Consider the following 54,724-nt stretch of genomic DNA (forward strand, 5'->3'; position numbering starts at 1 on the left):
AACAGCAGGGTCAGGTTGCAGTGAATACCCTCACGCTCGAGGATTTCCGCGGCCTTGATACCCTCCCAGGTGGAAGCGATCTTGATCAGTACCCGCTCCGGGGCCACGTCCATCTGTGCGTACAGGTCCATCAGGCGGCGGGCGCGCTCCAGTGTGGTCTTGGTATCGAAAGACAGGCGCGCATCCACTTCGGTGGAGATACGGCCGGGAACGATCTGCAGGATTTCACAGCCGATCTTGGCGGCGATACGGTCGACGCAAAGCTTGGTCTGTTCACTGCTGCTGCCCGCTTGGGTTGCTGCCCAGGCAATGGCGTCATCGATCAGTGGCTGGTATTCCGCCTGTTGCGCGGCTTTCAGCAACAGCGAAGGGTTGGTGGTGGCATCCAGCGGGGTGAACTGGCGAATGGCATTGATATCACCGGTGTCCGCCACTACCGCGGTCATCTCACGGAGCTGACTGAGCTTGTTCATGATTGTTATTGCTATCCCATCGATCGCTTTGTCGTGGCGGTTGGCGCACGACAAATGTAAACGTTTTCATTTTTTCGTTAGTCTGCCTCAGCAGAAGGATAAATACCAGAGGCGCAGGCATGGGTTTTCAACATCTTCTAGAGATATGTCTCCGTGCGATACGTTTACATCTATTATGGGTTGGCGGCTGATAGATTTATGTTATCTGGGCGAGAGATATATTTGATTTCACCGATCGCCGCGTGAGGCTTATCTTGACTCCCGTACCAAACAACAGACGTATTCAGAGTCAGGGAGAAACACTATGCAGAGTCGCACTTTCGATAACGGAACCCAGGGGGTTCTGGAATGTAACTACGCAGACAACTACTACGGTGATCAGGTATGTGTGCTGAAAAAATCGTAACCGCGTTCGTGACCAGGGCGCTTCTGAGTGCTTTGGAGGCGCAATACGGCGAGGACTCCTGCGCGCAGTAGTTTTCGCTGCGGGCCCAACTTAAGGAAGGGCCACCCCAGGAACCCAAAGGTTTTCATCCCCCAGTCTTGTTTCCATCCTTTATGGCAGCCCTGAGCGCTGCCTTTTTTGGGATACGCCATTGGTAGCGCGGATGCGGATTTCTGGCTGGCAAAAGTTGGCGCCCGCATAACCTGGGCTGCGCCGTTGCGCACTTCAGGTGGGCTAGGCTTTCGGCAGAATTTTTCCAATATCCAAGGAAGCTGCCATGCAATTAGCCTGTTCCCTGTATCTGAGGCTCGCGGCGATCATCGCTCTGGGGCTCGGCATGTCCCTGTCTTCACTCGCTGCAGATAAGCCCAAGCCCGCTACAGATGCCACCAAGGCCGCGAATAGTGCCTTGTTGAAGGAGCTCCCCTTTGCGGATAAAACCGCGTTTGAGCAGGCGCACAAAGGTCTTATCGCGCCACTGCCCAAGGCCATGATTAAAGGCAAGCAGGGCAATGTGATCTGGAACCCCGATCAGTACGGCTTTATCAAGGAAGGGGACGCAGCACCGGATACCGTGAATCCCAGCCTGTGGCGTCAGTCGCAGTTGATCAATATTTCCGGCTTGTTCGAGGTCACGGACGGTATTTACCAGGTACGGAATCAGGACCTCTCGAACATGACCATTGTTGAGGGAAAGTCCGGTATCACCATCATGGACCCGCTGGTTTCTGCCGAGACCGCCAAGGTGGCGCTGGACCTGTATTACCAACACCGGCCGAAAAAACCGGTGGTGGCGGTAATCTATACCCACAGTCATGTGGACCACTATGGCGGTGTGCGCGGTGTGGTGGATGAAGCGGATGTGAAATCCGGCAAAGTGAAAATTTATGCGCCGGTAGGCTTCCTTGAGGCGGCGGTGGCGGAGAATGTCATGGCAGGTACCGCCATGAGCCGGCGCGCCAGCTATATGTACGGCAATCTGCTGCCACCGGACTCTAAAGGGCAGGTTGGCGCCGGGCTCGGCACCACCACTTCCGCAGGTACGGTGACGCTGATTCCTCCCACCGACATCATCAAGGAGACTGGAGAGAAGCGGGTGATTGATGGACTCAACTACGAGTTTCTGTACGCACCTGGATCGGAAGCCCCCTCGGAAATGCTCTTTTACATCAAAGAGAAAAAGGCGCTGAATACCGCCGAGGACTCCACCCATACCCTGCACAACACATACTCCCTGCGCGGTGCAAAAATTCGCGATCCACTGGTGTGGTCAAAATACCTGAATCAGGCACTGGATATGTGGGGTGAGGAAGCGGAAGTGATGTTCGCGATGCACCATTGGCCGGTTTGGGGCAATAAAGAACTGAATAATCATATTGCCCTGCAGCGGGATATGTATCGCTATATCAATGATGAAACCCTGCGACTCGCCAACCAGGGATACACGATGGTCGAAATCGCAGAGAAAATTGAATTGCCTGACGCGGTGGGCAAACACTTTTCCAACCGCGGCTACTACGGCTCGGTCAACCACGATGTGAAAGCGACCTACGTGCTGTACCTGGGCTGGTTTATCGGTAATCCCGCCACCCTGCATGTGCTGACACCGGTGGATGCATCCAAGCGCTATGTGGAAATGATGGGCGGTGTTGATGCGTTATTGAAAAAGGCAAAAGCCTATTACGACAAGGGAGAATTCCGCTGGGTTGCCCAGGTGGTGAACCATGCGGTTTTCGCAGAGCCGAGCAATCAGGCGGCGAAAAATTTGCAGGCGGACGCCCTGGAGCAGTTGGGCTACCAGGCCGAGAGTGGTCCCTGGCGCAACTTCTACCTGACCGGCGCGCAGGAGCTGCGCAACGGCGTAGCCAAGTTGCCCACCCCAAATACGGCGAGCCCGGATACGATTCGCGCCATGGACCTGGATCTGTTCTTTGACTATCTCGCCATGCGGCTCAATGGCCCCAAGGCCGCCGGCAAACGCATCGTCATCAACATGGACTTCACGGATACCGGCGAGAAATACAAGCTGGAAATGGTCAATGGCGTACTCAATCACACGCCCAAGCGGCAGGGTAAAGACGCCGACGCGACCTTGCAGCTATCGCGGGAGACCCTGAATAACATTGTGCTGCAGCAGACCACGATGAAAGATGCGATCAGTGGCGGAAAGGTCAAGGTGAACGGTACCGAGGCCAAGGTGGATGAGCTGATGTCCTATCTGGACAACTTCGAGTTCTGGTTCAATATCGTCACGCCTTGAATCACTCAATTCCACAAGCGCGGGTATCCCCGCGCTTTTTTATGTCTGAATAGCGGGTGGCATATCAGTCTGCTTTTTCTATTGCTATCGATGGCGGGGAAGGTTAGTTTTCGGGCAGTATAGATTGGCAGTTTGACTAGGTGTTCGAGTATGAATCCCCGCTATCTCCGTTTGATCCTTGTGCCCGCGCTGGCCGCAATAATGGTCGCATGCTCCGGTCCGGAATCTCCCCAGGATGTGACCAAAGCGTTCTGGCAGGCTGCGGTGCAGGGAGATGCCGGTGAGGTTGCCGAATATTCCACCCTCAAGGCCCCCGAGCGTTTCGATGCCGATTTTGCGCGCTGGGCCGAGTACCAGCCCTCCTGGGGTCGGGTGATCATTGATAGCGATGAGGCCAGTGTAGTTTCCCGCTTTTCCAGTAAAGAGCACCCGCAATACCGCGGGCGCTCCTTTACCACCTATCTGGTCCAGCGGGACGGCGAGTGGCTGGTGGATTATGAGCGCACGGTCAGCAGCGCCCGCGGCGATGCTTTCGGCGACCTGCTGCGCCAGTTCGACCAGTTGGGTAAAAGCCTGTCGGAACAGTTTGACCAGTCGGCAGAGCAGGCCGGTGATCAGATGGACCTGATGCTCGAGCAACTGGGGCAGGAAATGGAGAAAGCCCAGGGCCAGATGAACGAGCAGGCGACAGAGGCTGTGGAAAACTTTTCCGAGGAGCTGCGCAAGGCACTGGAGAAAATGGATAAGTCACTGCAACGCGCGCTGGAAGAAGAGCAGGAAGCACCGGCAGAGGGGGACTCGAAGCAGTTCCACTCCGTAGCGCTGCGGAATCCTCTGCGTGCCGGGTAAAGCCCCTTCTTGATGGCCGATTATCTCGAAAAATTGCGTTTTCCCGCGGGCTCAGAAGGCCCGCTATTGTTGCTGCTATTCTGCGGTTCTCTGCAGTTTTTGCAAAGCCTGTTCCCCGATCCGTTTTTATATGAACGCGCCGCTATCGCAGGTGGGCAATGGTGGCGCCTGCTGAGCGGACATCTGGTACATACCAATACCGCGCATCTGCTATTGAACGGCGCCGCGGTAATCGCTCTCTGGCTGGTATTCGGCCGCAGCGCACTGCTTGGTAACCGCCATTCGGTCGCGAAGTATCTCGCACTGGTTGCGCTGCTGGCGCTGCTGATCAGCGGCGGACTCTGGCTCTGGTTTCCCAATGTCGATAATTACTACGGTATCTCCGGAGTACTGCACGGACTTTTCTGTTTCGGCGCCATCAGTGAACTTTCCCAGCGGCGCTGGTCAGGCGCGCTGCTATTGGCGGGCTGTGCTGGCAAGGTCGCCTGGGAGTGGATTGCCGGGCCGAGCGCGGCAACGGGTGCGTTGATCGAGGCGGAGGTGGCGATTTCCAGCCACCTGCTGGGCTCAGTATCCGGAACTTTGTTTGCGCTGGTATTGTGGATAACTCGGTCGGCTCGATGCGAAGGCGGCGCTATTCATTCAGCCGGCTGAGTGTAATAGAAGTCGACCGGATCATGTGCCCAGCAGTGCCAGCAGATCCTCACTGCTATCGGGCAGATTGCTGGACCTGGTCGCGTCGAACAGGGAATCCGCCAGGGCCTGTTTCTGCCGCTGCATCTGGTGAATCCGCTCTTCCACCGTGTTTTCCGCCACCAGCTTGTACACGAATACCGGCTTGTCCTGCCCGATGCGGTAGGCGCGGTCGGTGGCCTGGTTTTCTACTGCGGGGTTCCACCAGGGGTCCATGTGAATAACCACGTCGGCCGCGGTGAGGTTGAGCCCCGCGCCGCCGGCTTTGAGGCTGATCAGAAAAACGCGCGCATCGCCGTTCTGGAAGCTGTCAATCGCCTGCTGGCGTTTGCGGGTCTGGCCGGTGAGTTTGGCGTAATCGATGCCACGATCCTGGAGTAGTAATTCCACCAGCTTCAGCACCTCTGTGAACTGGGAGAAGATCAGAAGGTTGCGCCCTTCTTCAAGCAGCTGTGGCAGGGTTTCTGCCAGCCAGTTCAGTTTTGCACTTTCTTGTACGCCCGCAGCCTTGTCCAGTTTTACCAGACGCGGGTCGATACAGGTCTGACGCAGCTTCAGCAGGGCGTCGAGAAATTCGATATGGCTTTTGCCCATGCCCTGGCGTGCCACCAGTTCGCGGATGCGTTTCTCCATACTGATGCGCACGCTTTCGTACAGTGCCCGCTGTTTGCTACCCAGTTCAACATACTGGATGGTTTCCGTTTTGGGCGGCAGCTCGGCAACCACTTCGGTTTTGGTGCGACGCAGCATGAAGGGGCGCACCTTGTGCGCGAGTTCCTGCTGGCGCTCCACATCCCCGTGATTTTCAATCGGTGTGCGGTAGACCTGGTTGAATGTCTTGCGGCCGCCCAGCAGTCCCGGCAGGGCAAAATCCATCAGTGACCAGAGTTCCCCCAGGTGATTTTCCAGCGGGGTACCGGAAAGACACAGGCGGGTATCGCAGGGGATGCGGCGCACGTATTCGGCAATTTTGGTGGTGGGGTTTTTGATTGCCTGTGCTTCGTCGAGAACCGCGAGGCTGAAGCCGGATTCCTGGTAGTGCTCCCAGTCCCGTACCAGCAGGGGATAGGTGGTGATCACCAGATCGCTAATCTGAAGCGCATCGAAGGCCGTGGCGCGGTGTGGCCCGTGAATCAGGGTGACGATTAGCTGGGGGGTGAACTGTGCGGCCTCGTGCAGCCAGTTTCCGGTCAGGCTGGTGGGGGCGACAACCAGGGCCGGTTTTTCCAGCTGGCCGGATTCCTTCATATGCTGTATCAGCGCCAGGGTCTGCAGCGTTTTACCCAGGCCCATATCGTCCGCGAGGATCCCGCCGAAGCCGTAGCGCTGCAGAAACACCAGCCAGTTAAATCCATCCTGCTGATAGGGGCGCAGCGTGGCATTGAGTGTTTTCGGCAGCGGAATATTCTCCAGCCCGGAATAGTCACCCAGCTGCTCGATCATCTTGCGGGTGGCGGGGGCCTTGCGCTGGTCCAACTCTGTCATCTCGGCAAACTGTGCGGCCTGGTAACCGGGTAATCGCACTGTACTGCTGAGTTTTTTCTCTTTCAGCAGATCCAGCAGCAGGCCGTGGATACCTTGCAGTGGTTTGGTATTCACACTCACCCAGTCTCCGCCCACATTGAGCGTGAGCTGGTCCGGCGCATCGTGCTCCAGCCAGTGTTCCACCACATCGATAATGGGAACCTGTCGGCCGTTATCCAGTGTCAGTTCCAGGCCAAATTCAAACCAGTGCTCATCGCTGTCCGCCAGTTGCAGCGCGATATCCGCACGATCCACTTCAAACTGGTAGCTGGGATCTTTATCAATGACCCAGCCCTGCTTTTCCAGCTCTGGCAGGGTTTCCTGCAGCAAGGTATTCCAGCGCTGGGGGATATCGTCGGGAGCGCTGGGATCGGGCAGCCACACTTCCTCCTGTCCGCCGAGTACTTCGCGAATCAGGTACAGGTCCTGGGCGTGAATCGCATCGCAGTAACGATGTTCCTCATCCACATTGCGCCGGATATGGTAATAGGCGCCATCGCGCTCTCGCGTGAGTTCCTGCCCCTCGAAATGTCGGCTGTAGGGCGGTGCCAGGGCAAACCCGGCGTAGTCGAAATACAGTTTCAGTGCCGGCAGCCTGTGCTGGTCGAGTTTGCAGCCCACCAGGGTGATATGCGGGGTAAAGCTACTGACGGTGTGCAACTCTGGCTCGATCGGCAGCGGCAACTGAGCGGCGGGAATCTGCTGGCGCAGCTGTACCGACATAAACCCCAGTTCGTTTTCCGGAACCGCAGGCATATCCAGCAGGTGCTGAATTTGCGTGACGGGCAGCGGTGAGATGATGTCGCCAATGGTGGCGCTCTCGCGGTCCAGGTAACAGGGAGGAGTAACCGGAATGAGTTGCCAGTGGTCGCGGGATTTCACGCCTTCCAGATTGGCGACCAGCTGTTGCATCTTGTTGTCTTCCGGGTGCCATTGCCAGCTCAACCGTTTACCCGCGGCCTGCTGCAGGGCACAGTCGTCCAGGTAAAAGCGTCCGCTGTCGAGCAACAACATCAGCGCCCGATGTCCCTGTTCGCCAAGTAGCCCCAGGCGGCCGGCGGCATTAATACGGGGCAGTAACTGCAGGATGGTGACATCTTCGTCCAACAGGTGGCTGGGACGGTTCCAGCCCAGGTTGACGGTATCCGGAGCAAAATGTCGCAGCTGGCTCCAGCTGTCATCTTTTTTCAGGTAGGCCTTCTTGGTGGACAGGCGCGGGGCGCCCCGTTCATCCTCTTCGAGGAAATACAGCAGATAGTGCCGGCCGTGCTCCAGTGGGGCCGGCTCTGTAGTGGGGGCCGGAGGCAAGTGCGATAACCACTGCTGCCAGGCAGTCCCGGCGGGCTGGACCGGTTTTTTGATGGGGGTGGGTGATGGCGCCGGCGGCTCGGCTTCCCGCTGTGTTTCCTGTAACAGGGCCAGCGCAGTGGCGACCGCATGCTTGCAGTTGAGCCCGACTGGGCAGGAACAGAGTCCCACCAGCCGGCCGCGATCCACATCCAGCTCCACCCGGTAGATATAGCGCGCCGAACCTTTTACCCGCCCGTGATAGGTACCTGAATCCTCATCGTAAGATGCCTCCACCACCCGCCCGCGGGCGAAATATTCCTCGCCACCGGCAAAGGTGGCGTCGTCGACCATGCGGTGGATACTGTTGAGGGTGAAGGTAATCAAATACGGCTCCCGGACAGTTTTTACGGATGCGACTGGGGTGCAAACCTTGCACTTTAGCACGAGTTGCGGGCTTGGCAGAGGGGCGGCCGGTAAGCCGGGGCAGACGGAGCGACGTGGTTTGGAGTAGCATGAGCGCCACATCACGCACCTATTGTTTGCCTTTTGTTTACCTTGTTGGTGCCGCCACGCCTGGCGGTGATATTACGGGGTAGCGAACCGGTATGGAGGGAATTCTTCGGTGAAGTCCATTTCGAGTATTCATGGCTCAATAAAACCCAAAAAACTTTTCAGCAAGGCCGCACTGATCAGCCTGTCGTTGGCACTTGCTCTTGCGGGCTGTGAAAAAGAAACCGCAAAAGCGCCTGCCGAACTCGCGTCAAAAATAGAAACCCTGGAAATGCGCGCGCCGAATTGTCCATCCGCGGATGAGTGCACGGTGGTGAATATCCGGCGGGAAGTGTTTGCCGACCAGCCGGCGCTGAATGACGCCATCTACGAGCAAATGCTGCGACAGTTGCAGGGAAACGGTGAGCCTGATGCTGATCCACAGGATTCCCTGGAAAAGGTTGCGCAGAAATTTATTGATGAGGCCGCGAGCGTTTCGGATATTTCTGCCGCCCAGTGGCGACTGGATGGCGATGCGAAAAAACTCGCCCGCTATGGCGACCTGCTGACCATTACCGTCAATAGTTACCTGTATACCGGTGGCGCGCATGGCATGCCGGTGGCCCGCTGGTTGAACTGGGACCTCGCACAGGAAAGGCGGGTATCGCTCGCGGATGTGCTCGAACCGGGGCAGGAAGAGGCATTCTGGAAGCTGGCTGCAGCAGCGCATCAGCAGTGGCTTGATACCCAGAAAACGGACGAGGATTTTCGTCAGAACTGGCCGTTTGCTCACAGCGATGACTTCAAGCTGGATCACAATGGCCTGGAGTTGCTGTACGGCGTCTATACCCTCGGTCCCTATGCCATGGGTGAGGTGAAATTGAGTGTGCCCAGAGAAAAACTGAAGGGCGTTGTACGCGACAATTACCTGTCGCAAGCGGGAAACCACAGTGACTGAAAGCAGTACCCAGCCCCAGGATATGCCCCTGGAACTCAGCGAGCGAGACCAGCGCGGCAATATCTGGCGACTTGCCATTGCCCAGGCGCTGGCCGGCGCCAACTCCGTGGTGGTGTACGCCACCGGTGCAATTGTCGGCAATACACTGGCGCCGAGCGCGTTACTGGCAACCCTGCCGCTGTCGATATTCGTGGTGGGTATGGCCCTGTGTACTTTGCCTGTAGGCGCCATTGCCGGGCGCTACGGCCGACGCACTGCGTTTCTGGCCGGTGCGGGCTGTGGCGTGCTCGCCGGCCTGCTGGCAATGTACGCCTCGTTTACCAGCGATTTCTGGCTGTTCTGCCTGTCGACCTTTTTCGGCGGTGCCTACGCCGCGGTGGTGCTGTCGTTTCGCTTCGCCGCCGCCGATGGTGTCGCCCCCGCACGCAAGGCGCGGGCACTTTCCATGGTGATGGCTGGCGGCGTGGCTGCCGGTGTAGTCGGCCCGCAACTGGTGACCTGGACCATGGACCTGTGGCCGCAGCAGCTGTTTGCCGTCACCTTCCTTGCGCAGGCAGCCGTGGCTGCGCTTTCCGCGATCATCCTGTTTGGTGTACGCCTGCCAAAACCCAGCGCGGCGCAAAAGCGCGGTGGACGTCCGCTCGCTGCCATCGCGCGACAGCCGCGCTTTATTGCCGCCGCCACCTGCGGGGCGATCTCTTACACCCTGATGAACTTTCTGATGACCGCCGCCCCGCTGGCCATGCACATGCACGGCCACTCCACTGCATCATCCAACCTCGGTCTGCAGTGGCATGTGATCGCCATGTTCGCACCGAGCTTTTTCACCGGCAGAATCATCGCGCGCTTCGGCGCAGAGCGGGTGATGATCGTGGGGCTTGTATTAATTGGTATATCCGCCGCCGTCGGCCTGAAGGGCGCCGAGGTCGCGCATTTCTGGTGGACACTGATTCTTCTCGGCCTGGGCTGGAACTTCGGATTTCTTGGTGCCTCCGCACTGGTCCTCGAGTGTCATACCGACGCAGAGAAAACGCGTGTGCAGTCCTTGAATGATTTCATCGTGTTCGGTCTGATGGCCCTGGGCTCTTTTGCCTCTGGCGGAATTCTGAGTGTCTATGGTTGGAACACGGTGCTGTGGGTATCTTTTCCGCCCCTGGCGATAACGGTGTTGGCGCTGCTTGTGCTGCAGTTTAGGGAAAAGCCGGTCAACGCGAGGGTGGACGCGGTCGAGCAGTAACGTGCGCGCGCGGATGGGGGTGACTATTGCGTCATTGCGAGTGGCGCTACCGGGCCAACCTGTCAAGCCCAGCCATCATACCAATTTATCTTGCCTGTAAGACCAGTCATGGTAACATCTAAACACCAATACTTGGCCCATTTAGTCATCGTCTGAACGGGCCAGGGCTTTCGAGTTTGAGATCGGGTTGCGTTAGATGAAAACTGAATTTGTGACCAGCGGCCGTCGTATATACCAGCAAGTGGTAGAGAAGATGCTGAAGCTTCTCGATAGCGGCGAGTACCCACCTGGGGTGCGCTTACCATCCGAGCGTGAGCTGTCGGAAATGTTCGACGTAAGTCGTCCAAGTATCCGGGAAGCCATTATTGCACTTGAGGTCATGGGGCGCGTTGCTGTACGCACGGGTTCTGGTGTTTACGTCATTGAACCGGTCAGTGTATTTGCTGACAGCAAGGAATTCAGTCCGTTTGAGCTGACAGAAGCTCGCGTGCTGGTAGAAGGCGAAGCGGCCGCTCTGGCGGCAACCATGATTACTGAAGAGCAACTGGAAGACTTGCGCAGTGCCTACCGGGATATGGTACGTGAGAACGAAGAGGGCAATCTGACCTCCGAGCGCGCGGACCGTAAATTCCATGAGGTGATCTCGCGTGCGACCCAGAATCGCGTACTGGTCAGTACCATCAACAAATTGTGGGATATTCAGGGGCAGTCACCTGATATCCAATCGGTTCACAAGTCTGTGTGTAAGAAAGACGGCCAGAAGCGACTTGCGGAGCACAAGGCCATTCTTCAGGCGCTGGAAAGTGGCGATGCCTGTGCCGCGCGCAAGGCGATGCGAATGCACTTCAGCCGCTCGCTGAATGCGCTGCACGATGCCTCAGAAGCAAAAGCCGTTGAAGTGGTGCGTCGGGAAGTATCAGAGCGGCGCAAACGCTTTTCCATTGACCGCCTGGGTGAAACCACCGGATTCTGATCGCGTCCAACCAATCGATTCTGTAAAGGCCATACCGATACGACGGTATGGCCTTTTTTTTGTTGTATTAAAGAGCCAGTAAAACCCAGACATAAAAAAGCCCGCTCTGGGCGGGCAAATAAACTCCGACAGGCGGCACCCTGCCAGATGGAGAAGAGACAACCAATCAAACAAACCGAAGGGCCTGCAGCCATACTTTGAAAGATGGGTTGCAGGCTCCCACATGCCATGGATAGCGCTTAGAACTTGGCCTTCAGGCCAAGGAATACTCGCGGTCCGTAGCTATTCAACTCACCCAGGTTGTCGCGGGTGTAGAAGTACTGCTTTTTCGGCTCATCAAACAGGTTGATGGCTTCAAGGCTTACTCTCACATTATCGGTGACACGGTAAGAAGCTTTCATTTCCCACACGCCGACATCACCGACATACCGCAGACGGGTGCCATTGCTGGTGTAGGGCTGGAAGTACTCGCTGCGGTACTTGTAGATCAGGCTCGTATCGAGATCGCCGATCTGATAGTACAACTGGCCAGAGAAAACATTCTCGGAGAAGCCGGGGATATTACCGGGAGCGATGATACCGATGTTCTCAGAAACGACTTCACCGGCTTCATTCAGAACAACCGAGTCGCCGTACAGACTGTCCTCAAACTCGAAGTCCGAGTCGGCATAGTTGTAGCTGGCCTTCGCGCCCAGTCCGCTCAGGTAGCCCGGCAGATAAGAGAAGCGATGGGTTGCCGTCATTTCGAAACCGGTCAGCGCACTGGTGTCTTCATCTGTACGCGTGATATTGAACTGAGCCGGGATGGTCTGGCCATCAACCTCGAAAGTTTCGGTAATTTGCGCGGTTTCGAATCCACCTTGGAAGCGCTTGTGGTAAACGCCAAATGCGAGCATGGTGTCGTCGTTCGGGTACCACTCGATTGCCGTGTCGAAGTTCCAGGAGGTTAGCGGCTTCATGTTCGGATTGCCATCGCCGCTCACGCCGTCCAGCAGGTCGGCAACATCAACGATGTCATCCGATCCGTTGGTGTCGAATGCGCGCTTGTAGCCCAGGTCAGCCGGATCCGGACGGGATAGACCGCGATAGACGGCACCGCGAACCAGCAAGTCATCTCTGACATCTGCCACCAGGTTGAAGCTGGGTAAGAACTCGGTGTAATCGCCACCGGCGATTACACGCTCAAGATCTGCACCTTCAATCTCTTCCATGGCGTAAGTGCCATCAGTATTAGTAATGATGGTGTAGGGGGTGCGGTAACCGACAGATTCCACTTCAGTCTGCACCACGCGTACACCGACATTGCCGTGCACCGGAGTGCCCGCGAGTGAGCTAAAGAAGTCCGCCATCACGTAGGCGGCGGTGGTGGTTTCTGTCACGTCAGTGAGATTGGCACTTTTCTCGTCCAGTTCCGGGTAGGCAAAGCTTTCTCCCAGGTGATTGAGGACCATGTCCGCAACACAGTTGGTGTCAAAAGTTGCCCACTCACTGGTGCGGCCGATGACGTTGCCGTTCTCATCCACGGTGGTTATGAGGCTGCCATCGCTGTCGGCATTCATGAAATCGCTCTCCGGGAAGGCGATTGCACAGGCTTCGTTGATGGCCAGCAGCGCAGCTTCGCTCTCGTCGTCACCGCGATCGATTTCGTAGGTGTCGCGGGCGCTACCCAGGTCTACATATTCCTGTTCCGAGAAACGGAGGCCACCGCGAACGGCAGTGATGAATTTTCCATCCAGGCGCAGATCAAAGTCGGTGCGGAAAGCTTCGTTACTGTTGCGACGATCGACATCGTTATCGATGCGGATGCGGTACTCGTCAGAGAACAGACTGTGGTCAGTTACGTCAAAATCGCTAATGGTGTACTGACGGATCTCGGAGTCCATATCCCAGTAAACAAGTGGGCGGTATCCGGCCGCGGTGGAGTCGCCGAAGATGTCGCTGTTATCAGACTGTGTGCGCAGCAGTATCTGCTTTTCGTCGCGGGTCGTCTCCGAGAAGGAGTAGTCTGCGGATACCGTCAGGTTGTCGGTAAAATCGTAAGAGACGTTCAGCCCGTAACCCAGGTAATCCTCTGTCCGTGCGTAAGTTTCACTGTTGGATTCGATCGCGGTTTCGCCGGCCCACTCGAGAACGGTACCGGTGTCTGTAAACACGAGATTTTCGGCCGTGACTCCCGGAGTTGTACGCTTCTGGTTTGCAAAGTTCAGGTCATGACGCTGTTCAGATTGAACACGCTCTGACTGTTGCAGGTCGAAGTTAATGTCGGTCTTGTCATTGGGCTGGAACTGCAGGGCAACAAACACAGCATCGCGCTTGTCCGAGGTGTCGTTCTGGCGGTAGCCATTGGAGCTTGGCGCGAATGCGTAGCGTGTACCGTCGCTTTCAGCCTTACCGGTCTCCGGATCTACCGCGGTCTGGTAGCCCTGGTTACTGGAACCATCGATTTGATCTTCACAGTCACCGGCAGATGCGCGGAAGAAGCCTTCGTTGGTGTTGCTCGGATCATACAGACACGCGTAGCGCGAGGAGCCGCTAGGACTGGAAGAGCGCATCTCCGATTCTGGCTGGGAGATGTCGCTCTTCTCGAGGCCGAGAGAAACACCGAACGCCATGCCGTTTTCGAACTCGAACTGGTCTACATAGCTCGCGCTGCCGCGGAAGCCCATATCTCCGGCCATCGGGTCATCGAGGTTGGCCTGGTTCGGGTTGATATTGGCTTTGGCATCAATCTGGAAGCGCTGCTCACCGTATTCCAGTGGCTTGAGGGTCTCCAGCGCAATCAGGCCAGCAACGCCGCCTTCAATCAGGCTGGCATCCTGGGTTTTGTAAATCGCGACCTTGTTCATCAGCTCGGATGGAAACTGGGAGAAGTTCACCGAGCGGTCACCACTACCGTTGGAAGCGGAACGGCCATTAATCGTCGTCGCGCTCAGGTAGGGGCCCATACCACGGATGGAAATTTCGGTGGCGCCGCCGTTTTCACGGTGAGAGGAAGCACCGGTTACGTTTTCCAGTGCTTCACCGATGGACAGCGCGGGCAGATCACCGATCTCGTTGGCGGACATGCCGTCAACGATCGTGGTGGAGTTACGTTTGATATCGATGGTGGTCTGGATGGTAGCGCGGGTGCCGGTTACGACAACCTCTTCGAGCGCCTGGTCGGATTCTACGATCGCAGATTCCTGTGCATGGGCCATGCCCATATAAGAAGCAGCGGTGACCGCAGTCACCAGGATGGATTTCTTAAAGCATTTCCCGGAAAAGCTTTCTTCTTTAGCCATTACATCTCTCGCGTCTTTATTATTATCACGCATGATTACCCCCAAGGAAGTCTGCGCTAGTTGATAGTAACAAGGGCGCCCCGTATTGACGCCTTTTTCATCGCTCATATCGCGGAATTTCTTATAAGCCTTTTGACCAGTGACAACCGCTTTTGGTCGACCACCCGCGATCTGGCCAGCACAAATTCTCACCTGCCTGCAAGACAGTCAACCAATTTTAAGGAAAAGTTCACATTTTGGACTGACCCCTGCCTGTTTTTTGTGCATTAAGAGTCGAAATTTCCCTTGGCGCACCAAGCTGGCGCAAAATTGGAGAGGTAACTGGTTAGCCTGATTGGTTGACAATTATTTTTGACCAATTTAGTCTGGACCCATAATAACTCCGGTATGCCACTTTGTGCCCCGCTATGGTGCGAATATGGGTGGGCGCACGGGCAGGCAATTCGGAATAACGAAAATCCAGAAAAGCGATTCAGGTGATCATGAGAGCTTCAGGAATCAAACCACTGCTGGCCGCCACGCTGCTTACCTGCGGGCAGGCATCCCTGTTCTGTGTTCAGGCTTCTGCTGAGGAATATCTGGTGCACAGCCAGGAGGAATACGCGAAGGTAGCCAGACGTCTTGAAGCTGGCGATACCGTGGTGCTCGCAAACGGCATCTGGAAGAATTTTGAAATTCTGTTCACTGGGAATGGAAAAAAAGAGAATCCCATTACGCTTACGGCGCAAGAGAAGGGCAAGGTAGTCCTCAGTGGGCAGTCCAATCTGCGTCTGGCAGGAGAGTATCTGGTGGTGTCCGGCCTGGTATTCAAGGATGGCTACACCCCGAGCAGTGAGGTGGTTGCTTTCCGGCGCAATAAAGAGCACCTGGCTAACCATTCCCGCGTAACCGAAATTGTGATTGAAGACTTCAGTAAGCCCGAGCGCATGGATTCAGATTACTGGGTCGCTATCTACGGCAAGAACAATCGCTTCGATCACAGTCATCTTGCTGGCAAGCGCAACAAGGGTGTGACCATGGCAGTGCGCCTGAATAGCGAAGGCAGCCAGGAAAACCGTCACCGTATTGATCACAACTATTTTGGTCCGCGCCCGGTGCTTGGCTCCAATGGTGGAGAGACTCTGCGCATTGGCACCAGTCACTATTCCCTGACTGATTCTCTGACAGTAGTCGAAAATAATTTCTTCGACCGTTGTGACGGCGAGGTGGAGATCATCTCCGTCAAATCCGGCAAAAATATTCTGCGTAATAACACCTTCTTTGAATCCCGCGGCACCCTGACCATGCGTCACGGTAACGGCAACCTGATTGAAGGTAACGTGTTCCTGGGCAACGGTGTGGATCACACCGGTGGTATTCGCGTGATCAATGCGGGCCAGGTAATTCGCAACAATTATCTCGAAGGTCTCACAGGCTATCGGTTTGGGAGTGGGTTCACCGTGATGAACGGTGTTCCCAGTTCTCCCATCAATCGCTATCACCAGGTGGTGAACGCGCAGATCGAGAACAACAGCTTTATCAATGTGGAGCATATACACCTGGCTGCCGGCAGTGACCAGGAACGCACTGCGGTACCGCAAGACTCCACTATTGCCGACAATATTTTTTATACCGAGAGCGGCAAGTCGCCATTTTCCGTATTCGACGATATTTCCGGTATTACCTTTGCCAGCAATATTTCCAACGGGTTTGTGGACAAGAAAATCCACGAAGGTATTGATCGGGGTGTTGGCAAACTGAAGCGCGCCGACAATGGTCTGCTCTATCCAACCAGCAAATCAGCGGCAGACAAGGGCGCTAGCAAAGACCTGGTGGTCACCACCCGGGAAATGACCGGTGTCTCCTGGTATCCGAAGTCCGAACCGGTTACCCCGTTTGATAGTGGTAAAACCGTCCGGGTGCGACCCGGTGAGAATGCCTTGTTCGATGCCATCGCCAGCGCGGCCGATGGCGATACTCTTGTGCTCGAAAGCGGCGTCTACAACGCAACCAAGCGCCTGGATATCAACAAGACTCTGACCATCAGGGCGAAAAAGCAGGGCAAGGTTACTCTGACCAGTGGGCGTCCGGTGATGTTTGAAATCCAGGACGGCGGCAGCCTGTCTCTGGATGGTCTGGTCATCAGCGGGGCCAACAGCCCGGACAATGCGGGTAATATCCTGATCCGTACCGCGGTGTGGGGCATGCTGAAGAACTACCGCTTTTCCATGACCAATAGTCGCGTGGAAAATCTGGATATCAACCACTCATACCATTTTTTCGACTCGGGCCTGCGCGCCTTTGCCGATACCATCACCCTGGCCAACAACCAGTTTGAAAACATCTCCGGCGACCTGCTCAAACTCAACAAAGAGACCGATGACCTCGGTGTTTACAACGCGGAATATGTGATCGTTACCGGAAACACGATCAAAAACGTGCGGGGCGCGTTGATTGACCTGTACCGCGGCGGCACCGACGAAAGCACGTTCGGGCCGCATATCGATTTCAGCGACAACACCGTTACCAGTTCCGGCCAGGGCAAACGCAACAAGGCGCAGGCGCTGATCAAGCTGCATGGCACCCAGGTGGCTGATATTCATGAAAACCGTATTGAAGGCAGTGCGGGCATCGTGGTGGAGCACACCGTGGGTGAGCCGGTAACGCATATTGCCAATAACCAGTTCTTCAATGCGCCCTTGCCTGAAATAACAGAGCTAGTGGCAAAAGGTCCGCACACGGCAGTGCTCGCCAACAATCAAGTCAAGAACTAATTAAAAAGAAGAAGTAAATCCATGTTTGGCAATTCTGTTTTTAATCAGCAAAAGATATTCGCCGCCGGCGTCGCGCTCGCCGCGGGGGTGTCTGCCGCAGTTCTTGCGATGAATCCCCTGGCCGCATTTGCGGCAGATCACCCGAACCTGGTGATCAACGCTGCAGATGTAGATGCCATGCAGGGCGCGGTTGAGAAGCCGGGTCGTTTTCGCGAAGCCTTCCTTGCTACTCAGTCGGCGGTTAATCGTGCACTGGAGGCACCGCTGGCGGTGCCGGTCCCGGCTGACGCGGGCGGTGGTTACACCCACGAGCAGCACAAGAAGAATTACCAGCTGATGTACAACGCCGGCGTGCTGTATCAGATCACCGAGGATCCGAAGTATGCGGAACGCGTACGGGATATGTTACTGGCTTACGCTGAGCTGTACCCAAACCTGCCCTTGCACCCCAAGCGCCGTGCGGGGGCGACCAATCCGGGTAAGCTATTCTGGCAGAGCCTGAATGAAGCCGTATGGCTGGTTTACACCATTCAGGCCTACGACTTGATTCGTCCTTCTCTTTCTGATGCGGAAGCGAAAAAGATCGAGCAGGGTGCACTGCGTCCCGTGGCCAGGTTTCTTTCAGTAGATTCACCGAAAACTTTCAATAAGGTGCACAACCACGGTACCTGGCTGACCGCTGGCGTCGGTATGGCCGGTTATGTGCTGGAAGAGCAGGAGTGGGTTGAGCAGGCGCTGTTGGGCCTGGACAAGTCTGGCAAGGGCGGCTTCCTTCGCCAGCTAAGCACCCTGTTTTCACCGGACGGTTACTATAACGAAGGGCCCTACTATCAGCGCTACGCACTGATGCCGTTCGTGACCTTTGCCAAGGCAATCGAAAATAATGAGCCAGAGCGGCGCATTTTCGAATACCGTGACGGTATCGTGCTGAAAGCCATCGATACCACCATCCAGCTAAGCTACAACAACCTGTTCTTTCCGATTAACGATGCGATCAAGAGTAAGGGGATCGATACTTCGGAGCTGGTGCTCGGTGTGACCATTGCTTTTGGCGAGTCCGGTAATCCGCAGCTGCTCGATATTGCCGCCCGGCAGGATCAGATTCTACTTTCCGGTGATGGTCTCAAAGTTGCCCAGGCGCTGGATGCCGGCGAGCAGCAGCCCTATGAATTCACGTCATTCGCCTTCCGCGATGGAAAAAACGGTGATGAAGGCGCGCTGGTCGTACTGCGCCAGCAGGCCGATGGTGATCAGGCGTTGGTTTTCAAGCCTGCCGCACAAGGCATGGGGCATGGTCACTTCGACAAGCTTACGTGGCAGTTTTACGACCGCGGAGCAGAAATTGTTACCGACTATGGTGCCGCGCGCTTCCTGAATGTAGAGGCCAAGAACGGCGGTCGCTATCTAAAAGAAAACGAAACCTGGGCCAAGCAGACCGTGGCCCACAATACGGTTGTGATCGGCGAAACTTCACACTTCGACAACAACCTGAAAGTGGCCAACCAGAATCATCCGGATCTGCTGTTTTTCCACGCGGATGATCAGGTCAAGATCAGCTCTGCCGAAATTGACTCAGCCTACCCGGGCGTGAGGCTTAAGCGCACTCTGGCGTTGGTGAATGATCCGCAAAGTGGCAGTGCCTTCGCCATCGACTTGTTTAATGTTGAATCCAACAAGCAATCTCAGTTGGATCTGCCGTTGCACTATAACGGTCAGCTGGTGGACACCAATTTCAATCTGCAGGGCTACACCGATAGCCTGCAAGCGCTGGGTGCTGATAACGGTTATCAGCATCTTTGGTTGAAAGCCCGCGGTAAACCGGAATCCGGCCTTGCGCAGATAACCTGGCTGAACGACAACGGCCGGTTCTACACCCTGTCCAGTCTGGTCGATGGTGAAACTGAGCTGCTGTTTACCGAACTTGGTGCCAATGACCCGGACTTCAACCTGCGCTCCGAAAGCAGCTTTATCGCCCGTCGTGACAATACCCGTTCGCACACTTTCCTGAGCGTGCTTGAGCCCCACGGTGAGTACAACCCGTCGCGGGAATACACCGTGAGAGCGGAAAGCCGGGTAAAAGCATTGGCACACCTGCGCAGTGGAGCTCTTGAGCTGATTGCGATCAGCACCAAAGAGGGTACTACGCAGTTACTGGCGTATAACCGCGATAGTGATATCGCGCCAGATATCAAGAACACCTTTGAGTTTCGTGGCAGTGAATACAGTTTCATCGGCCGCGCCAGGCTCTTTCAGATTAAAAATTGAATAAGACGGAAAGGTTATGCCCGCAACTGATGCATTTGTTCAGGCCCAGGATATTGACGTCGAAGATCTCGGCGGCGGTATCAAGCGACAGATTCTCGGCCACGACGACAATTTGATGATTGTTCGCGTTTGGTTTGAGGAAGGCAGTATCGGCTATGTTCACAAACACCCGCACACTCAGGTGAGCTACGTGGAAAGTGGCGAGTTCGAGGTGCAGGTAGATGGCCGCACAAAACTGCTGAAAGCTGGCGACAGCTTCTATATTGCGCCCCATCTGGAACATGGTGCTGTGTGTAAAAAGGCCGGAGTGCTACTCGATACTTTCAGCCCCTACCGGGAAGACTTTCTGGGTAGTTAAACAGGACAATAATAATGAAGAACTTACGCTGGACTATTGTGTCCCTGGTGGCCCTGGCCACCATCATCAACTACATCGACCGAACCGCGCTGTCGGTAATGTGGCCGGGTATCGCTGATGATCTGGGGATGGACAGTCACGATTACGCCAACATTATGAGTGTATTCCTGATCGCTTACGCTATCGGTCAGGCAGTTTTTGGGCGCGTATTCGACGCAATCGGCACGCGTCTCGGATTTATGTTGTCGATTGTAGTTTGGTCCATTTCCATCGCGCTACACGCGCTGGCCAGTTCGGTAACGTCGTTCAGTATTTTCCGTACCCTGTTGGGCTTTGGTGAGGCGGGCAACTGGCCTGGTGCAACCAAGGCCAATGCGGAGTGGTTCCCGGCGAAGGAGCGCGCTCTCGCCCAGGGGATCTTCGGCGCAGGCGCGTCTGCGGGCAGTATTATCGCGCCACCTCTTGTGGCATTCCTGTATGCGTTCCTGGGTTGGCAGGCAACCTTTGTTGTGGTCGCGCTGCTGGGTTTTATCTGGCTGGTGCCATGGTTGATCATTTACAAGAGCGGTCCCGACGCCCACCCGTGGATTACAGCGGAAGAGCGCGAACTGATTCTCTCTGGGCAGATTACCGCGGAAGAAAACGAAGACGAGTATGTTCCGACGTTGCGCGAGCTGCTGTCTCACCGCCAAAGCTGGAGCGTAATCTCTGCAAGGTTCTTTATCGAACCGATCTGGTGGTTGTTTGTAGCATGGCTGCCGCTCTACCTGAACGACAAGTTTGGCTTTGACGTGAAGGCAATCGGTGCTTCTGCATGGATTCCTTACTGCGGCGCGGCAGCCGGTGCGCTATTCGGCGGCTGGTTGTCCGGTAAGCTGATGAGCAGTGGCTGGAGTGTGAACAAGGCCCGCAAGTTTGCGGTGCTGTTTGGCGGCTGCTGTATGCTCCCCGCCCTGCTCGCTACAACGGTAGCAGCAACACCTGCTACAGCGTTGGCCCTGATTACCGTCATCCTGTTCGGCTTCCAGGCCGCTATCAACAATATCCAGACGCTGCCCAGTGACTATTTCTCTGGCAAGAGTGTTGCCAGCCTCGCCGGTATCAGTGGCGCCGTTGGTGTAATCAGTGTGATTACTGCGATTCAGTTGGTGCCGATTATCACCAACGATGGCACCTATTACCCGCCATTCTTCATTCTCGGTGCTTCTTTGGTCCCGCTGATGTTGATTTCGGTTCTGTTTGTTGGGGGGCGTATCAAACCAGTGCGTAGCAAACAGGAAAAAAACCCACTCGCTGAAGCAGCGAACTAAATCAAGCTTGAAATATCTTCGATAAAAATCGGAACACACAATTACAGTTAGGAGTAGGTATGAAACTTCAAGGTAAAGTAGCCATCGTCAGCGGTGGGGCGCGGGATATCGGAAAAGCGGTATCCCTGAAGCTGGCGGCGGAAGGTGCAAAGGTGGTAGTAAACTACTTCAGCAATGCGCAGGCAGCAGAAGAAACCCTGGCCGAGATCAAAGCGGCCGGTGGCGAAGCGATCATCGCCAAGGGCGATATGACCAAGCAAGCAGACGTGGCCAGCGTCGTTGTCGCGGCGCAAGCCGCTTACGGCAAAACCATTGATATCCTGGTAAATGTCGCCGGCGGTCTGGTAGAGCGTAAAACCATCGAAGAAATGGACGAGGATTTCTTCAATAAAGTCATCTCGCTTAACCTGAACAGCACCTTCCTGCTGACCAAAGCGGTTGTTCCTCATATGGATGGCGGTGCTATTGTAAACCTCGGTTCCCAGGCGGGCCGCGATGGTGGTGGCCCGGGTGCATCTGCTTATGCGACTGCGAAAGGTGCGGTAATGACCTTTACCCGAGCCATGGCAAAAGAGCTGGGTCCGAAAAACATTCGTGTCAACTCGCTTTGTCCGGGCATGATCAGCACGACCTTTCACGACACCTTCACCAAAGATGCCGTGCGCGAAAATGTTGCCAATGCGACGCCGCTGAAGCGCGAAGGTAAGGCTCCGGAAGTGGCTGATGCGGTGGCTTATCTGGCCTCTGAGGAAGCTTCCTTCATCACCGGAACCAATATCGATATCAATGGTGGCCTGTTCTTCTCCTGATTTCGAGGAGTGACCGGCGCGAGTATTACCTGAGGTAGAAGGCGGATCCCATCATGGAAAAGCGCATCGCAATTATCGGCGAGTGTATGCTGGAAATGAACCTGGAGGACGACTGTCGCAGTCATCACAGTGAGCCCCGCTTGGCAGCGGGGTTGTCTTTCGGGGGGGATACCCTGAATACAGCGCTTTACATGGCGCGGTTGGGCGCGGCTGTCGAATATGTTACCGCGCTGGGGGACGATCATCTGAGTGATTGGATGATCCGCCAGTGGCGGGCCGAGGGAATCGGGTGTGATCTGGTGAAACGCGAGGCAAATGCAACGCCCGGGCTGTACCTGATTGAAACCGATAGCGACGGTGAGCGCACTTTCCATTACTGGCGAGATCGATCTCCTGCCCGGCGTCTTCTGGATAACCCGAAAGCAGCTCGTGATCTATTCTCGCAATTGAGGCGGGTTTCAGCGATTTATCTTTCTGGTATTTCGCTGGCGATATTGTCGCCGTATGCACGGGAATGTCTGTTCGATTTTCTGGCAGAGTATCGCCAGGAAGGGGGCAAAATCATTTTTGATGGCAACTATCGCCCGCGGTTGTGGGGGAGTGAAATGCTCACCCGAAAAGCCTATGAGAAAATATACCGGCTCTCAGATATTGCCCTTCCCACACTGGAAGACGAACAAGCTTTGTTTGGCAGCGATAGCGCGAGTGCAGAACAGGTGCTCGAGCGTCTGCAAAACTGGGGAGTTACAGAAATAGTGCTGAAGATGGGGCCCGATGGCTGTCTGGTTGCCGCCAACCGCACCGGAGCCAAGCTGGTGCCGTCAAACAAGGTGATGCCGGTAGATACCACTGCCGCGGGCGATTCGTTTAATGCCGGCTACTTGGCGGCGCGCCTTGCTGGTAAATCCATTGAGCAGTCTGCGGAAAGCGGCCATCGCCTGGCGTCTACTGTTATCCAGTATCGCGGTGCCGTCATTCCCGTATCGGCAATGCCCGACATGTCAGCCATGTAAATATCAGAGCTCGTTTCAAGAAAATACACTGTGTGCAGGTTTATCTTGCGCACAGCCTTTTTATTCTCTTTTCGTGCAGCACTGCTGGTCTTTTTATTCTCCCGTCCAACGTTTTCGTCAGTTTGCTGGCGCGAGTCTCGCTTGACGCCAAGTCTTCCAGATCCAGATACACGTTTATTTTTTGCCGGTGATGCATGTTGCCTGCGCGGGTCTGTATTGCGCTTTTCCGCCCTATAGATATTACCAATCTGTATTACCAATATATGGTTTTCTTGGATTGCAGAAGTTAGAAGCTACCAGGTTAAAAAAAGCGCCAAAAAATTCATTTAGATATTTCCTTTTATAACAATGGGTTATGGAAAAAGCCTCAACCCATCTTACCAATTGGGCTACCAAGCTCGTTGACAGATTTTTCGCAATTGGTTTAACTCCACCCGATAGACGCCTATAAAAATAAATTTTTCTTACGATGAGAGGAAAACGTCGATGAATAACCATAAGAAGTTCGATAAGCAGAGCGCGCTGAGAGATCTCAGTCTGCTGATGCTTTCCGCCTCCACCATGGCATTTGCCCCCATGGTTTTTTCACAGGGAGAAGACGCTGCCGCGCTGGAAGAGGTAAGCGTCACCGGTATCCGCGCCAGTCTGGAGGCGGCAGCCGATGCCAAGCGCGATGATGCGCGTGTTGTTGACGCGGTGGTGGCGGAAGACATCGGCAAGCTGCCCGACAACAACATCGCGGAAGCGCTGCAGCGTGTTACCGGAGTTTCCATCAATCGTGAATTTGGTGTGGGTTCCGAGGTCTCGATTCGGGGCCTCCCGCAAAACCGGGTTGAAGTCAACGGTCGCTCTGTGCTCGGCGATAGCCGTAGCGGAATCGACTTCCAGGATTTTCCCGCCGCCTTTCTGCAGAAAGTGGAAGTGATCAAGTCGCCAACCCCGGAAATGACCGAAGGCGCGCTCGGTGGCACCATCAGCCTGAAGATGGCGCGCCCGCTGGACCTGAATGCGCCCCTGGCAGCTATCTCTGTTCAGGGCGAGTACGCGGACAAGGCGGACAACTGGGCACCGATCATCAGTTCCGGTGTGGGCAATAGCTGGGATCTGGGCGAGGCCGGCACCTTCGGTGCCATCGCGTCACTGGCATACCAGGACCGTACGCTGCGCCGCGACGAATCTCTGGTCCAGCTACAAGTGGGCGAGGTCGATTTCAATGGCGATGGCGTTATCAACGCTGCGGACGCGGCGAAAAACACCCCGAGCGGTGCGTACGTTTACGGTCGCGAGCATACCTTCAATCCGCGTACCGAAGAGCGGGAACGCACTGCGCTGAATCTTTCCTTCCAGTGGGCGCCGGCTTCCGAACAGGGGCAGTTTTACCTGGACTTGAACGCAGTGGAGCGCGACGGCGCACAGGAAACCTTTTCACTGCTGCATATCCTCGACGACCCGACCGTGATCCCAGAGCAAACCTACGAGGACGGAAACGGCCAGCTGCAGAACTTCATGTATGACGAGGTACAGCCCTTGCTGACCACCGGCTCGAGCTTCCGCACCAGTGACTCTTACAGTCACGCATTTGGTGGTGAGTGGAACTTCACTGAACAACTGAGCGTTAGCGGTGAGTACTCCACCGCCAAGTCTGACAGCTATACCCCCTTCTCCGAATTCCGCTTTCGCGGTATTGATCGCTCGATCGAAGGGCAGGGCGCTGACGGCGAAAACAAGTGGTTGATCCCGGTTACCTTCGAGAACAGTAATAACAGCGCCCCGGTTATCGATTTTGCAGACGGATATGTATTTACCGATCAGCAGAACCAGGCCTTCCGTCGCTACGAGGATACCCGTAACTACGTTACCAACCAGGAGGACGCGTTCCGTTTCGACCTGAAGTACGCTGAACCCTTCGGTTTGAACTGGGTGTCGGCAGTCAAGACTGGTGTACGTGTGACCGCGCGCGATTATGAACAGAGCCGCGAGCAGTTCCGCATCACCAACATTTTCAAGAATCTTGAGGACGCCGACGGAAATCCGGACATTATCTGGATGGAAGACATTGTGGCCCAGTTCCCCCAGGCCATGACCAACTACGACTTCACCGGTGATGCGTTCGAGCACACAGGTCGTAGCGGCGCCTACGATCTGGCGAAATTTACCGCATACGATGCGCGCCTGCTGCAGAACCAGCAGGCGACCTTCGATATCGTCAAGCAACTGCTGGCCGGCACCAATATGGAAATCACCGGTAGTCTCGCGGACAATCTCGAGTACCAGGAAGGCGGTTACTCCGAAGTGAATGAGGACACCTCGGCTGTGTACATACAGGCCAACCTGGACTTCGGCGACGTACGTGCTGTTGTCGGTGGTCGCTACGTATCGACCGACATCACGTCAAAGGCTTACCAGGAAGGTGAAATTGTCTCCGACGGCGCCAGCTACAATGACTTCCTGCCCAGCCTGAATGTGACCTGGGACCTGAGTGAAGACACTCTGATGCGGTTTGCCGCGGCCAAGGTAATGCGCCGCGCGGACTTCAACGAGCTGAGCCCCGCGTACGAGTTCCGCGACGCCTACATCGCTGCCAGTCGTGGTAACCCTGAGCTCGAGCCGTACCGTGCCACCCAGTTCGATATCGCGGCGGAGCATTACTGGGATAGCAATATGGTTTCTGCGACCCTGTTCTACAAGGACGTGGAATCCTTCCTGACCCGTACCTACGAATGTAAGAACCTGCCCGAAGTGGTCAGCACTCTGACCAACGTTTCCGACTACGACAAAATCTGTCTGTGGCAGGCGGATGGTATCCAGTATGCCAACGCCAGCACACCGACTTCACAGATGGGCATCCTCACCGATTTCATCACCAATGGTGAAAATGGCAAGATCCAGGGGCTGGAGCTGGGTTACCAGCAGGCGTTCGACTTCCTGCCCGGTCGCTGGTCCGGCCTCGGCATGAGCGCCAACTACACCTACGCAGATAGCGAAGACCCGAACGGCGTACCGCTGACGGATATTTCCGAAAATACCTTCAATACACAGTTTTACTACGAGTACGAAGGCTTCGGAATCCGTCTGGCATACACCTACCGCGATCGCTTCCTGGATGAAGGTCAGACCAAGCGTGTACTGCCACTCGGTGAGCTTGTGATCCCAGGTGCGACCGTTGATGACGACCCTACGCTCGGTAACGATTACCGCGAAGACCTGTCGCAACTAGACCTCTCTGCAAGCTACGATGTGACCGATGACATCACTGTGATCGCCAATGTCACCAACCTGACTGCAGAACCCACCATCAATACCGGTGCTAATGGTACGGCCTTCCAGATAATGGAAACCGATCGCCGCTACGTACTGGGTATTCGCGCCAAGTTCTAATTGGTCATAGTGACCGGAGGCGCTCCGCCACCGGTCACCTTCTGAAAAAGCAGAATCTTCGATGCAGTACAAGATAGCCTTCCGATGTTGCGGCGGCTTCATCGTGGTTGTCTCTCTGTAGAGAAACCGCAGCAGCCAGTAATCGCTGTAATTATCCACACCCTACAAAAAAATAATGAGGATCCAATGAAAGCTAAATCCTTGGCGATGAAAATCAGTTGTGTAATGGCGTTGTCAGCCTGTATGGCTTCAGCCAGCGTATCCATACAAAATCCCGGTTTCGAAAGCGACTGGGACAGCTGGAATGATACCGATCCGTCGGCAATTTCGGGGGTTGCCTATAGCGGCAGCAAGTCTGCGAAAATTTCCGGAAGCGGCGGTAAGCTGGAGCAGCAGGTTTCTGTGAGCAGTAATACCAATTATCGGCTAAGCGCATATGTGCGCGGTGCCGGTACCGTAGGTGCGAAGGTGAGTGGCAGTACCTTCGATAGCAGTGCTGACAGTTCAGACTGGCAACAGGTTTCTGTCGAGTTCAATTCCGGTAGCGCGAGCAGCATTACGGTATTCGGTACCTACAATGGCGGTGAGGGCCGATTCGATAGTTTTGCACTGGAAGAACTCGGCTCTGGATCTGGGTCCAGCGGTGGTAGCGGTACATCCAGTTCAGGCGGCGGCGGTTGTACATCTGGCAGCAATCTGGCCGTATCATCGGCCTCTGACGACGGTACTAACGACGGGCACGGTCCGGGCAACGTACTCGACGGAAGCCTTGCTGATGAATCCCGTTGGTCGTCCCTGGGGATCAAGTGGATCACCCTGGACCTTGGCAGTGTACAGGCTGTGGAGGGGGTGGATATCGCCTGGTATAAGGGCGATCAACGCACTAGCTTTTTCTCCATTGAAACCTCAGTCGACAACAGCAACTGGACCACGGTGCTGTCCGCTGGACAGTCCAGCGGCTCCACTACTGATCTGGAAGGCTATGATTTGACTGACTCCAGTGCCCGCTACGTGCGTCTGACCGGCAGTGGCAATTCCGCCAATAACTGGAATAGCATCCTGGAAATGGATGTAATCGGGTGTAGTGACGGCAGTGGTTCGGGAAGTAGTTCTAGCGGCAGCTCCGGCGGGAGCTCGGGTTCAGGCTCCAGTTCGGGAGGTTTTCTGGATCCAAATCTACCTCCTTCCAGTAATTTCGATCTCGCAGACTGGTACCTGAGCGTACCCAGTGACAATGATGGCAGTGGGACCGCGGACTCAATCAAAGAAGTCGAGTTAAATGGAGGTTACGAAAACAGTAGCTATTTCTATACGGGTACTGATGGCGGCATGGTATTCCGTTGCCCCGTTGACGGCTACAAGACGTCGACAAATACGTCCTATACCCGTACCGAGCTACGCGAGATGCTGCGCCGTGGCGATACAAGTATCAGCACTCAGGGTGTCAACGGAAATAACTGGGTATTCGGTTCCGCACCGGCGTCTGCACGTAATGCCGCGGGTGGTGTCGATGGTATCTTGCGCGCAACGTTGGCTGTTAACCATGTAACCACCACTGGTGATAGCGGCCAAGTAGGGCGCGTAATTGTGGGGCAGATTCACGCCAACAACGATGAGCCTTTACGTCTTTATTACCGCAAACTACCGGGTAATAGCAAAGGCTCTGTGTACATCGCGCATGAGCCGAACGGTGGCAGCGACAGCTGGTATGAAATGATTGGTAGCCGCTCCAGCAGTGCTTCAAATCCTTCCGATGGTATCTCTCTGGATGAAATCTGGAGCTACGAGATCAAGGTGGTGGGCAATACGCTCACTGTTACCATCTCCCGTGAGGGTAAGGCCGATGTGGTTCAGGTCGTGGATATGGGAAACAGTGGTTACGATGTCGCTGACCAGTACCAGTACTTCAAGGCCGGCGTGTATAACCAGAATAATACTGGTAGCGGTAGTGACTATGTGGAAGCCACGTTCTATTCATTAGAGAACAGCCACGATGGCTATGCTTACTAAAACTCGTGTCAACGCATGAAGTGAGCACCCTTATGTACAGCGCTGTAGTGCTTATTTAGACGGGTACCCTGCGCAAAATTCCCGGAGCGGTAACTGTAACTGGTCGCTTCGGGGATTTTCGTGCAAGCCAAGCGTCATTGTCGCTTTGAGGTGGATTTGCGTATGTGGGCAATGATCCAAAGGAAGGTGGATGCTGGGTTACAAGGGGTATTTACGGGAAAAATGGTGGCCCTCCGTCAATTGAATAACTGTGCTAACCAATTGATTTATAAGGTGTAATGTGGTTGATCGACAGACTGATACCCCCAGATGTACCCCCACAAGATAGCCTTAGATTCTGCCTGTACAGGTGCTTTCCTTCACCTCATGCGAATGAAAGATGGAATACGGTAACGCGATTCCTGGGGTCCCCGGCGAATTACCTCGTTGCACCGAACTCTATGTTTGATGAGTGGCGTGTGACAAGGTTCTCCTTTTTCTGCTACTCCTGCACCGGTAAACTCGAGGCAAAGTGACGCCACTAGAACAGAAGTAGCAGGAATAGCGCCCAAAATGGCTAAAAAGAAAGCAAAAGAGCAGCCCGATACCCTCGCCTCCATCGAAAGAACCCTCTGGGCCGCTGCCGACAAACTGCGCGCCAACATGGATGCTGCCGAGTACAAGCACGTGGTACTGGGGCTGATCTTCCTAAAGTACATCTCCGACAGCTTCGACGAGTTTCGCAGTCAGCTCACTGCCCGGTTCCAGGACCCGGAGGAAGATCTCTACTGGGAGGACGCTACCGATGAGGATATCACCGGCGAACTGGAAGACCGGGACCACTACCTGGCCGCCAATATCTTCTGGGTGCCGGCCGAGGCCCGCTGGGGCACGATCCAGGCCAAGGCGCGGGAGGCAGATATCGGCCGCACCATCGACAACGCCATGGTGGCCATCGAGAAAGAGAACCCGCGTCTCAAGGGTATCCTCAACCGTGAGTACGGCCGCGAGCGCATGAAGCAGGTGCGCCTGGGCGAGTTGATCGACCTGATCGCCACCATCGGTTTCAACGACACCGAGCACCGTGCCAAGGACGTGCTGGGCCATGTATACGAATACTTCCTCGGTCAATTTGCCAGTGCTGAGGGCAAGAAAGGTGGGCAGTTCTATACACCTAAGTCCATTGTTAGCCTGATTGTCGAGATGCTGGAACCCTACAAGGGGCGGGTGTACGACCCGGCCATGGGTTCCGGTGGCTTCTTTGTGTCCTCTGAAAAGTTCATCGAATCCCACGGCGGCAAGCTGGGGGATATCTCCATCTATGGCCAGGAGTCCAATCCCACCACTTGGCGGCTGGCGGCCATGAATATGGCCATCCGCGGTATGGACTTCAACTTCGGTAAGGAACCTGCAGACAGCTTCCACAACGACCAACACCCGGACCTAAAGGCCGACTACGTGATGGCCAATCCACCGTTCAACATCTCGGACTGGGGTGGCGATGCGATGGAAGCGGACAAGCGCTGGCAGTACGGTACCCCACCGGTGGGTAACGCCAACTTTGCTTGGGTCCAGCATATGCTGCACCATCTGGCGCCCAATGGGCGTGCCGGTATAGTGCTGGCCAACGGTTCCATGAGCTCCAACACCAACAACGAGGGCGCCATCCGTAAGGCTCTGGTGGAGGCGGACCTGGTGGAATGTATGGTGGCCCTGCCGGGGCAGCTATTTACCAATACTCAGATTCCCGCATGTATCTGGTTCCTGGCCCGGAGCAAGCCGCGCCGGGGCGAGGTGCTATTTATTGACGCCCGCAGCAAGGGTGAGATGGCCAGCCGGGTATTGAAGACCTTCAGCGACGAAGATATCGCCGCGATTGCCGAGGTGTACCACCAGTGGCGCAACGGTGATGACGACTATGCGGATGTAGCCGGCTTTGCGAAGAGTACGGCGCTGGGCGAAATCCGCAGCAATGAGCATGTGTTGACGCCGGGGCGCTACGTGGGTGCCGCTGACGCGGAAGATGATCAAGCGTCGTTCGCAGAGAAAATGGCAGCGTTAACTGGTCAGCTAAAAGAGCAGTTTGAGCGTAGTCTGACTATGGAGAACAATATCAAAGAAAAGCTGGCGGAGTTGGGTTATGAGCTCTGACAAGATCTTTGATAGCTACCCGGACAGTTGGCGGAGTATCTCCTTGGGAGAGCTGTGCGCAGATGGCGGGGGGGCGATACAAACAGGGCCATTCGGTAGCCAGCTACACGCGAGAGACTATGTCAAAAGTGGTATTCCTTCGATTATGCCGAAAAACATCTCAGTTGAAGGTATTTCGACAGATGATATTGCGCATATTTCAGAGGCCGATGCGAACAGATTAAGTAAGTACCTCACGAGGGAAGGTGACATTGTCTACAGCCGTCGCGGAGATGTCGAAAAGTGCTCTTTGGTCACTGCGAAAGAAGATGGCTGGTTATGTGGCACAGGGTGTCTGCGCGTGAGACTAGGTAATCGGGCTCCTATTACACCGGTATACCTACATGCCTATTTATCTCATCCCAGAGTCAGGCAATGGGTTAGTCGCCATGCTATTGGTGCCACCATGCCAAACTTGAACACGTCAATTTTGTCATCGTTACCGGTATTAATACCTGAAAAAGCACAGGAAAAAGTTGTAGAAGATCTATGGCGAGGCTTAACTGAAAAAATAAAACTTAACCGTCGTACCAACGAAACGCTAGAGCAAATCGCCCAAACCCTGTTCAAAAGCTGGTTCGTAGACTTCGACCCGGTGCATGCCAAGGTGGCGGTGCGTGAGCATTTCGAGCAGCGCACCGCCGAATACGGCGAGCCACTGCCGACACCCGTCGCCATCGGGGAAGCCCAGAACATTGCCGCCGCCGCTACCATCGCAGGCCTTAAATTTGATCCTCCCAATATTAGCGATACCCGATCGCTGCTGGAGGCCGAGCTAGCAGAGTTGGATTCTGAGAAGCGCGAGCAGCTGAAACAACTTGCCGCCGCTTTTCCTAGTGACTTTGAAGAAACAACACGTGGGAAGTCACCGGCAGGGTGGCAGATTAGGCCGCTGGACACGATTGCTAAGTATCAGAATGGGCTAGCGTTGCAGAAGTACAGGCCCGAGAACGAGAGTGAATTCCTGCCGGTGCTAAAGATTGCTCAGCTAAAAAAAGGATATACCGATGGGGTAGAAAAGGCGTCGCCTAACATCAAAGAATCCTGTCGGGTCTATGACGGTGATGTAATCTTCTCTTGGTCAGGCTCGCTGGTGGTCGACGTCTGGTGTGGCGGGGATGCCGCTCTCAACCAGCATTTGTTTAAGGTCACGTCCAAAGATTATCCCAAGTGGTTCTTCTACCAGTTCACCAAGCATCATCTGTGCGAATTTCAGCGAATTGCTGCAGCAAAAGCGGTAACCATGGGTCATATCAAGAGAGAGCATCTTAGCCAAGCTTTGTGTGCTGTGCCTCCCGATGATTTTCTGGATCTGTTAACTAGAACGTTCGCCTTCCTGTTGGAAAAAGGGATCAGCCTTCGGTTGGAGAGCCGAACTCTAGCCGAGATCCGAGACCAGCTTTTACCAAAATTGCTATCTGGCGAAATCCAACTCAACCCAGAATCCGCTGTCGAGGCCAACTAATGTATCAGATCGATAAGGATGCGAATCGTATATCCCCGCTGCAAGAAAAAAGGTTCTCTGAGCTTGGTTTTCGTGAACGCGAGCACTTGCAGGAATGGCTGGCAGCCAACCCAGAGGTGCTGGGGGAGGAGCTGCTGATAATTCAGAAGGAGTTCGATGGTTTCGATGAGACCCGTGAGCGTCTCGACCTACTAGCCTTGGACAAGCAAGGCCATCTGGTGGTCATAGAGAACAAGCTCGACGATTCCGGTCGCGATGTAGTGTGGCAGGCGCTTAAGTACGCCTCCTACTGCGCCGGACTAACCAAGAGCCAGATCGTCGCCATCTATCAGCAGTACCTAGACAAGTATGAGCCCGGCCACACTGCCCAGCAGCGTCTGAGCGAATTCTTCGACGATGCCGAGTTTGACGAGCTGACCCTCAACCCAGGTTCCGACCAGCGCATCCTCTTCGTCGCAGCAAACTTTCGGCGCGAGGTCACTTCCACCGCCCTGTGGCTGATGGAGCACCGCATCCGTATCCAGTGCATCAAGGCCGTGCCCTACGCCCTGGGTGATCAGCTGTTGCTGAAGCTGGATCAGATTATTCCGGTCAAGGAAGTCGAGGAATATATGGTCGGCATCAGCGATAAGAAGCAGGAGGAGCAGTCCAGTGAGCGGGCTGTACGAAACAGTCACCAAATCCGGCAGAAGTTCTGGAAGGTATTTTTAGAAACCATTCGTGCTAGTGATTGCCGGCTTTACGACAACGTGAATCCCGGTAAGGAGAACTTCAGCAATGCCGGCTCGGGTCTCAGTGGGGTCAGCTACTATGTCTCCTTTGGTCGTACTTTCGTGCGAGTAGAGCTGTTCTTTGGCCGTGACAATCCAGAGGAGAACACCGCAATGTGGACCGCTATGCACGACCGCCGTGACGAGCTAGAAGCACGCTTCGGCGACGCTCTGGAGTGGAACCCTTTGGAAGGGAAGAAGGGTTGCCGGATTTACTTTCAGCAGCCAGCTGATGGATTTAATCCTGATGACTGGCACCGGATGGCCGAGTGGTTGACGAAATACATGGCGCGACTTGAAGATACCTTCAAGTCGGAAATTCCAGGGCTCAAAAGTATGCTCAGCGAGCGACAGGAAGCGAGCGCAGAGCCAGCGTAAAACAAACGATCCAGGACGGAATAAGAATAACAACATGATTAACGAAGACCAGCTTGAAGACCTCTGCCAGACCTGGTTCGAAGATATTGGTTATCAGGTTATCCAGGGCGAGGTGATCGCTCCGGATACCTCCAATGCCGAGCGCGATGACTGGCAACAGGTGATGCTGCGCCCCAGACTTCGGTCTGCCATCGAACGCCTCAACCACTTTCTGCCGGAGGTGGCCCGAGAGGAGGCCTTCCACGTGGTTACCAATCAGGAGGCGCCGGTTCTTGCACAGGCCAACCGCGGCTTACACCGGTTGCTGGTGGATGGTGTCAATGTTGATGTGGCGGGAAACGAGGTCACCGAGGGTGTGTTCGTACGCCTGGTCGACTTCGAACACCCGGAGAACAACGATTGGCTAGTGGTACGCCAGTTCACTGTCGTTGGTCAACGCAAACGTCGCCCGGACATGGTGGTGTTCGTAAATGGCCTGCCCTTGGCGGTGATCGAGCTGAAAAACCCCGCCGACGAGAAAACCGATATCTGGTCTGCTTATAACCAGATCGATACCTACAAGGAGCAGATCCCGGATCTGTTTGTGACCAACACGGCGTTGGTGATTTCGGATGGTCAGCAGGCGCGGCTGGGCTCCCTAACGGCTAATCAGGAGCGTTATCTGCCCTGGCGTAGTATCACCGGGGATCGGGATGAGGATATCGGCAAGCTCGAGCTGGAGGTGCTCGTACGCGGGCTCTTTGCCCCGGAGCGCTGGCTCGATTACCTACGTCACTTCATCATCTTTGAAGAAGACCGCGGCAAGGTGATCAAGAAGATCGCCGGCTATCACCAGTTCTTTGCCGTGCGTGCGGCCACCGAGACTGCCATTGAAGCCCATCAGGCGGGAAGCAACCGTGGGGGTGTGGTGTGGCACACCCAGGGCTCCGGCAAGAGTATTTCCATGTGCTGCTTCGCCGCCAAGCTGGCCGGGAGTGCGGAATTGGGCAATCCGACCTTGGTGATTGTCACAGACCGCAATGATCTGGACGGACAGCTGTTCCAGACCTTCAGTGCGGCACGGCAGCTGTTGCGGCAGACACCGGTGCAGGCGGACAGCCGGGACGAGTTGCGGCGGCTGCTGTCGGCTCAGGCTTCCGGTGGCATTATCTTCACCACCATCCAGAAGTTTGCGCTATTGGATGGGGAGAACCAGCACCCTCAGCTGAGTGAGCGAGGCAATGTCTTGGTCATTAGTGACGAGGCCCACCGTAGTCAATACGGGCTTAAGGCACGATTAACTGAGTCGGGTAAGTACCAGTACGGTTACGCCAAGCACCTGCGCGATGCCCTGCCCAACGCCACTTTCGTCGGCTTTACCGGGACCCCCATCGAGCTGGAAGACAAGGATACCCGTGCGGTCTTCGGTGACTATATCCACGTCTACGATGTGGAGCAGGCAGTAAAGGACGGGGCTACGGTGCCGATCCATTACGAATCCCGCCTGGCCAAGATCGAGCTGAAGGAAGACGAGCTGCCACAGATCGACGCCGAAGTAGATGAATTGACCGAGGCGGACGAAGAAGAGGCTGGAGAGCGCTTCAAGGGTCGCTGGGCAGCTTTGGCTGCGGTGGTGGGGGCCGAACCCCGGATTAAGCAGGTGGCCGGTGATATCGTCCAGCACTTCGCTACACGGCAGTCTGCGATTCCCGGTAAGGGCATGATCGTCTGTATGAGCCGCGCCATCTGCGTGGATATGTACAACGCGATTACCGCTATGCACCCGGAATGGCATGACACCGATCCCGAGAAAGGTGCCATCAAGGTGGTGATGACCGGCTCTGCTGCGGACCCAGCCCACTACCGCCCGCATATCCACCCTAAGGAAACACTGAAGCGTTTTGAGCAGCGAGTGAAGGACCCGGCAGACCCGCTACAGCTGGTGATCGTTCGCGACATGTGGCTGACCGGCTTCGACGCCCCCTGCCTGCATACCCTGTATATCGATAAGCCGATGAAGGGGCACAACCTGATGCAAGCCATCGCGCGGGTGAACCGGGTCTTCGGCGATAAACCGGGTGGGCTGGTGGTGGACTATATCGGTATCGCCACCGAGCTGAAGGAGGCGTTGAAGACCTATACCGCAAGCCATGGCCGCGGCAAACCCACCGTCGATGCTCACGATGCGCTAGCGGTGTTGTTGGAGAAGTTAGAGGTGGTGCGAGGGTTGCTCCACGGTTGCGACTATTCCGACTTCGCTACAAAGCCGTTGGAGTTGATGGCACCGGCGATGGACTTCGTGCTCGGCCAAGAAGATGGAAAGGCACGCTACTGCGATACAGTGCTGGCTATCAGCAAAGCGTACGCCCTGTGTGGGACTCTGGATGAGGCCGCAGCGCTGAAGGAAGAGATTGCTTTCCTGCAGGCGATAAGGGCAGCGCTGATCAAGCGGGAGCAATCGGATAAAAAACTGACCGATGCTGAAAAGCAGGCACGGATGCGCCAGGTTCTGAGCAACGCGATTGTTTCCGACCGGGTGGTGGATATCTTTGAGGCAGTGGGGCTCGATAAGCCGAATATCTCTATTCTCTCTGAGGAGTTCATGCAGGAGGTTGCGGGGATGAAGCACCGTAACCTGGCGGTGGAAATCCTGGAGCGTTTGCTGGCAGACGAGATTAAGACCCGTAGTGCAAAGAATGTGGTTCAGGCCAAGAAGTACTCCGACCGCCTCAAAGACACGCTGGTGAAATATCAGAATCGCTCCATCCAGACCGCACAGGTGATCGAGGAGCTGATCGCCATGGCCAAAGAATTCAAAGCGGCAGCCAATCGCGGTGAGCAACTGCGTCTGAGTGAAGACGAGCTTGCCTTCTACGAGGCATTGGAGATGAACGAAGCATCGGTGCGGAAACTCGGAGAGGAAGTGTTGCGTACCATTGCCATGGAGCTAACGCTGCGGCTCCGGAATAGCACCACCGTTGACTGGCAGGTGCGGGAATCTGTGCGAGCGAAGTTGCGCCTATTAGTAAAACGGATTCTTAAGAAATATAAGTACCCGCCGGACCAGCAGGACGAAGCCGTGGATCTGGTGCTGAAGCAGGCAGAAGTATTATCGGAGGGGTGGGCAGGGTAGCGGAGGCGAGCAGGTCCAAAGACGAAGGGATACTGCCTGTAAAAATTTATAAATAAAGCGCCATTGCGAGGGATGTGTGATGAATTACAGTGATTGGAAGCGGCGGTATTCGCGTGCTACTACAGATGAGCTTATGTACCTTTATGTCCGTGGTGGGCTCCTCCCAGAAGCTACCCGTGCACTGGAGGAGATTCTGTGCAACCGGACAGACTTTTCTGGAGAAGAACTCGAGTTGCTTAAGCGTGATATTCGGGTCCATAGTAAGCGCGAAAAATCTTCCACGTCCTTCCAAACAATACCTCCCAGTAATGGCGAAAAGAAAAAAGGGACCAAGGGCTCCTTTAATAAAATCTATAGTATTTTTTTAGGTTTGGCCCTCGCGTCATTATTAATCCCTGTAGGACGCTTGGTGTTCTTTATATTAGAGGATCCCCATACACTTCAGTGTCAGTTTGCAAGTTATCTATTAAGAAGTGGTAATGAAGAGCAAAGAGAGCAATGGTGTTCTCGAATAGATAAGACTCCCGAGGAAGAAGTGTCTTCTGGAGACGGAAAGTACGGAGTTCTCAGTGGTGATCGTGAAGCAATTTCCATCAGTGAAGATGTAGTCTATCAGTCGAAAATAGTCGGAAAATGGTCCTGTGAATATTATTTCATTGAGGATGGGGTGCGCGTGCGTGCTACTGAAAGTGCTGAGTATTTCGCGGGTGGTCGCGCAGATTCAGCTGGGAATGTGATGTACCAATCAGACTCAATTATTCCATTTGATTTTGAATTTAAGCAAAGCCACCAGTGGTCCATAAAAGGCGGCCGGTTAACGGAGGTCACAGACGCTTTCGAAATGTATCCCGCTAGTAGTTGGAGTCAGAACGATATATCTATGGATATTGACTCCCTAGATCCAGATGATTTAGTCGAAACTTATGAAATATTAGAGTTATCTGAGACAGCGCTCGTTCTTAGGGCGGAATCTGATGGAGTAGAGCATGGATGTTCAAAGGCTATTGCTGGAGGTGGCCGCGAGAGAAAGATTCAAGGGATTCCTGCGCCGATCACACTGGGCGGTTTTACGTCAGCCCCGCCGGTCGACATCGAATCATCAAAGCATGATCGCGTAACCAGGCTACCCTACTCAAGTCCGGGCATTAAAATAACCGTAGCGATATATGATGTAGGGTATCAGTACCTCCCTGATGGATCCGGATCTGAGCTGGCATTAATAGAACTAAAGAGCCTCATATCTGAAGCCAATGATAACCTTAGGGCAGGGGATGGGGATAATGTTAAAATTTCAGAAGTCGTACCCATGGGATTGACGCCGGAGAATGCTAATTTTTTGGGTAGGAGGCTAGATTTTCCCTCTGATGATGGAGCAATAAGTCACCACCTCTTTCTAACAGTCTTTAATAATAAGTTTCTTAAGGTAGTAGCCACTTCATCTTCCCGTCCTGGCTCGACAGAAAGAGTCCACGCATTCGTGATGGCGTACACAAGAATACTCTGGCCGAATCCGGATGTGATTTAGCCATTTCCGGGAATGTACCCTGGCATTGTTTCAGAGCCAGCAGTTGTCTGTGAGACACTGCAGAAATAATCGGGCCATACCCCTGCCAAGGCTGAGGCAGGGGTGGAGCTATAGCTTGTCGGGATCAATTCCATGCTCAATTAGGATCGCTCGCGCTTGCTCAGGAGTCATTTCTTCGCTGGGTCGATACTCAGTCCTCTGATCCACTGCCAGTCGCTCACTGTACTTCTTAGGGGCCGTGACCTTTGCGTACCATTGTCGGGCACCAATCCTGAGCTTGGCGGCCTGAATTTCAGTAGTGAGCTCGGCGCCCTCACAATTGTCGGCGATCTCCAGCACTTGGTCGGCGAGATAGTCTGCCTTCGCATCCTTAGCCGCGAGATATTGGTTCAAAAACTCAGGGTGTTCTCCAGATCTAAGCCATAGGAGGACCGTAGTACGTGACGGCATATCCCTGTCGGCGCAGATATAGTGCAAAGACTCGCCGTTGGCGATTCGACTGCAAATCCGGGATGTCATCTCATCTGTGAAAATTGTCGGACGAGGCATAGGGAAGGTTCCTTAGTTGCTGTTAACTTACCGGGAACCAATGATGTTCCCGGTTATTAAACGCTATATCGCTACCTGAGGCGTCATTGCTTGTTTTCCTGGTAGCGGATAGTTATTAATGGATTGGTTCAACTTAAGGTTCTGCTACCTCAGTCCCCTTGCTGCTCGGGGTCGGTAGCGGAGTAGCGCTCTCTGGAACTTCTTCAGGGAGATACCGAAGAAATGCATCTTGGAAGGCACCGCGCGAGAATCCTCGACGGTTCTCATAGCCCTTCTTGAGTTGTTGGCTTTTTACACCAAAGGGTTGTAGCAGCTTGGCGAGACCATGAGGGCTGATAGGCCTGCCATTGCGCCACTCCCCCCACGGCCGATCTTCCATTGCAATCAGCGCGCCGAGTAACTCTGTTGTCCATAGGTTGTCTCGGCTTGTACTCAAGAAAATCGAGCGTAAGTCAGTTAGGAGCATGGTGCTGTAGTCTTGGTTTTCCCGCGGAGAGTCTTCGAGCCTACTCATGGCCAGGCGAGCCAGGTTTGGCCAATCACCACCGATAGTGTCAGCAATGGCTAGGAGAGGGATCCAATTGTCTTCAGCCCTGTCGTTACCAACCGCGGGAACATCCGGCTCCGCCATACCGAGCTTGCGTTGATGATCACGGGCCCATCGTTGACATTGCTGCCGTAGGGAGTGGTTATTACGATTAATATTCACCGGAACCTTTTGGACTTTTTCGGTGGCCAGCTTACGCCGTAGCGTTAGGGTTATGGATCGGTCTCTGATGGTGTCTGGGGGCTCACTAATCATGGCAATGGCCATGGGTGACCATGTACTAAACCGCTGAGGCTTGTAGTCATCGCCACCAACCCGGATCACAAATGCCATGCTCTTTCTGTGGCCTGAATTGATGATCCCTACCATATCGCTATTATCCTTCTTGTTCAGGAAGGTATCCGCTTCATCAATTAGTAGTGCGGGGGACCACTCCTGAATCATGCGAAAAATCGCCGCTGCAGAAACATTAGATGTGGGTAGCGCTCGATGAGCCATGCTTGAAAGAAGCTCCATAACGGTAGATTTCCCACACCGTTTTACCGGCGATGACAGCAGGAGCTTTGGAAAGATGCTGAAGCCGTCATAGCAGTAGGTGCCGATTGTCCACAGAGTTAATGCGATGCTTCCGCTGTCGGGTAGAATGCAAAAGCGATCAAATTGCTGCTGGATTTCCGTAGCGATAGTGTGCCCCTCCACTGACTTATGCCACGGACGTATGCCGTCGCTAACTTCCCAGCTTTCGGCGTCCGGCTCGCGGATTTGGCTGGCTCGCCTGTCATTTACCAATCTGTCGAGAATATTCACAGTTACACCGAGCTTGGTGGAGGCATCTTTTCTCTGGCGTCCATAATCGAGCTTGTTTAGAGCTGCTAGACGCTTTAACTCTAATTCATCGCTAGCACGGCTAGTCTCTTCCTTGGCGCTGCCTTGTACCACAGTAGCTTCAGTGTCGCGGCTCGGTTGTTTTGCCATTTTGGAGCGCCCCTGTCTCGGACCGGTTTTTTCATCTTTCATGGTTAGCACTCTTCTTCACTTGTAATCAGTTTGTGCTTTAGCTCCAGTAGGTACTCCCCCTCCCAGACGATAATTCTCGGCGCTAGGCGAACTCCTCGCTTGGCTTTACCCGAACTGCTCCATCGCCACCAGGTAGTTAGGCTAACCCCAAACAGGCGAGCGCACTCTGATGCACGGTACAGGAATTGGGGGTTGATCGGTTGCTTCTGATTAATCGGTCTCATCTATCGGCCCTTCAAATTACGTTGGGATTCGAGGCGTAATGTATGGGGCAAATGGGGGGAAGGGAATATCAGTGAATACTAGGTAGTATGCGGGGAACTCTACCTAGGGTTTTGCGGATGCCTGCTAGTTTAGTGTTCTTTGGATTACCGCTTTCGATGTTTGTTGAGCTTATTTGCTTCTGCAAATATTTCGTCCAGCTTGGCGCGCGAGACTCCTCGCATACCGCCGAACTTTTCCTGTAATTCGATTAGCTCTTCACGGATCATTGTCTGGTTAGCATTGGGGTTCTGGCTTTTCTCGATAGTAAGTTGTAGGAAAACCCAGATAATGTTCAGAAAGCTGTCGCGTTCCCTCGGCGCAATACCTCCCTCACTGGTCCGTACTTGGTCTATTCCTGAAGGTGTACCGGAAGCTGACGCCAGGAATTCCACTGGTATCATAAGATCACCGGCTGTGATTTGGGTATTGTCGACTTCGCGGTATATAAAAGGCTGCTCGGCGTCGGGATACTGCCTCGTGAACATTTCATCCAGGGTTTGGTGAGAGAAACGCTCTTCGCCAAGTGCTGCAGGAATGAGGGGCCATCGGGCGGGTATCAAAACCCTTTCTCCGTCTTTGAGTTCGATGCGGCGCCGGTCGATGCTCGTTTTTAGACTGGTGGGACCGCCGTCGGTGACGAACTTATACAGCGCTTCTTCAATAAGCTGAGCGCTGTTCTTTATCGGTAGCGGGCAGGGACCTGAGATATCGTGACCTCCAGCCCAGACAGTTAGCGATGTACCGTAGTCTTCATCGGTGACCAGTCGGTATGTTTCAACCGGGCGTTCGCTCGCATACCGGTGCGGTGGGATCAGGTAGTATGGAACCAGAGATCCAGAGGCAATCTCGCTGAAAATCTGTTGGATAGCCATGTCTGGATGCTGCTTTATCGCTTTGTTGATCGAGATTAGACTTGTCAGCCAGTTTTTCATGGGCGGCGTCCGCGCAAATCCAAATCAGAGTTGTAGTCACTCCATGTGGTTGATTCCTACACAATCAGCTAAAGCCGGAAAGAGGCTCGCCTTTTACCTGGAGTTGAAATTGACTGTTACGACGTTTTCCTTATTGGCCTGTTGTCGGAGCTCGTCCAAATAGTCAGCCCATCGCTGCATCATCTTTACTCTCTGGTCCAGGTGTTTAGTTCGGTTGTAGGCTCTACCATTGGCGTCTTTCACGGTGTGGGCTAGTTGATGCTCGATATGCTCAACACGCTCATTGAGGACCTCATCGAGAAGAGTACGAGCCATCGCTCGGAAGCCGTGCGGTGTAATGACTTCGTTGCCATACCCCATGTTTCTCAGGGCTGTTCTTACGGCATTCTCCGACATGCACCGGCTGGCGCCTTTTGGGGATGGAAATACGTAGCGGGACCGTCCGGTGAGCGGTTGTAGCTCTCTGAGAATCTCCACTGCCTGCCTTGGCAGGGGAATAATATGTGGATGCCGGGTTTTCATTTTTTCGGCGGGGAGCTCGATACGTTGGTTTTCCCAGTTGATCTCTGCCCACTCCAGGGCCCGAAGCTCGCCCGGTCTGCAGAACAGCATCGGCGATAGTTTGAGTGCGGCACGCACGGTCGGGGTGCCGTGATAAGCGTCAATCGCAATTAGTAGTTTTCCTACGTCCGTTGGGTCAGTAATAGTTGGAAAGTGCTGAGTTTGAGTCGGCTGAAGCTGGTCGCCGACAACGACAGCGGGATCATTGCTGGCATAGCCGCCGGCGATGGCAAAGCGGAATACCATGCTGGCGGTTTGCTTCGCGCGCTTTGCGGTCTCAATGGCGCCGCGGGCCTCGATTCGTTTGAGTACCGCAAGGACTTCAGGTGGGGTGATATCCGCTATAGGTCGCGACCCTAGGTAGGGGAAGAGGTCACGCTCCAGAAGGCGCAGAGTCCTCGTGCGGTGACTTACCGACTTGTCGCCCATGCGTGTGGCGAACCAGCCTCGTGCTAGGGCTTCGAATGTGTTTGCTGCGGCTGCAAAACTATCCGCCTTCTGGGCCTTTCGGTGATCACTGGGGTCGATACCATCTGATAGGAGTTGCCGGGCTTCATCGCGCTTCTGCCGGGCCTTCTTGAGGCTGACCTCGGGGTAGACACCAAGAGCGAGCAGGCGCTCTTTCTTGGTTACTGGGTGGCGGTACTTAAGTCGCCAGTACCGGCTGCCATTTTTGGCCACCAGCAAGAACATGCCCTTCCCGTCGCTGAGCTTGTAATCCTTCTCTCGGGGCTTTGCTTGTTTTACCTGAAGTTCTGTCAGTGCCATAACGCAACCTCAGTGGTGGCAGGGCCTGCAGTCGCTTTGGGGGTACCTGAACGTAGTGTCGGGCGAAGTACCCCCGCATATACCCCTCTATACCCTGGTCTTTAGGGGTACGTATGGTACGTATGCAATAGTAGTTTAGAGTGGAAAGCTAACTATGGTAGGGGTTGTGGGGGTATATGGAACTTTATGGAATGAAGTAATGGTGGGCCCTCCGGGACTTGAACCCAGGACCTGCCGATTATGAGTCGGATGCTCTAACCAACTGAGCTAAGGGCCCCCACCGGGGCTCGCAGGGACCTGCGAGCGGATGGGCAAAGTACTCGATTTTTTGTGTCAAATCAACGCTTTGCCCGGTTGTGTTGGCCTTACCAGGCCCAGTTGAAGCCCAGACTTGCGTTTGCGCCGGACCAGTCCAGGTCGTCCAGTGAGCGCTGGTATCCCACATTGAGGAATGCGCTGCCCAGCTTGCTCTGCAGCAGTACCACCCCCCCGCCGAATTCTCCCCAGGTCGCCTGCCGCTCAAGATCGAGCTGGAGTTTGGTGTCAAACAGCAGCTGGTCATTACCGCCGAGGGTGTGCCAGATATTGCCAAACAGGTAGCCGCGCAGATTGCCATCCAGCCACTTGCTGTCGGTGTTGTAGGCGCGCAGGCCGGCGCGGAAGTTGGCCTCCGGGGTCATGTCGGGCTCCACCCAGGAGATGCCGTCGTCATAGGCACTGAGGTTGCTGTAGTTGGCCACTGCCTGAAGCTGTGGCTCGATATTGAACTGTTCCGACGCCTGCCAGGTAAAACCCTTTTCTACGGAGATAGTGAGCTGGGGGCCGGTTACCGTGGCGCCTATACCGCGGGATGAGCGGCTTTCCAGTTCCAGGTAGGCCACCTTGGCGGTGATATCGAAGTAGCCCATGTCCGGGCGGTAGTCGTTGAAGTAGTAGCCGACGTGATAGCTGGTGAGGTTGTTCTGTCCCGAACTGTAGTCGCTGAAGCCGCGCGCAAACCCGGTCACGTCACCACTGGCGCGGGTGCTGCCCACAAACAGTCCCATTTCCCGTGCGCCGCCGGTGCAGGTGGGGGTCGACCAGATATTGGTGCCTAGTTGCAGGCCAGTGATACTGCCGTCAAAGCGATTGCTGATGTCACCGCGCCAGTTGTAGTCGGCGCTCATGTGGTGCACGCGCAGCCAGTCGTTATTGACGCCGTCGAACCAGCTGCGCTGCTCCCCGCGGCGGCGGTGGTAGCTGCCGATCTCCTGGAGCGAGGTGAGGCGGGCGAGGGATTTTGCCTGGGCGTAGAGGGGGATCTCAGGCCGATACAGTGGAATCGGGGCTTCGCCGGCCGCCGGTGCCGGGCCGACAAGGCTCGCCGCACCGATATCGGTGCCGGTTATGGTTGCGTCGCTGATGTTGCTGAACGCGAGTACCTGGGTGCCCGGGGCGGTGGCGGGCGCCTCTCCCGGTTTCAGGTTTGAGCGCAGGTACCAATTGTTATCGTTTTCCGGGTCGCCGGTGCCGCGGAACAGGAAATATTCGTAGGGGCCTGCGGAGACGGGCTCCGGCATGTAAAAGGCGCCCGGAGCTGTGCTGCCACCGTTGCGCGCCTGTACCACCAGAATGCCGTCCCGGGTATCCGCACCGGTACCCGCGGCGCGCTCGAACAGTAGCCGCGTGCTGCCACTGGCACGGCCACCGTCCAGCACCAGGCGATCGACGAGGCTGTCGTCGCCCCCGGTAACCACGTCCATGAGAATCACGCTGCCGCTACTGCCCACGTAGTTGCCGTGAATCCACAGCTGGTTGGCGGTATCGCCGCGCATATCGACGGTGCCGCGATTGAATACCGTCAGCGCCTGATCGCCACTGGCGCGGATACCGGCACTGTAATAGGGCATCAGTACACTGCTGTCATTGCTTATCTGCAGGCGGCCGGGCAGATAATCGCTGCCGCCCAGTGTCAGGTGTTGGCCCAGAGTGAGCCGGCTGCCCTGTTCCAGTGAGATAGTCTCCCAGTGCTTCAGGCGTGTCGGATTGTCGAGGCTGAGTCCCTCGATGGTGAGTGTGTCGTTGCCACCGCCGCCGTCGATGGTGGCGCTGTTGCTGCGACCACTGGGGCTGTTTGCGGTGAGGCGGTGTTGATCGTCGCCACTGCCGAACGCTATTTGGGCGTGGGCGCCGGTCGGGAGTATGGCGGAAAAGATCAGGGGCAGTGCCAGCGTGCACAGCCCGGGGGCGCCGGCGTCAAACGCACGACCCGCGCGAGGAAACGACATGATTCCATCCCTGGTTCGTTATTGGTCGATTCTGGCCGTTAGCCGCGATTGCGGCGCGCAAATCCGTTGCGCACTAACTGGTACTATCGTGCCATTATTTTAGTTGAATCGACCGGGACTGCCGGAGCGGGCCAGCGGCAGTCACAAATTTTGACGGGCAATCTCGCCCGAGAGGCGTGTGGGAGTCAGCCGATCCAGCGCGGCAGCAGGATGCAGGCCCAGGTGGAGACCCACAACAGCAGCGAGATGGATACCGCTGCGGAGCCGGTGTCTTTGGCAATTTTGGACAGCGGGTGTTTTTCCGGGCCGACCCGGTCCACGACTGCTTCCACCGCGCTGTTGAGTAGTTCGACGATCATTACCAGCATGGTCACGCCGATCAGCAGCGCGCGCTCCACGCCGGATTCGCCGAGCCATAAGGCAATGGGAATCAGGAAAATCGCGAGGGTGACTTCCTGGCGGAAGGCCGCTTCGTTACGCCAGGTGGCGATGAGTCCCTGACGGGAGTATTCGGTGGCGTCGATCAGGCGAGAGATGCCGGTTTTCCCGGGTTTATTCACAAACTGCTCTTCCATTGCTCTGTGTATAACTCCGCTGGTTCATCTGTTTGAAATAAAAACGTAACCCACAAAAAAGCCCGGCGAGCCGGGCTTTTTCAGTATGGACGAAGATTTGTTGTCGAAAATCCGACAGCAAAAATTATTCGTCCAGGAAGCTGCGCAGGTGTTCGGAGCGCGAGGGGTGGCGCAACTTGCGCAACGCCTTGGCTTCGATCTGACGGATACGCTCGCGGGTAACGTCGAACTGCTTGCCCACTTCCTCGAGGGTGTGGTCAGTGTTCATGTCGATACCGAAGCGCATACGCAGTACCTTGGCTTCCCGCGCTGTCAGGCCGGAGAGCACGGAGCGGGTAGCGTCGTGCAGGCCGGTGGACGTTGCGGTGTCGATCGGGGAAGACTGGTTCTGGTCTTCGATAAAGTCGCCCAGATGGGAGTCTTCATCGTCGCCGATCGGGGTTTCCATGGAGATCGGTTCTTTGGCGATCTTCAGGACCTTGCGCACCTTGTCTTCCGGCATTTCCATGCGCTCACCCAGTTCTTCCGGGGTGGGCTCGCGACCCATTTCCTGCAGCATCTGGCGGCTGATACGGTTGAGCTTGTTGATGGTCTCAATCATATGCACCGGAATACGGATGGTGCGCGCCTGGTCTGCAATGGAGCGGGTAATCGCCTGGCGAATCCACCAGGTGGCGTAAGTCGAGAACTTGTAGCCGCGGCGGTATTCGAACTTGTCTACCGCTTTCATCAGGCCGATGTTGCCCTCCTGAATCAGGTCCAGGAACTGCAGGCCGCGGTTGGTGTACTTCTTGGCGATGGAGATCACCAGACGCAGGTTGGCCTCGACCATTTCCTTCTTGGCGCGGCGAGAGCGAGCCTCACCGATGGACATGCGACGGTTGATCTCTTTGATCTGGCCGACGTCCAGCTGGGCTTTGTCCTGGGCCTGCTGCAGTTTGCGCTGGGCGCGCTGGATCTCGTCGGCTACCTGGCGCAGGGCGTCGGAGTAGTCGCGCTTTTTCTTGATGATCGCGGGGATCCAGTCTTCGTTGGTCTCGTTGCCGGGGAATTCCTTGATAAAGGTCTTGCGCGGCATACGGGCACGCTTGATGCACAGGTTCATCACCAGACGCTCTTGCGCGCGAACGTCGTCAAGGATACTGCGCACGGCGTTGTACAGCGGGTCGAACTGGCGCGGGGCCAGTTTGAAGAAGCGGAATACTTCGCCCACGGCTTCCATGGCCTCGCCGGCCTCTTTGGAATCGCGGCCGTGCTTCTTGATGGCTGCGTCGGCTTTCTTCTGCGCGGCGATCAGCGCGTTCATGCGCTCGGCGAGTTCTTCCGGGTCGATGCCGCCTACGTTCTCTTCCTCTTCCTCGGAGGAGTCGTCGTCATCGTCGTCACTATCGCTGTCGTCGTCTTTGCTGTCGTCTTTCTTCTGCGCTTCCGCAGCCTGGCCAGCCTGGGCGCCCGGGGGCACTTCGTCGGCAGGGTCGAGCCAGCCGGCGATGACGTCGGGAATGCGGCGCTCTTCTTTTTCGATCAGCGCGTATTCGTCGATGATCTGCTGCACGGCGCCGGGCCAGTAGGCGAGAGCGGCCATAAGCTCGCGCAGGCCTTCTTCGATGCGCTTGGCGATGGCGATCTCGCCTTCGCGGGTGAGCAGCTCTACGGTGCCCATTTCACGCATGTACATACGCACCGGGTCGGTGGTACGGCCTACATCGGATTCAACTGCGGCGAGCGCGGCGGCGGCTTCAGCGGCGGCGATTTCATCGGCGGAGCTGTCGCCTTCGGCCATCAACAGTTCTTCGGCATCGGGTGCCTGTTCGAACACTTTGATGCCCATGTCGTTGATCATGCCGATGATGTCTTCCACCTGATCGGGATCGGAGATGTCTTCGGGCAGGTGATCGTTCACTTCCGCATAGGTGAGATAGCCCTGCTCTTTGCCGCGGGCGATCAGTTCTCTGATGCGGGAGGTGGTCTTTTGCTGCTGGGTTTTGTCGGTCATGCACAACCCTGAATTCTGGGGATTGATAGTCGGGACTTTTGTCTGGACAAAGACGCGGGATTATAGCGTATTTGCGTAAGCAATAACCACTGTGACTGTCAAGGCAGATGGTGTGGTTCAGGGTGTCCGGGCGCGCTTGTCTTCTGGTTTCCCGCCGGCTTTGGTCGACGGGTCTGTGTATATGGTGATGCTGTTTGGGATTTCAAGGGGGTTAATTGCTGGAATAGCTACAGTGGCGGTGCCGACAGCTTATCGGCAAGCCGTTACTGGTCCGATTTGGGGCGGAACTGTGCCAGCAATGCCAGTTGTTCGGCGCTCAGCTGGTTGCCGTTACTTTTGAGCTGGTCCACCAGTGCGCGCTTGCGCTGCCTCTCCGCGGCGGTTTCGAGGGTGCGCAGGCAGTCGTTGAATTCAGTCTCCGGGTCGTATTCCAGCACCTGCCCGGCACTACCAACAATGGGGTGGCTCATGGCGAGGCGGGGCAGCAGTTCGCGGGCTTCCTTGCTCTCGAGGTTCAGTAGGCGACCGAACAGCTGGTTGCTGTTGAGGCCGGGGTTTTTATGTAAAACCTGGAGAATTTCGCCGAAAAGTTGCAGATCTGCATCGTTACTGTCGCGAAAGCGCGCTGGATCGGCGATCAGCTGTGCCAGCTGGGGGTGGTGCAGCAGCAGGGCGATCAGCATGCGTTCGGCGGGCAGGCGGTACTGGCCGCTGTGCCGGCGTGCGGGTTGTTGTGTGGTGGGCTCGTTATCGCTCGGGGGTGGCAGGTCGGCGAAATCGTAGTCCGGTGGCGGCTCGTCGTAGCCCGGCGGTAGGGCATCGCCGCCCATGTCCGGGTATTCCGGTGCGTGGCTTTGTTGTGGGCGCTCCCCGTCCGGGGGCGGTTGCGCGGGTGACGGCTTGGGGGCCGCTTTTGCCGGTGCTGCGGCGGGCGCTGCCTGCTGTGCGAGTTTGGCTGTACGGGCTTTTTCCGCGGCGATGATTTCTTCCAGCATGTCCTGCTCGAGACCGGTGCGACGGGCCAGTTGCTGGAACATCAGCTGCCGGTAGACGCCGGCGGGAAGCAGGTCGAGCAGGGGGGCGGCGGCCTTGGACAGGCGCGCGCGGCCGTCCATGGTCTGGATATTGATCCCTTCGCCAAGCAGGTCGAACAGGAAGTCCTCCAGGGGCCGTCCCTGTTCGTCGATCAGCTGGTCGAAGCGCTCGCCGCCGATCTGGCGCACCAGGGTGTCCGGGTCTTCTCCTTCCGGCAACAACAGAAAGCGCAGGCTGCGGCCGTCCTGCATATGGGGCAAGCCGGCTTCCAGCGCGCGGCGGGCGGCGGTGCGCCCGGCCTGGTCGCCGTCGAAACAGAACACGATCTCACCGGTGTGGCGGAAAGCCAGCTGGATGTGATCTTCGCCACAGGCGGTGCCGAGCGTGGCCACGGCGCAGCGGATGCCGTACTGGGCGAGGGCCACCACGTCCATGTATCCCTCGACCACGATCAGCCGTTTCAGCTCGCGGTTGGCCTGGCGGGCTTCCCACAGGCCGTAGAGCTCCCGGCCCTTGTGGAAGATCGGGGTTTCCGGGGAGTTCAGGTATTTGGGTTTGTCGTCGCCCAGTACACGGCCGCCAAACGCGATGGTGCGTCCGCGCTGGTCGCGGATCGGGAACATGATGCGGTTGCGGAAGCGGTCGTAGTGGTGGCGTTTCCCCGGCTCGCTCTTGCCTGGATTGCCATCACTGTCCTGGCGGCGGATGGCCAGGCCGGCGAGCTCCAGCTGCTCGGCTTTTTCCGAGCTGGTACCGAGATGATTGAGCAGGTTGTCCCAGCCGGGGGGTGCCAGGCCGATACCGAATTCCTTGGCGACTGCGCCAGAGAGTCCGCGATTTTTCAGGTAGGTGATGGCGCGTGCGGAGACCTTGTGGTCCCTGAGTTTCTCGCGATAGAACTCTGCAGCTTTTTCGGTCAGCGCGTAGAGAGACTGGCTCTCCTGCTGGCGCTTGATCTGCGCTGGGGCCAGTTGCTCGCGCGGGACTTCCAGGCTCAGGCTGGCGGCGAGTTTCTCCACCGCCTCCGGGAAGGGCAGGCGATCGTACTCCATGAGGAAGCCGACCGCATTGCCGCTGGCGCCGCAGCCAAAGCAGTAATAGAACTGCTTGTCCGGGCTTACCGTGAAGGACGGTGTTTTTTCGTCGTGAAACGGGCAGCAGGCGGAATAGTTTTTCCCGGTTTTGCGCAGTTTTACCCGGCTATCGACGACCGGAACGATGTCAGCACGGGCCAACAGGTCGTCGATAAAATACTGCGGGATCTTGCCTGCCATAGAAATGCTTCAGGCGGCCTTAAAAGGACGCTTTCACAAACTTGCTGACGGCACCCATATCGGCGCGGCCCTGCACCTGGGGCTTTACCAGTGCCATTACCTTGCCCATGTCGGCCATGCTGCTGGCGCCGGTCTCTTTGACCGCCGCGGCGACAATTTCCTGGATTTCCGCTTCGCTCAGTTGCTCCGGCAGAAATTCCTGGATCACGTCGATTTCCTGCTGCTCCACTTCTGCGAGCTCCGGGCGGCCGGCCTTTTCGTACTGGGTGATGGAGTCGCGGCGCTGCTTGGTCATTTTGTCCAGCAGGGCGAGGATGCGGGCATCATCCAGCTCGATACGCTCGTCCACTTCCACGCGTTTGATTTCAGCATTGATCAGTCGCAGGGTGGCAAGACGCGCCTTTTCACGGGCTTTCATGGCGTCTTTGGTGGCGGCGGCGAGGGTTTCCTTGAGTGTGCTCATTGGGGCGTCCGGAATTTTTTATGCTAGTGGGTGTTTATCGGTCAGGCAGTCAATATTTGGCGCAAAGCGGCGTTTTGGCAAGGCTTGTGCGTGCTTGAGACAGCGGTGGACCTATCTGCGGGCAATAAAAAACGGCGCGCGAGTAAACTCGGGCGCCGTTTTGGCCGCGAACCGCATTCGCGTCAGCGTGCTGTGATCGAGAGAGAAAGCTCGAACTCAGTAGAGACGCTGGAACTTGCGGTTTTCGCGCTGCAGTTTTTTGGCGTGACGCTTAACAGCAGCGGCAGCCTTGCGCTTGCGAACGGCAGTCGGCTTTTCGTAGAACTCGCGGCGACGTACTTCGGAGAGTACACCAGCCTTCTCGCAGGAGCGCTTGAAGCGGCGCAGGGCGATGTCAAAAGGTTCGTTGTCTTTGATGCGTACTGAGGGCATTAGATTACCTGTAAAATTCGTTTCTCTCGGCCAGATGTATCTACTTTGATCACCTGGATCCTGGCGGCCTTTCCGGCAAATTGCTCTTCTCGCAGATGCAATCCGGAGGCCGGTTCACAGCGAGGGCGCAAATTCTATACAGATGATCTGGCCTTCGCAAGCCTGCGAGCGCAATCGTTTCGGGTTTCGTCGCAGTCGGCCGGGTGCGAAACCGGGCTTGTAACTATAGTCGCTACAAGAGTCGCGACACGGGCCTCTTCCGGGGGCGCCGCCTTGCGGGCCCCAGCGCAACCTCGGCCGCCAATTCTCCTTAGGCGGTAAAGGCCCTAAAGAGTATGATAGCGCCCCTGAAACCCGGTCAGCACCGGCCATTTGTCCCATTTTTGTGCTGTTCCGGACAATTTTATTGAGGACCTTTGGAAACCCGTGCGAGTACTCGGAATAGAAACTTCCTGTGACGAAACTGGTGTCGCCCTGTACGACAGCGAGCAGGGCCTGCTTGGGCACACCCTGTTCAGTCAGGTGAAGCTGCACGCCGAATACGGCGGTGTGGTGCCAGAACTTGCCAGTCGCGACCATGTGCGCAAACTGTTACCCCTGATTCGCGAAGTCATGGCCGAGAGCGGCACGGTGCCAGCGGATATTGATGGCGTTGCCTACACCGCCGGCCCGGGATTGATCGGCGCGCTAATGGTGGGCGCCTGTGCCGGCCGCGCCCTGGCCTACGGCTGGAATGTGCCCGCCATTGGTGTGCATCATATGGAGGGGCACCTGCTGGCCCCGATGCTGGAGGAAAATCCTCCGGCATTCCCGTTCGTGGCCCTGCTGGTTTCCGGCGGCCACACCCAGCTGGTGGATGTGCAGGGGCTGGGCCAGTACGAGCTTTTGGGGGAATCCCTGGATGACGCCGCTGGCGAGGCCTTTGACAAGGCGGCCAAGATGCTCGATCTCGATTACCCCGGTGGCCCGCGTCTCGCCGCATTGGCGGAGCAGGGCGACCCGCAGCGTTTTACCTTCCCGCGTCCGATGACGGATCGCCCGGGGCTCGACTTCAGCTTTTCCGGTCTTAAGACCTTTACCCTGACTACTGTACAGAAGCACGCACTGGAAGATGGCCTGCCGGACGAGCAGACCTGTGCGGATATTGCCGCGGCCTTCCAGGAGGCAGTCGTGGATACCCTGGTGATCAAATGCCGCCGTGCGCTCAAGCAGGCAAAGCGCAAAACCCTGGTGATTGCCGGTGGTGTTTCCGCGAACAAGCTTTTGCGCCAGCGTCTGGAAGCGCGCCTGGCGGAAGATGGTTGCGGGGTTTACTACCCGCGCCAGGAATTCTGTACCGACAACGGTGCCATGATCGCCTATGCTGGCTGCCTGCGCCTGCAGGCGGGCCAGCGCGCAGATCTCGATATAGAAGTCCGTCCGCGCTGGCCACTGACCGAATTGACCGGCACATTGCGCGCGGATTAAGAGACCAATAAAAAGGAGACTATCTTTGGATATCGTTTATATCCGCGATCTCAAGGTCGATACCATTATCGGCATTTACGACTGGGAGCGGGAAGTTCGCCAGACCGTAAGCCTGGATATCGAAATGGCATTCGATATCCGCGAGGCCGCGCGCACTGACAATATCGAGCACACCCTCAACTACAAGGCGGTCGCCAAGCGTCTGATCGCATTTATCGAGGGCAGTGAATTTCTGTTGGTGGAAACCATGGCTGAGCAGGCTGCGGAAATCGTGCGTAACGAATTCAATGTAAGCTGGCTGCGCCTGCGCCTGTCCAAGCCCGGCGCGGTGCGTGGAGCACGCGATGTGGGCGTTATTATCGAGCGCGGTGAGCGCAGCACTAAACAGCCTTCGGAGGCCTGAACAATGGCAACCGTTTACCTGAGTCTCGGCAGTAATATCGAACGCGAGAAAAATTTGCGTGCCGGACTGGATGCGCTGGTGCAGGCGTTCGGTGATCTGCGTATGTCTGAGGTTTTCGAAAGCGAAGCGGTGGGTTTCGACGGAGACAACTTCTACAACCTGGTGGCGGCCATCGAAACCGATCTGTCGGTAGGAGAGCTGGCCATGGAGCTGCGTCATATAGAAGACGATAATGGTCGTGTTCGCGGCGGGCCAAAATTCAGCGCGCGTACGCTGGATATCGATATCCTCACGTATGACGATCGTAGCGGCGTGATCGATGGTGTGAAATTGCCGCGCGGAGAAATCCTCAAGAATGCCTTCGTATTGTTGCCCTTGTCGGAACTTGCTCCCGATACTGTGCACCCGCTGGAGGGAAAAACGTACCAGCAATTGTGGGAAGCGTACGATCAGGATTCACAGAAGTTGTGGCCGGTTGAGTTTGATTGGCCTTCAGCTTGAAGCCGCTGGGTAGTGCTCGGAAATTAATTATCAATACATCGATACCGGTGGGCTTGTGAGACCGTCTGTGGCCTGGCTCACAAAGAGCCCCCGGTAGCGGTGCCGCCACCGCACCTGATTAGTAGATGCGGTGCACCTCAGGGCTATCAGCTCAAGCTTGCCAGCGCTTCCTTGGTAAACGGCACGATTTCTTCCTCGCGACCTTCCTTCACTTTCTGCAACCAGTTCGGGTCTTGCAGCAGCGCGCGGCCCACGGCAATCATGTCGAATTCACCCTTGTCCATGCGGCGGGTAAGTTCTTCCACGCCGGTGGGGTTGGCAGTGCCGCCCATCCCCTGGTTGTTGCCGCCGATAAAATCATCGTCGAGGCCGACACTGCCCACGGAAATAACCGGTTTGCCGGTGAGTTCCTTGGTCCAGCCTGCCAGGTTCATATCAGAGCCTTCAAACTCGGGTACCCAGAAGCGTCGTGTGGACGCGTGGAAGATATCCACACCGGCGTCTACCAGCGGCGTCAGGAAGCGCTGCAGTTCTTCCGGGGTTTGTGCCAGCTTCGCGTCGTAATCCTGCTGCTTCCACTGGGAGTAGCGCAGCACAATGGCAAAGTCTTCGCCCACTGCCTCGCGCACGGCTTTCACAATCTCCACCGCGAAGCGGGTACGGTTTTCGATGGAACCGCCGTATTCGTCATCGCGCTGGTTGGTGCCTTCCCAGAAGAACTGGTCGATGAGGTAACCATGGGCGCCATGGATTTCCACGCCATCAAAGCCCACTTCCTTGGCTGCCCTGGCGGCATCCGCGAAGGCTTGTACCGCGTCCTGGATGTCTTCTTTGGTCATGGCGTGGCCGTTGGCCTTGCCGGGCTTGAACAGGCCAGAGGGAGAGTAGCCGGGTACGGATTTGTCCGGTCCAGTTCCCTCTTTGCGTACGGAGCCCACATGCCAGAGCTGGGGGATAATCTGGCCACCGGCGGCGTGAACCTCCTCGACCACGTTCTTCCAGCCGGCGAGTGCTTCTTCACCGTAGATGGCGGGCACATTCTCGTAGCCGTTAGCTGCCTTGCCATCGACGAAGGTGCCCTCGGTGATGATCAGGCCCACCTCGCCTTCCGCGCGGCGGCGGTAGTAGCCCGCCACCTGATCGTTGGCGACATAGCCGGGGGACGCGGTGCGGGTCATGGGGGCCATGGCCACGCGATTGCGCAGCTTCAGGGATTTGTGTTCGAAAGGACGCAAAAGACTGTCCAGGTTGCCGCTCATAACACTCTCCGAAATCTCGTTTACAGATGCTTCAGTTAGCCATCAGCGGGACCGGGTTCCGGGCTGCCCGCCAATTAGGTTGCGTTATGAAACTTCATTTGGTTTTTTAATGCAACCATTTCGCTTATACTGATTTGTATGACACGTAAACGATTTGATGATCTCGGCTGCTCGGTGGCCTGTGCCCTGAATGAAGTGGGCGACTGGTGGTCCCTGCTGGTAATCAAGCAGGCGATGCTGGGTACGCGACGTTATGGGGATTTCCAGAAAAGCCTGGGAATTGCCAAGAATATCCTGTGTGATCGACTGTCCCGCCTGGTCGAAAATGGTGTGATGACCCGTGTGGATGTGGGAGAGCACGGTACCCGTTACGAGTATCGCCTGACAGAAAAGGGGCGGGATCTGTTTGCGGTGGTGGTCGCGCTGCGTCAGTGGAGCGAGCGCTGGAATGGCAGTAAGGACTCCATGCAGTTGGTTGAGCGGGACGGTGGTGAAGCGATTGCGCAGGTGGTGGTGCAGAATGCCGCTGGCGAGGCGCTCAGCGTGCGTGATGTGCTGTTTGTGGATGAGAATGGTGAGCCGCTGGAGCAGGCCGGTTGATCTCTGAGGGCGACCGCGGTCGCCCTC

38 protein-coding genes and 1 tRNA gene are annotated in these 54,724 nt (G+C 55.9%); 23 read left to right on the plus strand and 16 right to left on the minus strand.

The genetic code is table 11. The annotated features are described in order from the left end of the window. The coding region (locus B4U49_RS14455; protein WP_275078290.1) for a transaldolase family protein at window positions 1-476 on the minus strand (476 nt) is incomplete at its 3' end. 719 nt (window positions 477-1,195) lie between these two features. On the opposite strand from B4U49_RS14455, the gene B4U49_RS14460 reads away from it, so the two are divergent. The 3 genes from B4U49_RS14460 to rrtA all read left to right on the plus strand — a co-directional run bounded on the left by B4U49_RS14460 (window position 1,196) and on the right by rrtA (window position 4,681). Then, the gene (locus B4U49_RS14460; protein ID WP_078085317.1) at window positions 1,196-3,178 is read left to right on the plus strand and encodes an alkyl/aryl-sulfatase; all 1,983 of its coding nucleotides are present in this window, start codon (window positions 1,196-1,198) and stop codon (window positions 3,176-3,178) included. Between the two features lie 150 nt (window positions 3,179-3,328). Further along, window positions 3,329-4,027, plus strand: a complete 699-nt coding sequence (locus B4U49_RS14465; protein ID WP_078085318.1) for a hypothetical protein — start codon at window positions 3,329-3,331, stop codon at window positions 4,025-4,027. Window positions 4,028-4,039: 12 nt separating this feature from the next. After that, complete coding sequence (gene rrtA, locus B4U49_RS14470; RefSeq protein WP_078085319.1) at window positions 4,040-4,681, plus strand: rhombosortase; 642 nt, start codon at window positions 4,040-4,042, stop codon at window positions 4,679-4,681. Window positions 4,682-4,702: 21 nt separating this feature from the next. On the opposite strand, the gene B4U49_RS14475 is transcribed toward rrtA, so the two are convergent. Beyond that, window positions 4,703-7,918: a DEAD/DEAH box helicase gene (locus B4U49_RS14475; RefSeq protein WP_158078631.1), complete on the minus strand. Its 3,216-nt coding sequence runs from the start codon at window positions 7,916-7,918 to the stop codon at window positions 4,703-4,705. Window positions 7,919-8,156: 238 nt separating this feature from the next. Here B4U49_RS14475 and B4U49_RS14480 point away from each other — a divergent pair, with 238 nt between their 5' ends. From B4U49_RS14480 to B4U49_RS14490, 3 genes are all read left to right on the plus strand, one after another. After that, a complete protein-coding gene (locus B4U49_RS14480; RefSeq protein ID WP_078085321.1) occupies window positions 8,157-8,981 on the plus strand; it encodes a DUF3298 and DUF4163 domain-containing protein in 825 nt (274 codons plus the stop codon). Continuing rightward, entirely contained in the window at window positions 8,974-10,218 is a 1,245-nt protein-coding gene (locus tag B4U49_RS14485) for an MFS transporter (protein WP_239692650.1), read from the plus strand. The genes B4U49_RS14480 and B4U49_RS14485 overlap by 8 nt, the downstream gene beginning before the upstream one ends. Before the next feature lie 196 nt (window positions 10,219-10,414). Continuing rightward, the gene (locus tag B4U49_RS14490) at window positions 10,415-11,191 is read left to right on the plus strand and encodes a FadR/GntR family transcriptional regulator (protein ID WP_078085322.1); all 777 of its coding nucleotides are present in this window, start codon (window positions 10,415-10,417) and stop codon (window positions 11,189-11,191) included. Between the two features lie 239 nt (window positions 11,192-11,430). On the opposite strand, the gene B4U49_RS14495 is transcribed toward B4U49_RS14490, so the two are convergent. After that, window positions 11,431-14,472: a TonB-dependent receptor gene (locus tag B4U49_RS14495; RefSeq protein WP_078085323.1), complete on the minus strand. Its 3,042-nt coding sequence runs from the start codon at window positions 14,470-14,472 to the stop codon at window positions 11,431-11,433. Between the two features lie 482 nt (window positions 14,473-14,954). Between B4U49_RS14495 and B4U49_RS14500 the strand changes: the two genes are divergently transcribed. From B4U49_RS14500 to B4U49_RS14560, 13 genes are all read left to right on the plus strand, one after another. After that, the gene (locus B4U49_RS14500; RefSeq protein WP_078085324.1) at window positions 14,955-17,225 is read left to right on the plus strand and encodes a chondroitinase-B domain-containing protein; all 2,271 of its coding nucleotides are present in this window, start codon (window positions 14,955-14,957) and stop codon (window positions 17,223-17,225) included. Between the two features lie 21 nt (window positions 17,226-17,246). Beyond that, on the plus strand, window positions 17,247-19,490 hold the full coding sequence (locus B4U49_RS14505) for a heparinase II/III domain-containing protein (RefSeq protein WP_078085325.1): 2,244 nt from the start codon (window positions 17,247-17,249) through the stop codon (window positions 19,488-19,490). Between the two features lie 16 nt (window positions 19,491-19,506). Then, window positions 19,507-19,848 (plus strand): cupin domain-containing protein, encoded by a 342-nt coding sequence (locus B4U49_RS14510; RefSeq protein ID WP_078085326.1) that lies wholly within the window; start codon window positions 19,507-19,509, stop codon window positions 19,846-19,848. Window positions 19,849-19,862: 14 nt separating this feature from the next. Beyond that, window positions 19,863-21,158, plus strand: a complete 1,296-nt coding sequence (locus B4U49_RS14515) for an MFS transporter (RefSeq protein ID WP_078085327.1) — start codon at window positions 19,863-19,865, stop codon at window positions 21,156-21,158. A 59-nt stretch (window positions 21,159-21,217) separates the two neighbouring features. Then, a complete protein-coding gene (locus tag B4U49_RS14520) occupies window positions 21,218-21,967 on the plus strand; it encodes an SDR family NAD(P)-dependent oxidoreductase (RefSeq protein ID WP_078085328.1) in 750 nt (249 codons plus the stop codon). Between the two features lie 53 nt (window positions 21,968-22,020). Beyond that, entirely contained in the window at window positions 22,021-22,980 is a 960-nt protein-coding gene (locus B4U49_RS14525) for a sugar kinase (protein ID WP_078085329.1), read from the plus strand. 486 nt (window positions 22,981-23,466) lie between these two features. Beyond that, complete coding sequence (locus B4U49_RS14530; protein WP_078085330.1) at window positions 23,467-26,358, plus strand: TonB-dependent receptor; 2,892 nt, start codon at window positions 23,467-23,469, stop codon at window positions 26,356-26,358. 186 nt (window positions 26,359-26,544) lie between these two features. Further along, complete coding sequence (locus tag B4U49_RS14535; protein WP_239692651.1) at window positions 26,545-28,368, plus strand: polysaccharide lyase family 7 protein; 1,824 nt, start codon at window positions 26,545-26,547, stop codon at window positions 28,366-28,368. A 552-nt stretch (window positions 28,369-28,920) separates the two neighbouring features. Further along, window positions 28,921-30,498: a class I SAM-dependent DNA methyltransferase gene (locus tag B4U49_RS14540; protein ID WP_078085332.1), complete on the plus strand. Its 1,578-nt coding sequence runs from the start codon at window positions 28,921-28,923 to the stop codon at window positions 30,496-30,498. Next, entirely contained in the window at window positions 30,488-32,002 is a 1,515-nt protein-coding gene (locus tag B4U49_RS19120; RefSeq protein WP_078085333.1) for a restriction endonuclease subunit S, read from the plus strand. The genes B4U49_RS14540 and B4U49_RS19120 overlap by 11 nt, the downstream gene beginning before the upstream one ends. Further along, the gene (locus tag B4U49_RS14550) at window positions 32,002-33,150 is read left to right on the plus strand and encodes a DUF4268 domain-containing protein (RefSeq protein ID WP_078085334.1); all 1,149 of its coding nucleotides are present in this window, start codon (window positions 32,002-32,004) and stop codon (window positions 33,148-33,150) included. Before B4U49_RS19120 ends, B4U49_RS14550 begins: the two co-directional genes overlap by 1 nt. Window positions 33,151-33,184: 34 nt before the next feature. After that, window positions 33,185-36,262, plus strand: coding sequence for a type I restriction endonuclease subunit R (locus tag B4U49_RS14555; protein ID WP_078085335.1), 3,078 nt, complete (start codon window positions 33,185-33,187; stop codon window positions 36,260-36,262). Between the two features lie 79 nt (window positions 36,263-36,341). Then, on the plus strand, window positions 36,342-37,787 hold the full coding sequence (locus B4U49_RS14560; RefSeq protein ID WP_078085336.1) for a hypothetical protein: 1,446 nt from the start codon (window positions 36,342-36,344) through the stop codon (window positions 37,785-37,787). A gap of 108 nt (window positions 37,788-37,895) precedes the next feature. On the opposite strand, the gene B4U49_RS19520 is transcribed toward B4U49_RS14560, so the two are convergent. From B4U49_RS19520 to rpsU, 12 genes are all read right to left on the minus strand, one after another. After that, window positions 37,896-38,336: a terminase small subunit-like protein gene (locus B4U49_RS19520; protein ID WP_078085337.1), complete on the minus strand. Its 441-nt coding sequence runs from the start codon at window positions 38,334-38,336 to the stop codon at window positions 37,896-37,898. A 133-nt stretch (window positions 38,337-38,469) separates the two neighbouring features. Further along, window positions 38,470-39,900, minus strand: a complete 1,431-nt coding sequence (locus tag B4U49_RS14570) for a DUF3631 domain-containing protein (RefSeq protein ID WP_078085338.1) — start codon at window positions 39,898-39,900, stop codon at window positions 38,470-38,472. Window positions 39,901-39,902: 2 nt separating this feature from the next. Next, window positions 39,903-40,124: a DUF3853 family protein gene (locus tag B4U49_RS19565; RefSeq protein ID WP_078085339.1), complete on the minus strand. Its 222-nt coding sequence runs from the start codon at window positions 40,122-40,124 to the stop codon at window positions 39,903-39,905. Window positions 40,125-40,268: 144 nt separating this feature from the next. Further along, window positions 40,269-41,096, minus strand: a complete 828-nt coding sequence (locus tag B4U49_RS14580; RefSeq protein WP_078085340.1) for a hypothetical protein — start codon at window positions 41,094-41,096, stop codon at window positions 40,269-40,271. Between the two features lie 93 nt (window positions 41,097-41,189). Then, window positions 41,190-42,425: a tyrosine-type recombinase/integrase gene (locus B4U49_RS14585; protein ID WP_078085341.1), complete on the minus strand. Its 1,236-nt coding sequence runs from the start codon at window positions 42,423-42,425 to the stop codon at window positions 41,190-41,192. Between the two features lie 200 nt (window positions 42,426-42,625). Then, window positions 42,626-42,702, minus strand: a tRNA-Ile gene (locus B4U49_RS14590). An 88-nt stretch (window positions 42,703-42,790) separates the two neighbouring features. After that, window positions 42,791-44,692, minus strand: coding sequence for an autotransporter family protein (locus B4U49_RS14595; protein WP_078085342.1), 1,902 nt, complete (start codon window positions 44,690-44,692; stop codon window positions 42,791-42,793). A gap of 185 nt (window positions 44,693-44,877) precedes the next feature. After that, the gene (locus B4U49_RS14600; protein ID WP_078085343.1) at window positions 44,878-45,267 is read right to left on the minus strand and encodes a diacylglycerol kinase; all 390 of its coding nucleotides are present in this window, start codon (window positions 45,265-45,267) and stop codon (window positions 44,878-44,880) included. Window positions 45,268-45,391: 124 nt separating this feature from the next. Further along, window positions 45,392-47,263, minus strand: a complete 1,872-nt coding sequence (gene rpoD / locus B4U49_RS14605) for an RNA polymerase sigma factor RpoD (protein WP_078085344.1) — start codon at window positions 47,261-47,263, stop codon at window positions 45,392-45,394. Between the two features lie 263 nt (window positions 47,264-47,526). Beyond that, complete coding sequence (gene dnaG, locus B4U49_RS14610) at window positions 47,527-49,572, minus strand: DNA primase (RefSeq protein WP_078085345.1); 2,046 nt, start codon at window positions 49,570-49,572, stop codon at window positions 47,527-47,529. A gap of 19 nt (window positions 49,573-49,591) precedes the next feature. After that, window positions 49,592-50,035 carry a GatB/YqeY domain-containing protein gene (locus B4U49_RS14615; RefSeq protein WP_078085346.1) on the minus strand — a complete coding sequence of 148 codons (444 nt, stop codon included), beginning with the start codon at window positions 50,033-50,035 and terminating at the stop codon, window positions 49,592-49,594. 216 nt (window positions 50,036-50,251) lie between these two features. Then, complete coding sequence (rpsU, locus tag B4U49_RS14620) at window positions 50,252-50,467, minus strand: 30S ribosomal protein S21 (protein WP_020411530.1); 216 nt, start codon at window positions 50,465-50,467, stop codon at window positions 50,252-50,254. Window positions 50,468-50,893: 426 nt separating this feature from the next. Between rpsU and tsaD the strand changes: the two genes are divergently transcribed. The 3 genes from tsaD to folK are packed head-to-tail and all read left to right on the plus strand — an operon-like array spanning window position 50,894 to window position 52,838. Continuing rightward, window positions 50,894-51,934, plus strand: coding sequence for a tRNA (adenosine(37)-N6)-threonylcarbamoyltransferase complex transferase subunit TsaD (gene tsaD / locus B4U49_RS14625; RefSeq protein ID WP_078085352.1), 1,041 nt, complete (start codon window positions 50,894-50,896; stop codon window positions 51,932-51,934). A 25-nt stretch (window positions 51,935-51,959) separates the two neighbouring features. Continuing rightward, window positions 51,960-52,337 carry a dihydroneopterin aldolase gene (folB, locus tag B4U49_RS14630; RefSeq protein WP_078085347.1) on the plus strand — a complete coding sequence of 126 codons (378 nt, stop codon included), beginning with the start codon at window positions 51,960-51,962 and terminating at the stop codon, window positions 52,335-52,337. Window positions 52,338-52,340: 3 nt separating this feature from the next. Further along, complete coding sequence (gene folK / locus B4U49_RS14635) at window positions 52,341-52,838, plus strand: 2-amino-4-hydroxy-6-hydroxymethyldihydropteridine diphosphokinase (protein ID WP_078085348.1); 498 nt, start codon at window positions 52,341-52,343, stop codon at window positions 52,836-52,838. 146 nt (window positions 52,839-52,984) lie between these two features. On the opposite strand, the gene B4U49_RS14640 is transcribed toward folK, so the two are convergent. Beyond that, window positions 52,985-54,097 carry an NADH:flavin oxidoreductase gene (locus B4U49_RS14640; RefSeq protein WP_078085349.1) on the minus strand — a complete coding sequence of 371 codons (1,113 nt, stop codon included), beginning with the start codon at window positions 54,095-54,097 and terminating at the stop codon, window positions 52,985-52,987. Between the two features lie 138 nt (window positions 54,098-54,235). On the opposite strand from B4U49_RS14640, the gene B4U49_RS14645 reads away from it, so the two are divergent. Beyond that, window positions 54,236-54,697 (plus strand): winged helix-turn-helix transcriptional regulator, encoded by a 462-nt coding sequence (locus tag B4U49_RS14645; RefSeq protein WP_078085350.1) that lies wholly within the window; start codon window positions 54,236-54,238, stop codon window positions 54,695-54,697. Window positions 54,698-54,724 lie beyond the last annotated feature (27 nt).

Origin of the sequence: Microbulbifer mangrovi, from assembly GCF_002009015.1 — a bacterium.
GTDB classification, from domain to species: Bacteria; Pseudomonadota; Gammaproteobacteria; order Pseudomonadales; family Cellvibrionaceae; genus Microbulbifer; species Microbulbifer mangrovi.

Excerpts from the sequence above, each read along its gene's own strand:
- B4U49_RS14490 (WP_078085322.1), top strand. The coding sequence starts at position 10,415 with ATGAAAACTGAATTTGTGACCAGCGGCCGTCGTATATACCAGCAAGTG.
- B4U49_RS14505 (WP_078085325.1), top strand. The coding sequence starts at position 17,247 with ATGTTTGGCAATTCTGTTTTTAATCAGCAAAAGATATTCGCCGCCGGC.
- B4U49_RS14525 (WP_078085329.1), top strand. The coding sequence starts at position 22,021 with ATGGAAAAGCGCATCGCAATTATCGGCGAGTGTATGCTGGAAATGAAC.
- B4U49_RS14585 (WP_078085341.1), bottom strand. The coding sequence starts at position 42,425 with ATGGCACTGACAGAACTTCAGGTAAAACAAGCAAAGCCCCGAGAGAAG.
- B4U49_RS19120 (WP_078085333.1), top strand. The coding sequence starts at position 30,488 with ATGAGCTCTGACAAGATCTTTGATAGCTACCCGGACAGTTGGCGGAGT.
- B4U49_RS14535 (WP_239692651.1), top strand. The coding sequence starts at position 26,545 with ATGAAAGCTAAATCCTTGGCGATGAAAATCAGTTGTGTAATGGCGTTG.
- B4U49_RS14515 (WP_078085327.1), top strand. The coding sequence starts at position 19,863 with ATGAAGAACTTACGCTGGACTATTGTGTCCCTGGTGGCCCTGGCCACC.
- rpoD (WP_078085344.1), bottom strand. The coding sequence starts at position 47,263 with ATGACCGACAAAACCCAGCAGCAAAAGACCACCTCCCGCATCAGAGAA.
- B4U49_RS14500 (WP_078085324.1), top strand. The coding sequence starts at position 14,955 with ATGAGAGCTTCAGGAATCAAACCACTGCTGGCCGCCACGCTGCTTACC.
- B4U49_RS14645 (WP_078085350.1), top strand. The coding sequence starts at position 54,236 with ATGACACGTAAACGATTTGATGATCTCGGCTGCTCGGTGGCCTGTGCC.
- B4U49_RS14595 (WP_078085342.1), bottom strand. The coding sequence starts at position 44,692 with ATGTCGTTTCCTCGCGCGGGTCGTGCGTTTGACGCCGGCGCCCCCGGG.
- B4U49_RS19565 (WP_078085339.1), bottom strand. The coding sequence starts at position 40,124 with ATGAGACCGATTAATCAGAAGCAACCGATCAACCCCCAATTCCTGTAC.
- B4U49_RS14465 (WP_078085318.1), top strand. The coding sequence starts at position 3,329 with ATGAATCCCCGCTATCTCCGTTTGATCCTTGTGCCCGCGCTGGCCGCA.
- B4U49_RS14570 (WP_078085338.1), bottom strand. The coding sequence starts at position 39,900 with ATGAAAGATGAAAAAACCGGTCCGAGACAGGGGCGCTCCAAAATGGCA.
- B4U49_RS14460 (WP_078085317.1), top strand. The coding sequence starts at position 1,196 with ATGCAATTAGCCTGTTCCCTGTATCTGAGGCTCGCGGCGATCATCGCT.
- rrtA (WP_078085319.1), top strand. The coding sequence starts at position 4,040 with ATGGCCGATTATCTCGAAAAATTGCGTTTTCCCGCGGGCTCAGAAGGC.
- B4U49_RS14530 (WP_078085330.1), top strand. The coding sequence starts at position 23,467 with ATGAATAACCATAAGAAGTTCGATAAGCAGAGCGCGCTGAGAGATCTC.
- B4U49_RS14540 (WP_078085332.1), top strand. The coding sequence starts at position 28,921 with ATGGCTAAAAAGAAAGCAAAAGAGCAGCCCGATACCCTCGCCTCCATC.
- B4U49_RS14560 (WP_078085336.1), top strand. The coding sequence starts at position 36,342 with ATGAATTACAGTGATTGGAAGCGGCGGTATTCGCGTGCTACTACAGAT.
- folK (WP_078085348.1), top strand. The coding sequence starts at position 52,341 with ATGGCAACCGTTTACCTGAGTCTCGGCAGTAATATCGAACGCGAGAAA.
- B4U49_RS14520 (WP_078085328.1), top strand. The coding sequence starts at position 21,218 with ATGAAACTTCAAGGTAAAGTAGCCATCGTCAGCGGTGGGGCGCGGGAT.
- B4U49_RS14510 (WP_078085326.1), top strand. The coding sequence starts at position 19,507 with ATGCCCGCAACTGATGCATTTGTTCAGGCCCAGGATATTGACGTCGAA.
- B4U49_RS14580 (WP_078085340.1), bottom strand. The coding sequence starts at position 41,096 with ATGAAAAACTGGCTGACAAGTCTAATCTCGATCAACAAAGCGATAAAG.
- B4U49_RS14640 (WP_078085349.1), bottom strand. The coding sequence starts at position 54,097 with ATGAGCGGCAACCTGGACAGTCTTTTGCGTCCTTTCGAACACAAATCC.
- B4U49_RS19520 (WP_078085337.1), bottom strand. The coding sequence starts at position 38,336 with ATGCCTCGTCCGACAATTTTCACAGATGAGATGACATCCCGGATTTGC.
- B4U49_RS14555 (WP_078085335.1), top strand. The coding sequence starts at position 33,185 with ATGATTAACGAAGACCAGCTTGAAGACCTCTGCCAGACCTGGTTCGAA.
- B4U49_RS14615 (WP_078085346.1), bottom strand. The coding sequence starts at position 50,035 with ATGAGCACACTCAAGGAAACCCTCGCCGCCGCCACCAAAGACGCCATG.
- B4U49_RS14550 (WP_078085334.1), top strand. The coding sequence starts at position 32,002 with ATGTATCAGATCGATAAGGATGCGAATCGTATATCCCCGCTGCAAGAA.
- B4U49_RS14495 (WP_078085323.1), bottom strand. The coding sequence starts at position 14,472 with ATGGCTAAAGAAGAAAGCTTTTCCGGGAAATGCTTTAAGAAATCCATC.
- rpsU (WP_020411530.1), bottom strand. The coding sequence starts at position 50,467 with ATGCCCTCAGTACGCATCAAAGACAACGAACCTTTTGACATCGCCCTG.
- B4U49_RS14600 (WP_078085343.1), bottom strand. The coding sequence starts at position 45,267 with ATGGAAGAGCAGTTTGTGAATAAACCCGGGAAAACCGGCATCTCTCGC.
- dnaG (WP_078085345.1), bottom strand. The coding sequence starts at position 49,572 with ATGGCAGGCAAGATCCCGCAGTATTTTATCGACGACCTGTTGGCCCGT.